45 protein-coding genes and 1 other RNA gene (1 of these 46 cut by a window edge) are annotated in these 57,540 nt (G+C 72.0%); 20 read left to right on the top strand and 26 right to left on the bottom strand.

What is annotated here, in order from left to right; translation table 11 throughout:
• The 4 genes from ACH41F_RS23680 to ACH41F_RS23695 form a co-directional block, all read right to left on the bottom strand.
• Positions 1–2,173 carry the 5' portion of a UvrD-helicase domain-containing protein gene (locus ACH41F_RS23680; RefSeq protein WP_391236230.1) on the bottom strand. It extends 284 nt beyond the left edge of the window, so 2,173 of the gene's 2,457 nt are visible here — the first part of the coding sequence; it begins with the start codon at positions 2,171–2,173; its stop codon lies off the left edge, out of view.
• A 69-nt stretch (positions 2,174–2,242) separates the two neighbouring features.
• On the bottom strand, positions 2,243–3,070 hold the full coding sequence (locus tag ACH41F_RS23685) for a zf-HC2 domain-containing protein (protein ID WP_391236233.1): 828 nt from the start codon (positions 3,068–3,070) through the stop codon (positions 2,243–2,245).
• Positions 3,070–3,591 (bottom strand): sigma-70 family RNA polymerase sigma factor, encoded by a 522-nt coding sequence (locus ACH41F_RS23690; RefSeq protein ID WP_010039908.1) that lies wholly within the window; start codon positions 3,589–3,591, stop codon positions 3,070–3,072. The genes ACH41F_RS23685 and ACH41F_RS23690 overlap by 1 nt, the downstream gene beginning before the upstream one ends.
• 328 nt (positions 3,592–3,919) lie before the next feature.
• Positions 3,920–4,519, bottom strand: coding sequence for an ABATE domain-containing protein (locus ACH41F_RS23695; protein ID WP_391236237.1), 600 nt, complete (start codon positions 4,517–4,519; stop codon positions 3,920–3,922).
• 190 nt (positions 4,520–4,709) lie between these two features.
• Between ACH41F_RS23695 and ACH41F_RS23700 the strand changes: the two genes are divergently transcribed.
• Positions 4,710–5,192 carry an anthrone oxygenase family protein gene (locus ACH41F_RS23700; RefSeq protein WP_391236240.1) on the top strand — a complete coding sequence of 161 codons (483 nt, stop codon included), beginning with the start codon at positions 4,710–4,712 and terminating at the stop codon, positions 5,190–5,192.
• 123 nt (positions 5,193–5,315) lie between these two features.
• Here ACH41F_RS23700 and ACH41F_RS23705 read toward each other — a convergent pair whose 3' ends face one another.
• From ACH41F_RS23705 to ACH41F_RS23735, 7 genes are all read right to left on the bottom strand, one after another.
• Positions 5,316–6,470 (bottom strand): uroporphyrinogen-III synthase, encoded by a 1,155-nt coding sequence (locus tag ACH41F_RS23705; protein ID WP_391236243.1) that lies wholly within the window; start codon positions 6,468–6,470, stop codon positions 5,316–5,318.
• A 121-nt stretch (positions 6,471–6,591) separates the two neighbouring features.
• The gene (locus ACH41F_RS23710) at positions 6,592–7,977 is read right to left on the bottom strand and encodes an MFS transporter (RefSeq protein ID WP_391236247.1); all 1,386 of its coding nucleotides are present in this window, start codon (positions 7,975–7,977) and stop codon (positions 6,592–6,594) included.
• A 213-nt stretch (positions 7,978–8,190) separates the two neighbouring features.
• A complete protein-coding gene (locus ACH41F_RS23715) occupies positions 8,191–9,042 on the bottom strand; it encodes a hypothetical protein (protein ID WP_391236250.1) in 852 nt (283 codons plus the stop codon).
• 164 nt (positions 9,043–9,206) lie between these two features.
• Positions 9,207–10,490: an acyltransferase family protein gene (locus tag ACH41F_RS23720; protein ID WP_391236253.1), complete on the bottom strand. Its 1,284-nt coding sequence runs from the start codon at positions 10,488–10,490 to the stop codon at positions 9,207–9,209.
• Positions 10,487–12,700: a glycosyltransferase gene (locus ACH41F_RS23725; RefSeq protein ID WP_398837393.1), complete on the bottom strand. Its 2,214-nt coding sequence runs from the start codon at positions 12,698–12,700 to the stop codon at positions 10,487–10,489. The genes ACH41F_RS23720 and ACH41F_RS23725 overlap by 4 nt, the downstream gene beginning before the upstream one ends.
• Positions 12,700–13,605 (bottom strand): hypothetical protein, encoded by a 906-nt coding sequence (locus tag ACH41F_RS23730; RefSeq protein WP_398837395.1) that lies wholly within the window; start codon positions 13,603–13,605, stop codon positions 12,700–12,702. The genes ACH41F_RS23725 and ACH41F_RS23730 overlap by 1 nt, the downstream gene beginning before the upstream one ends.
• Positions 13,606–13,755: 150 nt before the next feature.
• On the bottom strand, positions 13,756–14,727 hold the full coding sequence (locus ACH41F_RS23735; RefSeq protein ID WP_398837397.1) for a LysR family transcriptional regulator: 972 nt from the start codon (positions 14,725–14,727) through the stop codon (positions 13,756–13,758).
• Between the two features lie 127 nt (positions 14,728–14,854).
• Here ACH41F_RS23735 and ACH41F_RS23740 point away from each other — a divergent pair, with 127 nt between their 5' ends.
• From ACH41F_RS23740 to ACH41F_RS23770, 7 genes are all read left to right on the top strand, one after another.
• Entirely contained in the window at positions 14,855–16,120 is a 1,266-nt protein-coding gene (locus ACH41F_RS23740) for an MFS transporter (protein WP_398837399.1), read from the top strand.
• A gap of 275 nt (positions 16,121–16,395) precedes the next feature.
• Complete coding sequence (locus ACH41F_RS23745) at positions 16,396–17,691, top strand: ABC transporter substrate-binding protein (RefSeq protein ID WP_398837401.1); 1,296 nt, start codon at positions 16,396–16,398, stop codon at positions 17,689–17,691.
• Positions 17,688–18,635, top strand: a complete 948-nt coding sequence (locus tag ACH41F_RS23750; protein ID WP_391236272.1) for an ABC transporter permease subunit — start codon at positions 17,688–17,690, stop codon at positions 18,633–18,635. Before ACH41F_RS23745 ends, ACH41F_RS23750 begins: the two co-directional genes overlap by 4 nt.
• Positions 18,632–19,456: an ABC transporter permease subunit gene (locus tag ACH41F_RS23755; RefSeq protein ID WP_391236274.1), complete on the top strand. Its 825-nt coding sequence runs from the start codon at positions 18,632–18,634 to the stop codon at positions 19,454–19,456. The genes ACH41F_RS23750 and ACH41F_RS23755 overlap by 4 nt, the downstream gene beginning before the upstream one ends.
• Before the next feature lie 11 nt (positions 19,457–19,467).
• The gene (yicI, locus tag ACH41F_RS23760) at positions 19,468–21,717 is read left to right on the top strand and encodes an alpha-xylosidase (RefSeq protein ID WP_391236277.1); all 2,250 of its coding nucleotides are present in this window, start codon (positions 19,468–19,470) and stop codon (positions 21,715–21,717) included.
• Positions 21,717–22,727, top strand: a complete 1,011-nt coding sequence (locus tag ACH41F_RS23765) for a substrate-binding domain-containing protein (RefSeq protein WP_391236280.1) — start codon at positions 21,717–21,719, stop codon at positions 22,725–22,727. Before yicI ends, ACH41F_RS23765 begins: the two co-directional genes overlap by 1 nt.
• Positions 22,728–22,765: 38 nt before the next feature.
• Positions 22,766–25,672, top strand: a complete 2,907-nt coding sequence (locus ACH41F_RS23770) for a glycoside hydrolase family 3 C-terminal domain-containing protein (protein ID WP_398837405.1) — start codon at positions 22,766–22,768, stop codon at positions 25,670–25,672.
• A gap of 73 nt (positions 25,673–25,745) precedes the next feature.
• Here the strand turns inward: ACH41F_RS23770 and ACH41F_RS23775 are convergent, their stop codons facing one another.
• The 9 genes from ACH41F_RS23775 to ftsE form a co-directional block, all read right to left on the bottom strand.
• Positions 25,746–26,711, bottom strand: a complete 966-nt coding sequence (locus ACH41F_RS23775; RefSeq protein WP_398837407.1) for an alpha/beta hydrolase family esterase — start codon at positions 26,709–26,711, stop codon at positions 25,746–25,748.
• A 77-nt stretch (positions 26,712–26,788) separates the two neighbouring features.
• Entirely contained in the window at positions 26,789–27,352 is a 564-nt protein-coding gene (locus tag ACH41F_RS23780) for a hypothetical protein (RefSeq protein ID WP_398837409.1), read from the bottom strand.
• The gene (locus ACH41F_RS23785; RefSeq protein ID WP_398837410.1) at positions 27,349–28,374 is read right to left on the bottom strand and encodes a DUF4232 domain-containing protein; all 1,026 of its coding nucleotides are present in this window, start codon (positions 28,372–28,374) and stop codon (positions 27,349–27,351) included. Before ACH41F_RS23785 ends, ACH41F_RS23780 begins: the two co-directional genes overlap by 4 nt.
• A 67-nt stretch (positions 28,375–28,441) precedes the next feature.
• Entirely contained in the window at positions 28,442–29,662 is a 1,221-nt protein-coding gene (locus ACH41F_RS23790) for a hypothetical protein (RefSeq protein WP_398837412.1), read from the bottom strand.
• A gap of 94 nt (positions 29,663–29,756) precedes the next feature.
• Positions 29,757–30,143, bottom strand: a transfer-messenger RNA (tmRNA) gene (gene ssrA / locus ACH41F_RS23795).
• 111 nt (positions 30,144–30,254) lie between these two features.
• Positions 30,255–30,797, bottom strand: coding sequence for an SsrA-binding protein SmpB (gene smpB / locus ACH41F_RS23800; protein WP_398837448.1), 543 nt, complete (start codon positions 30,795–30,797; stop codon positions 30,255–30,257).
• A gap of 58 nt (positions 30,798–30,855) precedes the next feature.
• Positions 30,856–32,025 carry a S41 family peptidase gene (locus ACH41F_RS23805; RefSeq protein WP_398837414.1) on the bottom strand — a complete coding sequence of 390 codons (1,170 nt, stop codon included), beginning with the start codon at positions 32,023–32,025 and terminating at the stop codon, positions 30,856–30,858.
• Positions 32,026–32,092: 67 nt separating this feature from the next.
• Positions 32,093–33,010, bottom strand: coding sequence for a permease-like cell division protein FtsX (gene ftsX / locus ACH41F_RS23810; protein WP_391236300.1), 918 nt, complete (start codon positions 33,008–33,010; stop codon positions 32,093–32,095).
• A gap of 34 nt (positions 33,011–33,044) precedes the next feature.
• Positions 33,045–33,734, bottom strand: a complete 690-nt coding sequence (gene ftsE / locus ACH41F_RS23815; RefSeq protein ID WP_391236303.1) for a cell division ATP-binding protein FtsE — start codon at positions 33,732–33,734, stop codon at positions 33,045–33,047.
• Between the two features lie 231 nt (positions 33,735–33,965).
• On the opposite strand from ftsE, the gene ACH41F_RS23820 reads away from it, so the two are divergent.
• Positions 33,966–34,157 (top strand): hypothetical protein, encoded by a 192-nt coding sequence (locus tag ACH41F_RS23820; RefSeq protein WP_391236305.1) that lies wholly within the window; start codon positions 33,966–33,968, stop codon positions 34,155–34,157.
• A gap of 97 nt (positions 34,158–34,254) precedes the next feature.
• Here ACH41F_RS23820 and ACH41F_RS23825 read toward each other — a convergent pair whose 3' ends face one another.
• From ACH41F_RS23825 to ACH41F_RS23840, 4 genes are all read right to left on the bottom strand, one after another.
• Positions 34,255–34,866, bottom strand: a complete 612-nt coding sequence (locus ACH41F_RS23825) for an LPXTG cell wall anchor domain-containing protein (protein ID WP_398837417.1) — start codon at positions 34,864–34,866, stop codon at positions 34,255–34,257.
• A 299-nt stretch (positions 34,867–35,165) separates the two neighbouring features.
• Positions 35,166–36,269, bottom strand: a complete 1,104-nt coding sequence (prfB, locus tag ACH41F_RS23830) for a peptide chain release factor 2 (RefSeq protein ID WP_391236311.1) — start codon at positions 36,267–36,269, stop codon at positions 35,166–35,168.
• 169 nt (positions 36,270–36,438) lie between these two features.
• On the bottom strand, positions 36,439–37,671 hold the full coding sequence (locus ACH41F_RS23835; RefSeq protein ID WP_391236314.1) for a protein kinase: 1,233 nt from the start codon (positions 37,669–37,671) through the stop codon (positions 36,439–36,441).
• A 183-nt stretch (positions 37,672–37,854) separates the two neighbouring features.
• Complete coding sequence (locus ACH41F_RS23840; protein ID WP_398837420.1) at positions 37,855–39,531, bottom strand: serine/threonine-protein kinase; 1,677 nt, start codon at positions 39,529–39,531, stop codon at positions 37,855–37,857.
• Positions 39,532–39,903: 372 nt separating this feature from the next.
• Between ACH41F_RS23840 and ACH41F_RS23845 the strand changes: the two genes are divergently transcribed.
• The 5 genes from ACH41F_RS23845 (at position 39,904) to ACH41F_RS23865 (ending at position 50,242) form a co-directional block, all read left to right on the top strand.
• Positions 39,904–44,055 (top strand): FHA domain-containing protein, encoded by a 4,152-nt coding sequence (locus ACH41F_RS23845; RefSeq protein ID WP_398837450.1) that lies wholly within the window; start codon positions 39,904–39,906, stop codon positions 44,053–44,055.
• Positions 44,056–44,245: 190 nt separating this feature from the next.
• On the top strand, positions 44,246–45,586 hold the full coding sequence (locus ACH41F_RS23850) for an extracellular solute-binding protein (RefSeq protein WP_391366141.1): 1,341 nt from the start codon (positions 44,246–44,248) through the stop codon (positions 45,584–45,586).
• A gap of 4 nt (positions 45,587–45,590) precedes the next feature.
• Positions 45,591–46,943, top strand: coding sequence for a carbohydrate ABC transporter permease (locus tag ACH41F_RS23855; protein ID WP_398837423.1), 1,353 nt, complete (start codon positions 45,591–45,593; stop codon positions 46,941–46,943).
• Positions 46,940–47,821 carry an ABC transporter permease subunit gene (locus ACH41F_RS23860; RefSeq protein WP_391236326.1) on the top strand — a complete coding sequence of 294 codons (882 nt, stop codon included), beginning with the start codon at positions 46,940–46,942 and terminating at the stop codon, positions 47,819–47,821. Before ACH41F_RS23855 ends, ACH41F_RS23860 begins: the two co-directional genes overlap by 4 nt.
• Before the next feature lie 159 nt (positions 47,822–47,980).
• A complete protein-coding gene (locus tag ACH41F_RS23865; RefSeq protein ID WP_398837425.1) occupies positions 47,981–50,242 on the top strand; it encodes a CDP-glycerol glycerophosphotransferase family protein in 2,262 nt (753 codons plus the stop codon).
• A gap of 231 nt (positions 50,243–50,473) precedes the next feature.
• On the opposite strand, the gene ACH41F_RS23870 is transcribed toward ACH41F_RS23865, so the two are convergent.
• The gene (locus tag ACH41F_RS23870; protein ID WP_391236332.1) at positions 50,474–50,887 is read right to left on the bottom strand and encodes an Ohr family peroxiredoxin; all 414 of its coding nucleotides are present in this window, start codon (positions 50,885–50,887) and stop codon (positions 50,474–50,476) included.
• A gap of 135 nt (positions 50,888–51,022) precedes the next feature.
• Between ACH41F_RS23870 and ACH41F_RS23875 the strand changes: the two genes are divergently transcribed.
• The 4 genes from ACH41F_RS23875 to galE all read left to right on the top strand — a co-directional run bounded on the left by ACH41F_RS23875 (position 51,023) and on the right by galE (position 54,677).
• Positions 51,023–51,484, top strand: a complete 462-nt coding sequence (locus ACH41F_RS23875) for a MarR family transcriptional regulator (protein ID WP_391236335.1) — start codon at positions 51,023–51,025, stop codon at positions 51,482–51,484.
• A 135-nt stretch (positions 51,485–51,619) separates the two neighbouring features.
• Positions 51,620–52,870 (top strand): glycosyltransferase 87 family protein, encoded by a 1,251-nt coding sequence (locus ACH41F_RS23880; protein ID WP_391236339.1) that lies wholly within the window; start codon positions 51,620–51,622, stop codon positions 52,868–52,870.
• 41 nt (positions 52,871–52,911) lie between these two features.
• Positions 52,912–53,667 (top strand): glycosyltransferase, encoded by a 756-nt coding sequence (locus ACH41F_RS23885; protein ID WP_391236342.1) that lies wholly within the window; start codon positions 52,912–52,914, stop codon positions 53,665–53,667.
• Between the two features lie 29 nt (positions 53,668–53,696).
• Positions 53,697–54,677, top strand: coding sequence for a UDP-glucose 4-epimerase GalE (gene galE / locus ACH41F_RS23890; RefSeq protein WP_398837428.1), 981 nt, complete (start codon positions 53,697–53,699; stop codon positions 54,675–54,677).
• Between the two features lie 166 nt (positions 54,678–54,843).
• Here galE and ACH41F_RS23895 read toward each other — a convergent pair whose 3' ends face one another.
• Positions 54,844–55,479 (bottom strand): TetR/AcrR family transcriptional regulator C-terminal ligand-binding domain-containing protein, encoded by a 636-nt coding sequence (locus ACH41F_RS23895; protein ID WP_391236347.1) that lies wholly within the window; start codon positions 55,477–55,479, stop codon positions 54,844–54,846.
• 262 nt (positions 55,480–55,741) lie between these two features.
• On the opposite strand from ACH41F_RS23895, the gene ACH41F_RS23900 reads away from it, so the two are divergent.
• Both ACH41F_RS23900 and ACH41F_RS23905 read left to right on the top strand, forming a co-directional pair.
• A complete protein-coding gene (locus ACH41F_RS23900) occupies positions 55,742–56,671 on the top strand; it encodes an ABC transporter permease (RefSeq protein ID WP_391236350.1) in 930 nt (309 codons plus the stop codon).
• Complete coding sequence (locus ACH41F_RS23905; protein ID WP_391236353.1) at positions 56,664–57,482, top strand: ATP-binding cassette domain-containing protein; 819 nt, start codon at positions 56,664–56,666, stop codon at positions 57,480–57,482. The genes ACH41F_RS23900 and ACH41F_RS23905 overlap by 8 nt, the downstream gene beginning before the upstream one ends.
• Positions 57,483–57,540 lie beyond the last annotated feature (58 nt).

Raw genomic sequence — 57,540 nt, forward strand, 5'->3', positions numbered from 1 at the left:
CGACCCGGTCCAGCAGACGGGCGGCCTCCTCGCGGACGGACTTCGCCAGGGAGTCCCGTACGACGGTGAAGCGGGGCTCGACGCCGGTGGAGCGGACGGCCGACGGGGACGTGGACCCGGGCATGGCCAGGGCCAGCACCTTGGCCGCGAGCTCGGCGATCTCGGCCGGGTTGCGGTAGTTCACGGTGAGCTCGAAGCGGCGCCGGGGGCGGGTGCCCAGGGCCTCGTCGCGGGCCTCGGCGGCCTCGTCGGGGTCGGACCAGGAGGACTGGGCGGGGTCCCCCACGACCGTCCAGGTGGCGTGCCGGCCGCGGCGGCCGACCATGCGCCACTGCATCGGCGTGAGGTCCTGGGCCTCGTCGACGATGACGTGGGCGTACTCGGTGCGCTCCTGGGCCAGCCGCTCGGCGCGTTCGCGCTGGGTCTCCTCGCGGACCGGCATCAGCTCCTCCAGGCCGGTCAGCTGGTCGAGGGGGTCCAGCTCGCGCCGCTTCCGGGGGCGGGCCGGGGTGCCGAGGATCGCCTGGAGCTCGTCGAGCAGGGCGATGTCGTGCACGGAGTACCCGTCCCGGCGCAGCGAGCGGGCGACCTTGCGGACCTCGCCGGGGTTGAGGATGCGCCGGGCCCAGCGGCCCAGGCGCCGCTCGTCGGCCATGGCGGAAAGGACGTCCTTCGGGGTCAGCTCGGGCCACCAGGCGGCCAGGAAGTCGATGAAGCTGTCCTCGGTGCTGACGTCCTCGTCGAAGGAGGAGCGCAGCTCGGCGGCGAGCTCCGGGTCGCTGTGGCGCGAGCCCGCGCCGGACCGCTCCCACAGGGCGTCCAGCAGGAGCTTGCGGGCACGGGGGCGCAGCAGGTTCACCGGCGCGGTGCCGCCGAGGGCGGTGCGGCGGATACGTTCCAGCTCGGGCGCCTCCAGCTCCAGGCGGCGGCCGAAGGCGACCACGCGGAGGCGGGAGGGCGGACCCGCGGGGGCGGCGGCCTCGTCGTCGGGGACGAGCCGGCCGACCGGGGTGTCCTCGGCGCCGAGGGCGAGCTGACCGGCCGTCTCACCGCGGCCACGCCGCCCACCGGAACCGCGCCGCCCGCCGGGGACGCCCGCGGGGGCACCGCCGCCCGGTCCCTCCAGGGCCCCGCGGGCCGCCTTCCGCAGCACCTTGAGCATGCGGTACGAGCCCTTGGCGCGGGCGACGGCCGGGGAGTCGTAGAGCGTGGCCTCGACGCCGTCGACGAGCGAGCCGATCGCCCGGATCGCGACCTGGCCCTCCTCGCCGAGGGAGGGCAGCACGCCCTCGGTGTACGCCACCAGCAGCGGGGTGGGCGAGACGATGAGGATGCCGCCGGAGTAGCGGCGCCGGTCCTGGTAGAGCAGGTAGGCGGCGCGGTGCAGGGCGACGGCGGTCTTGCCGGTGCCGGGGCCGCCCTCGACGTAGGTCACGGAGGCCGCGGGGGCGCGGATGACCAGGTCCTGTTCGGCCTGGATGGAGGCGACGATGTCCCGCATGGTGTGGCTGCGGGCCTGGCCGAGGGCGGCCATCAGGGCGCCGTCGCCGATGACGGGCAGCTCCTGGCCGTCGAGGAAGGCCTTGAGCGCGGGGCGCATGAGGTCGTCCTCGACGCCGAGGACGCGGCGGCCCTTGGAGCGGATCACCCGGCGCCGCACCACGCGCCCCGGGTCGACCGGGGTGGAGCGGTAGAAGGGCGCCGCGGCGGGGGCCCGCCAGTCGATGACGAGCGGCGCGTACTCGGAGTCCAGGACCCCGATCCGGCCGATGTGCAGGGTCTCGGCGATGTCGGCGGTGTTGTCCTCGCGCACCGCGCCCTCGGCGGGCTCGACGGCGGTGTAGGCGCCGTCGGGTCCCTTCTTGCCGTCCTTGCCGAGGAGCAGGTCGATACGCCCGAAGAGGAAGTCCTCGAACTCGTTGTTGAGCCGGTTGAGGTGCACCCCCGCCCGGAACACCTGCGCGTCCCGCTCGGCAAGCGCGCCGGGCGTACCGACCTGGCCGCGCTGGGCCGCGTCGTTCATGAGGAACTCAGCCTCGTGGATCTTCTCCTCGAGACGCCGGTACACCCGGTCCAGATGTTCCTGTTCGACGCTGATCTCCCGGTCCCGAACCGAGTCGTGCACCGAGTCGCGAACCGATCCGACCGCGGATGGTTGAGCCTGAGCGGCCACCGGGCCCCCTTCTGACGTGCTGGGCAGCCGTCAACCGTACGCGAAGGGGACCCGCCATAGCTACGTCGGCTACGCGTCTACTTCCACGAGTCGCTTGCCGCCGAAGGTCATGACCTCGAAGTGATCGATGTCGTTGAGGTCGAAGGCGGCGCCGCCATGGACGTACAGAGGCTCCTTGGCCTGGGCCGTCTTGGCGTCCGGTATGCCGTAACCCCAGGTCGGGACCGACCAGGAGGTGACCGTCTCCCGCTCGCCGTTCTTGCCGACGGCGATCAGGGAGCACTTCTCCGGGCCCTTGACGTTCTTCAGCTGGAGCACCGCGTGGGTGCCCCAGGCCTTCTCCTCCACGGCGACGGTCGCACTGACGTCCGTGCTGGGGTCGGTCGCCGTCAGCTTGTCGTCGATGGCGTCGAAGGCTTCCTTGGCGGGGCTGGCGCTCGTCGTGTGCGCCGAGACGTTTCCGCCGGAGTCGTTCCCCGTCGCTCCCACGGCGACCAGCGGACCGCCGACGATCAGCGCGGCCGCGGCGGCGACCATGTAGAAGCCGCGTCGGCGCTTCTGGGCGCGGCGTTCGGCGACCTCGTCGACCAGCTTGTTCACCAGCCGCGGACTGGGCTTGGCGGACAGCGACTCGCCGATCGCGGGGGTGCCGGAGCCGGGCAGGTCCGCGAGCGCGGCCAGCATCGGTTCCATCCCGGCGAGCTCGTCGAGCTGCTGGGCGCACCACTCGCAGGTGGCGAGGTGCATCTCGAACGCGGTCGCCTCGGCGTCGTCGAGGATCCCGAGGGCGTACGCGCCGACGGTCTCGTGCTCGTTCGGCCCCGAAGATCCCTGCATGGCACCAGACATACCCGAACCACCTGTGCCGAATCCCTGGTTTCCCCCGTAAACACTCATCACGCCGTCACCCCCCGCTCCTCCAGTGCCAGCTTCATCGACCGCAGGGCGTAGAAGACCCGCGAGCGGACCGTGCCGCTGGGTATCCCGAGCGTCTCGGCCGCCTCATTGACCGTACGCCCCTTGAAGTACGTCTCGACAAGAACCTCCCGGTGGGCGGGGGTCAGGTCGTCGAGCGCGTCCGACAGCGTCATCAACCACAGCGCCTTGTCGATCTCGTCCTCCGCGGGGATGACCTCCAGCGGCGACGGATCGACCTCCTGCGGCCGGGCCTGCCGGCTTCGGTGGCCGTCGATGACGATGCGCCGGGCGACCGTCACCAGCCAGGGGCGTACAGATCCGGTTGCTCGATTGAGCTGACCGGCGTTCTTCCAGGCACGGATCAGCGTCTCCTGCACCACGTCCTCTGCTCTTTGGCGGTCGCCGGCGACCAGCCGCAGCACATAGGCGAGCAGGGGTCCTGCGTGCTCTCTGTACAGAGCACGCATGAGCTCCTCATCAGGTTCCGAGGGCTGGGACATGCGATGTCGGGCCCTCGATCCACGTTCATTGGCCACGACGGAATCCTTGCGCACGCCCACCTCCGATGTCCGGGGGTTCCCCCAGCGGATCGCTCCACACGGGGTACGGACGCGGGCCGTCGAGTGTTCAACGTGACATGACAGATTTCTTGTATCTGCCGAGACGAGGGGGACATGGGTGCACATTCCCGCCCCTCGTTCTTTACATTCCTGCCACATTGGCGCGAACAGGGCGGCTGCCCGGAGCCGGCCGCGGGCAAACGTCGTGTAATCGAAATCACTTCGACAACCGCTCCACACAAGGGACATAACGCCCCCTCAGAACGGCTCAGGCTCGCGCGAGTGCCGCCCGACGCCGGTGCCGGGCCACCCTTTCCCGGTTTCCGCAGACCTCACTGGAGCACCAACGCCTCCTGCGCCCACGGGACGTGTCGAGGTAGACGATCGGACAGCTGTCCCCCGCGCACTGCCGCAGACAGGCCCGCGCGACGGGGTCGGTGAGCAGCTCCACGGCGTCCCGGGCGATCGCCCCGAGCAGCGCGGCGAGTTCGGGCGGCCCCGCCAACTCCCGCACGAGCAGACCGTCCTCCCCCGGTACGGCCCGGGGCGCCGGCGGCGCGGTCCGGGCGAGGTCGTTCACCCGGGCGAGCGCCAGGTCGTACGACGGGCGGGGCTCGGGGGCGGCGAGCCGGGCCCGGACCAACTGGCTGATGTGCCCACGCAGTTCACGAAACGCCACGAGCCAGGACGCGTCGGCGTGCTCCAGCGGGGTCTCCGGTGGCACGAGCCCGGCTCCGGTGACCCACGCGAACAACACCTCGGTCGCGTCCAGCCGTTCGACGGGATGGGTGGTCGCGAGGAGGTCGAGGCAGATCCGCCCCGCGTCGAACCGCAGCTCGTACGGGGCCGTGGCCGTACCCAGTGCCATGTGCCTGTCACCGCCTAGGGATGCTGTGCGCCTGAGGGGCCGGTGAGGTGGGTCGGGAAGGTTCCCTCTCACAGTGCCTTCCCGTTCGCGCCGCCGGAACCCCTCGTACCGGTGAGGCGTGGACGTCCGCGTATGCCGCCGCGCCTTTGGACCATGGTCCGGCCGGTCCCCAGGCCGTTGACTCGAGGGCATGACGACGAAGCGGAGCACGGGAACCGTACTGGGCGCGGCCACGGTCGCCATGGGCCTGATCGCCGGGGCCTTCTACGTCTTCGCCTGCGCGGTGATGCCGGGACTGGCGCGCGGCGACGACGAGGTCTACGTCGAGGTGATGCGGAACATCAACGACGTGATCGTGAACCCCGTCTTCCTGCTGAGCTTCCTCGGGGCGCTGGTGCTGACGGGGGTGGCGGTGTGGCAGGGACGGGGGCGGCCGTACCGGCGCTGGGTGTGGGCGGGGTTCCTCGCCTACGCCCTCGCCTTCCTGGTGACGGTCGCCTTCAACATCCCGCTCAACGACGCTCTCGACCACGCCACCGACGTGCGTACGGCACGCGAGGAGTTCGAGGACCCGTGGGTGCTGTGGAACGCGGTGCGGGCGGTGCTGTCGACGGTGGCGACGGGGTGCCTGGCGCGGGGGCTGGTGGGGTACGGCCGGACGGCCCGCGCGTGACGGCCAGGCGGCCCGCGCGTGACGGCCGGACGGCCCGCCGCGTGACCGGCCGCGGGTGGTCAGGCGCGCTCCCCCGCCCTGGCCGTGGCGTCGCGCGGGAACGGGGTGAGGACGCGAAGTCGCTTACGTGTCCGCGTACTTCGCGTCCGCCGCCGGGTCCAGTGCCAGTCGGTAGCCCCGCTTGACCACCGTCTGGATCAGCTTCGGCGCTCCGAGTGCCGTGCGCAGCCGGGCCATCGCCGTCTCCACCGCGTGCTCGTCGCGCCCGGCACCCGGAAGCGCCCGCAGCAGTTCCGCCCGGGCCACCACCCATCCGGGCCGCCGGGACAGCGCCCGCAGCAGTGACATCCCGGCCGGCGGCACGGGCCGCAGGACCCCGTCGACCAGCACCGCGTGACCGCGGATCTCGACCCGGTGCCCGGCGATGGGCAGGGACCGGGCCCGGGCGGGCAGTTCCTGGCACAGGAGCTGGACCAGCGGGCCGAGCCGGAAGCGGTCGGGCTGCACGGTGTCGACGCCGCGGGCCTGGAGCGGCAGCGCGGTGACGGGGCCGACACAGGCCGGCAGCACGTCGTGGTTGAGGGCGGCGAGCAGTTCGGGCAGCAGCCCCCGCTCCTCCGCCCGGTTCAGCAGCGACGCCGCGGCGGGCGCGCTCGTGAAGGTCAGCGCGTCCAGCCCCCGGGAGACCGCCGCGTCCAGGAGCCGGTCCACCGGCCCGATGTCCTCCGGCGGCATCCACCGGTACACGGGGACGCCCAGCACCTCCGCTCCCGCGGCCCGCAGCGCCTCCACGAACCCGGGCAGCGGCTCACCGTGCAGCTGGATGGCGATCCGGCGCCCCTCGACCCCCTCCTCCAGGAGCCGGTCGAGCACCTCGGCCATGGACTCCGAGGACGGCGACCAGTCCTCGGTCAGCCCGGCGGCCCGTACCGCGCCCTTGACCTTCGGCCCGCGCGCCAGCAGCTCGATGCCGCGCAGCCGTGCCAGCAGTTCCTCGCCCAGACCCCAGCCGTCGGCGGCCTCGATCCAGCCCCGGAAGCCGATCGCGGTCGTGGCGACCACGATGTCCGGGACCTCGTCGATGACCTGCTTGGTCGCGGCGAGCAGCTCGCTGTCGTCGGAGAGCGGCACGATCCGCAAGGCCGGGGCGTGCAGAACGGCGGCTCCCCGTCGCTGGAGCAGTGCGCCCAGCTCGTCGGCCCGGCGCGCGGCTGTCACGCCCACCGTGAAACCGGCCAGAGGGCCGTGTTGTTCCGGTCGCTGCTGTTCGTCGTACATAACTCTCGTCCCGCACTCGAGTCGTTCGCACCTACACGGGGTGTGATGGCACCTGCATGCCGAGCGAGCCTGTCAACGGTGCGTGACAGGCTCGGTTCGGCTTGATGTCGGCGGTGTTACGTCACACTTCGGCGTAGCTGAGCTGCGGCTTCGCCTCGGAGGTGGCCGAGGAGGCCTGGATCCGGGAGGCCGAGCGGCGAAGGTATACGGCCCAGGTGACCGCGAAGCAGAGGGCGTAGAAGACGAGGAAGGCGATGAACGCGCCGGTGCCGGAACCGTAGGAGATGTAGGACTGGCGGAAGGCCAGGTTGATGCCGACACCGCCGAGCGCGCCCACCGCGCCGATCAGCCCCATGGAGGCGCCGGAGAGCCGGCGGCCGTACGCGGCGGCCTCCTCGCCCTGGAGTCCCTTGGCGAACGCCTTGGCCTGGAAGATGCCGGGGATCATCTTGAACGTCGAGCCGTTGCCGAGCCCGCTGAGGACGAAGAGGACGACGAACACCGGAACGAAGAGGTTCAGCGACTTCTGCATGCTCGCGAAGATCAGCAGGCCGGTCGCGGCGCCCATGGCCACGTAGTTGTACAGCGAGATCCGGGCACCGCCGTACTTGTCGGCGAGCCAGCCGCCCACCGGCCGGATCAGGGAGCCGAGCAGCGGGCCGATGAAGGTGAGGTAGGCGGACTGCAGCGGCGTCCGGCCGAACTGGACCTGGAGGACCTGACCGAAGGCGAAGGCGTAGCCGATGAAGGAGCCGAAGGTGCCGATGTAGAGGAAGGACATGATCCAGGTGTGGGCGTCCTTCGCGGCGTCCTTCGCGGCGCCGGTGTCGTTCTTCACGGAGGCGAGGTTGTCCATGAAGGTGGCGGCGAGGATCGCGGAGCCGATGATCAGCGGGATGTAGATCCCGAGCAGCACGCGCGGGCCGCCGCTGGCGCCGATGATCGCGAGGGCGACCAGCTGGATGACGGGGACGCCGATGTTGCCGCCGCCCGCGTTGAGGCCGAGCGCCCACCCCTTCTTCCTGAGCGGGAAGAAGGCGTTGATGTTGGTCATCGAGGAGGCGAAGTTGCCGCCGCCGATGCCGGCGAGGAGGCCGACCAGGAGGAAGGTGTTGAAGGAGGTCCCCGGCTCGATCACGATGAACGCGGCGATGGTCGGGATGAGCAGCAGGCTCGCGGAGATGATCGTCCAGTTCCGCCCGCCGAAGACGGCGACGGCGAAGGTGTAGGGGACGCGCACGACCGCGCCGACGAGCGTGACCATGGACGTGAGCAGGAACTTGTCGGCCGGGGTCAGGCCGTACTCCGGGCCCATGAAGAGCACCAGCACGGACCACATGGTCCAGATCGAGAAGCCGATGTGCTCGGACAGGACGGAGAAGACGAGGTTGCGGCGGGCGACTTTCTCGCCGCCGTTCTTCCAGAAGGTCTCGTCCTCCGGATCCCACTGCTGGATCCAGCGGCCGCCCCTGCTCGGGGGTGCGGGGACGGTGCTAGGGGCTGTCATTGCGCCTCCACGGGGCTCCGGGGCTCGCTGCTGCTGTTCGTGATGAGCGATGTTGCATCCCGAAGGTAGGGAGGGCGCGTTTCCTCACTGTGGCAGTGGGTGACCGGAAAGGAACGTTGCTCTCACCCCACGCGAACGCAGGATGAGAGGTTTCATCGCGTCACGTTACGAACACCTCTTAGCGTGATCGCCGTCACTCGATACCGGGTGGAGTCAGCGTTGGGGCGCCTGCCAGTTGGGGTTCTGCTGGGGGTACGGCTGGGGCGGGTACGGCGGCTGGGCCTGAGGCTGGGGGTACGGCGGCTGGACGGCGTACGGGCCGGGCGCCTGGGGCTGCTGGGGGTAGCCGTAGGGCTGGGGCTGGCCATAGGGCTGCTGCGGCACCGGCTGCTGACCGTAAGGCTGCTGCTGGGCGTACGGCTGCTGCTGGCCGTACGGGCCGGCGGCGAAGGGGTTCGCCTGGCCCGGGACCGGGGTGCCCGGCGGCAGGTAGCGCACCCGGCCCGTCTCGTCGGTGACCGGCAGGAAGCCGGCGGCGTGGAGCCGGGCCGCGAACTTGGCGTTGCGCTTGCGGGTGACGGCGAGGCCGATGCCGAGGACGGCCATGAAGAAGACCCAGGCGCAGACCGCGGCGATGACGCCGCCGGACCCGCCGCCGAGCCGGAAGGCGAGGATCACGCAGCCCAGGGTGACGCCGAGGGCGCCGTAGCCCATGCGCTTCTCGGCGTTCTTGCCGGTGAGGTCGAAGTTGATGCGCGCCTTGAGCAGTTCGACGGCGTCCGGCACGAGCGGCGGCACGGAGACCCCGTCACTCGCGTTCGGGTACTGGGCCCAGTTCTGCGCGGCCCGGGCGCGGGCCTGCGGGCTCGGGTCCGGGACGAGCAGCATGACGAGCGCGCCGTTGCGCCCGGAGCTCTGCCGGACATCGGCGTACTCGTACCCGAACTGCTGGGCGGTGAAGGCGAGTCGGGCGAGCTTCTTCACGGACGCCATGGGGCTGGTGAGCTCGACGGGCTCCCCGCCCGCCATCAGCCGGAGCATCTTCTGCACGTGCCGCTTGCTCATCGCCGTCTGCTCCCCACCGGGCCACCCCGTTCACTCCCGCAACGGCCGCAGTCTCGCACGCACGCACGCCGAGGCGGAAACCGCTGTCCCCACGGAGGCAACGGCGGTCGCCCTGGCGGCGGGAGCGGCCGTGTGGCTCACGCGTGTTGAGCCACACGGCCGGGTCAGGCGCGGTGTCCCGCTCGGGCCCGCTTCTTGGATCCGTTCGGCCACAGGCGGGGGCTGCGCTTGGCCGCGAGGTCCTCGACCCAGCCGACGCTCAGGATCGCCAGGCCGATCAGGGGCCAGACCAGGAAGAACATCCAGATCATGTAGGTCGAGTCCAGGGCGGAGACCGCGCGCTCGCTCTGCATGAACGGCAGTTCGTAGAGGCGGTCGAGGATCGGGACCGTGGCCATGATCAGCATGTTGTGCCACAGGTAGATCGTGACCGCGCGGTTGTTGGAGAGCGTGACGAGCTTGTCCCACCTCGCCAGCCGGCCCGGCAGCTCCTGCCAGGAGGGGGAGTAGAGCAGCAGGATCACGACGAACCCGAAGGACCAGGTCGCCTGGGCCAGCGGGATGTCGTTGAGGTCCCAGCCGTCGGGGCCCAGGTGACCGGAGGCCCACCACAGGCCGAACGCCATCAGCAGCGTCGAGCAGGAGACGGCCAGGTAGCGCGGGACCTGTGTGAGCAGACCCTCGTGATGGGCGAAGCCCAGGACCCAGCAGCCGCCGTAGACCGCGAAGTCGGAGACCGCGTTGCCGGTCTCGCCCGGGATCGTCACCAGGCCGGTGCCGACGATCGCCGTCAGCCCCAGTGGCGCCAGCAGTGTCGGCCACGGCGCCCGGCGGAACGCCCACAGCAGCAGCGGGGAGGCGATCACGAACCACAGGTAGGCGCGCAGGTACCACAGCACCCCCGCCGCCTGCACCGCCCAGGTGTCCTCCAGCAGCCCGGACTTGGAGCCGATGCTCCACGGGAAGGGCGGCGCGCCGAACGGGACGATGTAGTTGGCCATCTCGACCAGGCCCCAGACGCCGCTGTGGTCCGGGTCCTTCGACAGGTCCCAGCCGCCCGCCAGCATCAGCGTCACCACCACCGCGCTGAACACCCAGAGCGGGGGAAGCAGTCGCCGGACGCGGCCCCGGATCACGCCCCACGCGGGACGCTTCAGCGAGCGCGCCATGAGCGATCCCGCGAGCGCGAACATCACGCCCATGGAGGGGAACAGGACCGTCAGCCAGGCCCAGCCGAACAGGTGGTACACGACCACGCGGACCAGGGCGATCGAGCGGAGCAGGTCCAGGTAGCGGTCGCGGCCCGGCTTCTTCGGGGCGGCGGCCGCCGCGGGAGCGGGCGCCGGTGTGGTACCGGGCGCCCCGAGGGGGGCCGCGGGAACCCCGGGAGCTCCGGGGCTTCCGGGTGCCGTCGCGGCACCGTACGGCTGTGTGTATCCCTGGCTCATCCCACCGGCCTCCGCTCGCCCTGGTCACTGCTGTCGTTCGCGCCGCGCGTCCGTTGGCGCGGCACCGGTCCGCCGGGTGCCTCGACGACACCCGTGCGCCGCAGCTTCTGCCAGCGCAGCCGGCCGCCGGTCAGGGCGGTGATCCAGGACTGGAGGAGAACGACGTACATGAGCTGGCGGTACAGGATCTGCTGGAGGGGCAGCGAGATGAGGTGGGTCATCTTCTCCCGGTCGAGGCGGAAGGCGTAGGCGGCGCAGACGACCTGGATCGCCAGGACGCCCAGCCAGGCCATGACCGTCTTCTGGGTGGGGCCGAAGACCAGGCCGTAGATCAGGAACACGTCGATCAGCGGGGCCAGCAGCGGGGCGAGGACCATGAAGAGCGAGACCAGCGGCAGTCCGACCCGGCCGAAGCGGCCCGAGGGCCCGCGTTCCACCAGCGCCCTGCGGTGCTTCCAGATGGCCTGCATGGTGCCGTACGACCAGCGGTAGCGCTGGGACCACAACTGCTGGACGGTCTCCGGGGCCTCGGTCCAGGCCCGGGCCTTCTCGGCGTAGACGACCCGCCAGCCGTCGCGGTGCATCGCCATGGTGATGTCGGTGTCCTCGGCGAGCGTGTCGTCGCTCATGCCGCCGACCCGCTCCAGGGCCGACCGCCGGAAGGCACCGACGGCGCCCGGGATGGTCGGCATGCAGCGCAGGACGTCGTACATGCGGCGGTCGAGGTTGAAGCCCATCACGTACTCGATGTGCTGCCAGGCGCCGATGAGCGAGTCCCGGTTGCCGACCTTGGCGTTGCCGGCGACCGCGCCGACGCGGGGGTCGCCGAAGGGCTGGACCAGCTCGCGGACGGTGGACGGCTCGAAGACGGTGTCGCCGTCCATCATCACGATGATGTCGTAGCGGGCGTTGGCGAGGCCCCGGTTGAGCGCGGCGGGCTTGCCCGCGTTCAGCTGGCGGACGACCCGGACGTTGGGCAGGCCCATCGCCTCGACGATCCGCGCGGTGCCGTCACTGGAGCCGTCGGCGATGACGAGCACCTCGATGGGGTGCTCGCTCGCCATCAGGGAACGGACGGTGTTCTCGATGCACTTGGCCTCGTTGTACGCCGGCACCAGCACGGACACCGGTTCGAAGACCGGGTCGCCCCAGCGGAAGCCGCGGCGGCGCACCCGGCGGGCGTGCACGCCGGACAGCAGGAGCATCAGCACGAAGCGGCTGATGACAAGGAACCCGATGATCGCGAGGGCGACCACCAGCACCTCGGTGATGTGGTCGGAGGCGCCGACCAGGAAGACCCACGCCTTGCCCTTCCACAGCTCGGCGCCGGTGACCTGGGTGTGCGCGCTGGGGGCGCCGAGGGCCTCGGTGAGGTTGTCGAACTCGTAGCCCTGGCCCTTCAGCTGGGGCAGGAAGCGGTCCAGTGCCTGCACGGTCTGGTGGCGGTCGCCGCCGGAGTCGTGCATCAGGACGATCGCGCCCTTGCCGCCCTTGGGCGTGGCGTTGCGGATGATCTGCTCGACGCCGGGCTTGCGCCAGTCCTCGCTGTCGGTGTTGTTGACGATGGTGATGTAGCCGCGGGTGCCGATGTACTCGGTGACCGGCCAGGACTTGTTGTCCATGGCGTCGGCGAACGAGGAGTACGGCGGGCGGAACAGCGAGGTGCGGATGCCGGCCGCGCCGGAGATGGCCAGCTGGTTCTGGGACAGCTCCCAGTCGATGCGCTTCTTCGACTGGTAGGACAGGTCGGGGTGATTGAAGGTGTGCAGTCCGACCTCGTGCCCCTCCTCGACCATGCGGCTGACGAGGTCCGGGTAGCGCGAGGCCATGGTGCCGGTGACGAAGAACACGGCGTGGGCCTGGTGCTTCTTCAGCACGTCCAGGACCTTCGGGGTCCACTCGGGGTCCGGGCCGTCGTCAAAGGTGAGGACGACGTGGTGGTCCTTCAGGCTCAGGCTCTGGGTACGGCCGCTGCGGGTGTCGATGACGGGCCCGCCCTCCAGGATCCGCTCCGGGACCCGGTCGGCGGAGGCGGGTGCCTGGACGCGGTGGTCGGCGAGGATCTCGCTGTGGACGTAGCCGCGCAGCATCAGCATCGCCATCAGGGCGACGAGGAGGAGGCAGGGCAGCAGCAGGCGCATGGGCAGGCGGCGCCGAGAGCCGTCGCGGGCTCGATCGGCGGCCCGGGGACGGCGGGTGCGGGTTGCCATCAGACGGTGCTCTCCGGGGGCGGTGTCGTGGTGCTGACGGGCGCGGGGACCGGTGCCCCGGCCACCGCGTCGGTGCCGGTGCCCGCGCTGTCGCCGCCCAGCGTCTGCGTCGGGTCGGGCGTGGGGTCCTCGGTCGGCGTCGGGTCCGGCGGGTTGGTCGTCGCCGGGGTGGTCGGGACCTCGGGGTCCGGGGCGGGCTCGCTGCCCGTGCCGGGGGTGGTCGTCGTCGCCGTCGGTGCCGGGTCGGCGGGGGTGCCCGCGTCCGGGACGGTCACGGAGCTGCCGGGCGCGGTGGCGCTCGCCGACGGTGCGGTGGTGCCGCTCACGGACGGTGAGACGCCGGGCGAGACGGTGCCGGCACCGCTGGGTGCGACCGTCTCCCCGGGCAGCGGGGTGGTGTCGACCTGGCCGGCCTCCTGGGCCTCGCCCTGCCCCGGCACGGGCAGCCAGGGCGCGTTGGAGTTGCCGGACAGCAGCGTCATGACGATGACCACGGCGTAGACCGCGCAGGCGAGTCCGACGAAGATCCCGATCCGGCGGTATCTACGGCTTCTGCGGCCCGACTCGTCGACGAAGACCGGCCCGTCGGAGCTCTCCTGGGTCGGCCCGGCCTGGCCGACGAGACGGCTGTCGGCCCGCAGGGCGACGGCGTCCAGCTGGACGGTCACCTCGTGCGGGTCGTGGGCGTTGCCGTGGCCGGTATCGGTCCAGGGATCGTCGAAGCCGACCCCTTCGGTGCCCACCCGGGGCAGCACGTCGGTCCGGTCCGTCGACGCGAGGACATCGGTGCCTCGGGTGTCCGGGAAGGCCTGGGTGCCGTACCCCGTCGTTGGGAACGCCCTTGTCCCCGGAGCCGCTGCGGGCCATTCCGGTTGGGCTTCTTCTCGCCAATTGTTCTCGCGCACGCAATCCCCCCACGGGCAGTTCAGGGTGCGCATCAGACCCGAGCACTCGTCGACCGAACCAGGCCCCCACCCGGCCCGAGCGCCCCCATTTACCACAGCGTGCTCAGGCCACGAATGTAGCGCACGGTCGGGTGGTGTGTTTGCCATGTGTCACTTGTGGACATTCTCGCCCTCCATGTCAATGGCCGGAATCCATCCCTCGACGGGCCGCTGAAGCCAGCCTTCCGCGGCGGCGAGCTCGGCCGCGGCCCGGCGCAGGGCGTCGATTCCGGGGTGCGCCAAGCCCTTGCGCCACACCAGGGAGACCGGCGACAGGGGCACCGGGTCCACCAGGGGCCTCAGGACGGTGTGCGGCATGGCCGGAAAACCCACCACGGCAAGAACGGGGTTGCGTGTCCTGGACATGACGCGCTGGAACTCCTCGCGCCCGATCGCGAGCGGCGCGGGGGGCGCCACGGCGATCCCCCGGCCCTCGAAGAGCCGCCGGGCGAGATCGGTCCATTCCGGTGTCCGGGGGTTCCCGGCCCCCGCGTACACCTCCTCCCCCGCCAGCTCGGCCAGCGGCACCTCGGCGAGGGCGGCCAGCCGGTGGTCCTCGGGCAGGACGACGGCCATGCGTTCCAGGCGGACGAGCTGGTGGTCGAGGCCCTTCCGCAGTGCCGGGGCGAGCCCCGCGTACCGGCCGAAGGACGCGTCGAGGCGGCCGGCGAGGACCTCGGCCGCAGCCCCGGTCAGACCGCTCTCGTAGCGGGCCATCAGCTCGGTGTCGGGGGCGAGTTCGCGGGCCCGGTGCAGTACCCGGCGGCCGGTGCCGAGGCCGGGCGAGTTGAGGTCGACCAGCAGCGGCCTGGCCTGCCCGAAGGCGGCGAAGAGCGCGTCCTGCGCGTCCAGCACCCGGCGGGCGTGCGGCACCAGCCGCTCCCCGTCGGAGGTCAGCGTGACCTGCCGGGTGGTCCGCACGAAGAGCTCGACCCCGAGCTCCCGCTCCAGCCGCCGCACGTCCCGGCTGAGCGCCTGCTGGGCGACGTAGAGGCGGGCCGCGGCGCGGGTGAAGTGCAGTTCCTCGGCGACGGCGAGGAAGGCGCGCAGGAGGCGGGCGTCGAGATGGGGCGGGGCGGGCATCCGGCGAAGCTACATCGGGGGCGCGTGGCTCGGCACCGGGAATTCCGGCGGATTCACAACCGGGGTGCGTGAATGCCGACCGAACAGGTGTTGGACCCCTTGATCGCTCCCCGGCGACGGTGGACCCATGCCGCAACCGATGTTCACGACCACCGGGGACATGCTCGTCGCCGTCGACTTCACCCCCCGCCCGTCGCGCCCGCCCGGCCCCTACCGCCGTCTCTTCGCCCGCCCCGGCGCCCTCGCCTTCACCGTCGGCAACCTGCTCGCCCGGCTCCCGATGGGCATGTTCGGCGTGAGCGCGATCGTCATGATCGTCGCCGCCCGGGACTCCTACGCCCTCGCCGGCGCCGTCAGCGCGACCGGCCTCGCGGCGACCGCGCTGGTCGCGCCCTGGACGGCTCGGCTCGTCGACCGGTACGGCCAGGCGCGGGTCGCCGTACCGGCCACGCTGCTCGCGGCACTCGGCTCGCTCGCGCTCGTGCTGTGCGTGCGGTCCGGCGCCCCCGCCTGGACCCTGTTCCTCGCGTACGCCGCCACCGCCACCACGCCCAACATCGGCGGCATGGCCCGCGCCCGCTGGGCCCATCTGCTCGGGGACGACGACCAGGCCCTGCACACCGCGAACTCCTTCGAACAGGCCGCGGACGAGCTGTGCTTCATGCTGGGCCCGGTCCTGGCGGTCCTGCTGTGCACCGCGCTCTTCCCGGAGGCGGGGACGGTGGCCGGGGTGGCGCTGCTGGTCACGGGCATGCTGCTGTTCACGGCCCAGCGGTCGACGGAGCCGCCGGTGTCCCGGACCCCGGCGCGGGCCGAGGCGCCGCTGCGGGCGCCCGGCGTCCCCCCGCTGCTCGTGGTCTGCCTGGCCATGGGCGTGGTGTTCGGGTCGATGGAGGTCGCCACGATCGCCTTCGCGGACGCCCAGGGGCACCCCTCGGCGGCCGGGGTCGTCCTCGGCCTCCAGGCGGCCGGCTCCTGCGTGGCCGGGCTGCTGTACGGCGCCTGGAGGCCGTCCGGTCCGGCCGGGCGCCGCTACCCGTGGTGCGTGGCCGCGATGACCGCCCTGATGACCCTGCCGCTGCTCGCCGCGGCCCTCACCGGCTCCCTCCTCGCCCTCGCGGCCGCCCTCCTCCTCGCCGGCATGGCGACCGCCCCGACCATGGTCACCGGCCTGACCCTCCTCCAGGAACGCACCCCCGAGGGCCGCCTCAACGAGGGCATGACCCTCGCGGTGACGGGCCTGCTCGGCGGGATCGCCGGGGGCAGCGCGCTGGGCGGCTGGACGGCGGAACACGCCTCGGCGACGGCGGGGTTCGGGGTACCGGCGGCTGCGGCGGCGGTGGCGCTGATGGTCACGCTGGGGCGGGTTCTCCTCGAACGCCGGACGAGCTGACCGACCAGCCCGTCCGGCGTTTGAGGACGAGGCCCGTTCAGGGCCGAAGCGGGGGTCCGGGGGCGGCAGCCCCCAGGGACGGGCCGGGTAGGGGCGGCGGGGGCGAAACATCCGACCCGCACCCCAATTCGCGCGCACCCCATTGACGCCCCCACAGCTCGCACATACCTTCGCCCGTCGAAGCGCTTCGACGTCACGCATCGAATCGATTCGACGATCCGCCGCGTGACGTCCCCCCAGCACCATCCGGCTCCGAACTTCCCTGGAGGCACGGGATGTTGACGGCACCAAGGCGTGTGATGGCGATGGCGGTGGCCCTGACCGGGTCGCTGCTCCTGGCCTCCTGCTCGGACTCGGACAGCGGGTCCGCCGAGGACGGCAAGACGCTCAAACTGTGGCACTACGAGGCCCCGAACAGCGCGATGGGGCAGGCCTGGAACGAGGCGATCAAGGAGTTCAAGGCCAAGCACCCGGGCGTGAAGGTGGAGTTCGAGGAGAAGGGCTTCGAACAGATCCAGAAGACCGCCCCGATGGTCCTGAACTCCTCCGACGCGCCCGACGTCATGGAGTACCTCAAGGGCAACGCGAGCGCCGGCCTGCTGTCCAAGCAGGGGCTGCTCACCGAGCTCACCCAAGAGGCCGAGACCCGCGGCTGGGACAAGAAGCTCAGCGCGAGCGTCCGCACCACCAGCGTGTACGACACCAACGGGGTCATGGGCTCCGGCAAGTGGTACGGCGTGCCCAACTACGCCGAGTACACGATGGTGTACTACAACAAGGACCTGTTCAAGAAGTACAAGATCGCCGAGCCGAAGACGTTCGACGAACTGACCGCCGCGATGGACACGTTCGTCCAGCACAAGATCACCCCGCTGGCCAACGCCGGCGCCGAGTACCCGGCCCAGCAGTACCTCTACCAGCTCGCCCTGTCGAAGGCCGACCGCGCCTGGGTCGACTCCTACCAGCTCTACAAGGGCAAGACCGACTTCCACGACACCGCCTGGACCTACGCCGCCGAGACCTTCGCCGACTGGGTGAAGAAGGGCTACCTCGCCAAGACCTCCAGCAGCACCAAGGCCGAGGACGCGGGCGTCTCCTTCATCCGGGGCAAGTCGCCGATCCTCTTCTCCGGCAGCTGGTGGTACGGCCGGTTCGTCGACGAGGTGAAGTTCGACTGGGGCACCTTCCTGTGGCCCGACACGAACCTCAGCCCCGGCTCCGGCGGCAACATCTGGGTCGTCCCCAAGGGCGCCAAGAACAAGAAGCTGGCCTACGACTTCATCGACATCACCATGTCGAAGAAGATCCAGAACCTGCTCGGCAACAAGGGCGGCGTCCCGGTCGCGGCCGACGCGAGCGCCATCACCGAACCCAGGTCGAAAGAGCTCATAGACAACTTCAACACCCTCTCCCAGCGTGACGGCCTGGCCTTCTACCCGGACTGGCCGGTGCCCGGCTACTACGACGTCCTGGTCTCCCAGACCCAGAAGCTGATCACCGGCAGCGAGCAGCCGGACGGCTATCTGGACGCCCTCCAGGAGGCGTACGACAAGGGCGCGCCGAAGACATGACGGTGACCGTCGAACGAGGGGTGACCGGCAAGGAGGCCCAGGCCGGTCCCCCTCGGCGCCGCCCCCGCGACTCCTACGCCCTGTTCCTGCTCCCCGGTGTCCTCGCCTTCCTCGCCGTCATCGTCGTGCCGTTCCTGATGAACACAGGAGTCAGCTTCACCGACTGGCAGGGCGTGGGCTCCCCGAGCTGGACCGGACTCGCCAACTACCGCGAGCTGATGGACGACTCGGAGTTCTGGACGTCCTTCCGGCACAGCATGTTCATGGTGCTCGCCATGGCGGCCGTGCCGACGGCGGTCGGACTGGTCCTGGCCGCCGCCCTGTTCGACTACATCGGCAAGCACTTCGGCTCGAAGGTCGTCGCCGTGCTGCGCGCGTGCTTCTACCTCCCGCAGGTGCTGCCGATCGCCGTCGCGGGCATCGTCTGGAGCTGGATCCTCGCCCCCGACAACGGCTCGCTGAACGCGCTGCTCAAGGCCATCGGCCTCGGGTCCTGGCAGCAGGACTGGCTCGGCGACCCCGACATCGCGCTCTACAGCGTGATGGGCGTGATGGTGTGGGTGCAGATCGGCTTCCCGCTGGTCGTCTTCATGGCCGGGCTCCAGCGCGTCGACCCGCAGTTGCACGAGGCGGCCGAGCTGGACGGGGCCGGCTGGTGGCGCCGGTTCTGGCACGTCACGCTGCCGCAGATCCGCCCGGAGATCTACGTCGTGCTGACCTGGTGCACGGTCGCCGCGCTGAAGGTCTTCGGCGCGGTGTACGTCCTGACCAAGGGCGGACCGGGCGGCGCGACCAACGTCCCCTCCTACTTTTCCTTCACCACGTTCTTCGAGAAGACGCAGGTCGGCTACGGCGCCGCCATCTCCACCGTGCTCACGGTGATCATCCTGGCGCTCTCCCTGATCGGCCTGAAGCTCCAGACCCGCGCGGAGGGGAGAGCATGAGCACCGCGCTACGCCGTTACCCCGTCCTCGTCGCGCTGTGCGTGGCGGCCCTGTTCATGGTCGTGCCGTTCCTGATCGTGGCGGTCAACGCGGTCAAGTCACCCACCGAGTACTCCCAGCACGGACCGCTGAGCCTGCCCGACGGCCTCTACCTGGACGGTCTGAAGGATTTCTGGGAGCGCGTCGACTACAGCCAGAAGCTCGTCAACTCCCTGCTGATCAGCGGCGCGGTGGCCGTCCTCGCGGTGGTCCTGTCCGTCCTGAACGCGTACGCGATCGGCATCGGCCGGGTCAAGGGCCGCACCTGGGTGCTGGCCTTCTTCGTGCTGGCGAACATGCTGCCGCAGGAGGCGCTGGTCTACCCGGTGTACTACCTGAGCAAGGAGGCGGGTCTCTACGACACCCGGCTCAGCGTGATCATCGTGTTCACGGTGATCCAGGCGGCGTTCGGCACGTATCTGCTGTCGTCCGTGCTGGGCCAGTTCCCCCGCGAGATCATCGAGGCCGCGCGGATCGACGGCGCGAACAAGTGGCAGATCCTGTGGCGGATCGTCGTCCCCGTCAGCCGACCCACCCTCGGCGTGCTGCTGGTCTTCTTCTTCATCTGGACCTGGAACGAGTTCCTGCTCCCCCTGGTCATGCTGATCTCCAACGACAACCAGACGGTGTCCGTGGCCCTCGGCGTCCTCCAGGGCCAGCGGCTCATGGACGCCACCATGACCAACGCGGCGGCCCTGCTCGGTGTCCTCCCGGCGATCGTCTTCTTCCTCCTGTTCCAGCGGACCCTCACCCGCGGTATCGCCGTGGGTGCCGTCAAATAAGGACCCCCCACATGAAGTTCACCGACGGTTACTGGCTGCTGCGCGAGGGCGTGACCGCGGCCCACCCGGCCCAGGTCCACGAGGTCAGCGCGTCGGACGGCCGCCTGGACATCCTCGCGCCGACCCAGCCCATCCGCCGCCGCGGCGACCTGTTGAAGGGACCGGTCGTGACGATCAGCGCCCACGCCCCACTCCCGGACGTCATCGGCGTCACCTTCACCCACTTCGAGGGCGAGCAGCCGCAGGGCCCCCGGTTCGAGGTGCGCACGGAGAACGTCACCGCGCACACCGAGGACGACGAGACGCACGCCACCCTCACCTCCGGCGCCCTGTCGGTCCGGGTGGCCCGCACGGACACCTGGCAGGTCGACTTCCTCGCGGACGGCCGGCTGCTGACCGGCAGCGGCCCCAAGGGCATGGGCATCATGCGGGACGCGACAGGCGCCCACTACCTGCGCGAGCAGCTGGGACTCGGGGTGGGCACCTCGGTGTACGGCCTCGGCGAACGCTTCGGGCCGCTGGTCAAGAACGGCCAGGTCGTTGACGTCTGGAACGCCGACGGCGGCACGGCCACCGAACAGGCCTACAAGAACGTCCCGTTCTACCTCACGGACGCGGGCTACGGCGTCTTCGTCGACCATCCCGGCAAGGTCTCCTTCGAGGTCGGCTCGGAAGCCGTCTCGCGGGTCCAGTTCAGCGCCGAGACGCAGGAGTTGACGTACTACGTCATCTACGGGCCCACCCCCAAGGAGATCATCCGCAAGTACACGGCCCTCACCGGCCGCCCGGCCCTGCCGCCCGCCTGGTCCTTCGGCCTGTGGCTGTCGACGTCCTTCACGACGTCGTACGACGAGAAGACCGTGACGTCCTTCATCGACGGCATGCGGGAGCGCGAACTGCCGCTGTCGGTCTTCCACTTCGACTGCTTCTGGATGCGCGAGTTCAACTGGTGCGACTTCCAGTGGGACCCGCGGGTCTTCCCCGACCCGGAGGGCATGCTCGCGCGGCTGCACGAGCGGGGTCTGCGGGTGTCGGTCTGGATCAACCCCTACATCGCCCAGCGCTCGCCCCTGTTCGCGGAGGGCAAGGCGCTCGGTCACCTCCTCAGGCGTCCGGACGGCAGCGTCTGGCAGTGGGACCTGTGGCAGCCCGGGATGGCCCTGGTCGACTTCACCAGCCCGGCCGCCCGCGACTGGTACGCGGCCAAGCTGGAGGCGCTCCTCGCGCAGGGCGTGGACTGCTTCAAGACCGACTTCGGCGAACGGGTGCCGCTGGACGTGGAGTGGTCCGACGGCTCCGACCCCGAGCGGATGCACAACTACTACACCTACCTCTACAACCGGACCGTCTTCGACGTGCTGCGCAAGCACCGCGGCGAGGAGGAGGCGGTGGTCTTCGCCCGCTCGGCGACCGCCGGCAGCCAGCAGTTCCCGGTGCACTGGGGCGGCGACTGCGAGGCGACCTACGAGTCGATGGCGGAGTCCCTGCGCGGAGGGCTCTCCCTCGGCCTGTCCGGCTTCGGGTTCTGGAGCCACGACATCGGCGGCTTCGAGGGCACGCCGACACCGGCGCTGTTCAAGCGCTGGCTGGCCTTCGGACTCCTCTCCTCCCACAGCCGCCTGCACGGCAGCTCCTCCTACCGCGTCCCGTGGCACTTCGACGAGGAGTCCGTCGACGTGCTGCGGCACTTCACCCGGCTCAAGCTCCAGCTGATGCCGTACCTGTACGAGGCCGCCCGCACCGCCCACGCCGAGGGCACGCCGGTCATGCGGGCCATGGTCCTGGAGTTCCCGGACGACCCCGGGTGCGCGCACCTGGAGCGGCAGTACATGCTCGGCCCGGATCTGCTGGTGGCGCCGGTCTTCAGCGACGAGGGGGACGTCTCGTACTACGTGCCCGAGGGCACCTGGACCCACTTCGTGACCGGTGAGACGGTCACCGGGCCGCGCTGGGTGCGGGAGCGGCACGACTTCCTCGGGGTGCCGCTGCTGGTGCGGCCCGGCGCGGTGATCCCGGTGGGCGCGGTGGCCGACCGGCCCGACTACGACCACGCCGACGGAGTGACCCTGCGGGCGTACGGCCTTCCGCGGGGCGCGCACGTGAGCGTCCGGGTCGGGGACGCGGCCTTCACCGTCGTACGCGAAGGGGACACGCTGCGGGCCTCGTGCGCCGACCCCCGCGTCCCGTGGGCGCTGGCGGCCGGGGAGCGGGTCGTGCGGGCGCCGGCCGGGACCGGGTTCCTCACGGTGGAGCTGGGCTGATGGTGAAGATCACGGACGTGGCCCGGCACGCGGGTGTCTCGCCGAGCACCGTCTCCTACGCGCTCAGCGGCAAGCGGCCGATCTCCGAGGAGACCCGCCGGCGCGTGGAGGCGTCCATCCGGGAGCTGGGCTACCGGCCGCACGCGGGCGCCCGGGCGCTGGCCAGCAGCCGGTCGAACGTGCTGGCGCTGGTGGTGCCCTTACGGACCGGCATGCATGTGCCGGTGGTGATGCAGTTCGCGGTCTCGGTGGTGACGACGGCCCGGCGCCACGACCATGACGTGCTGCTGCTGACGCAGGAGGAGGGCGAGGACGGGCTGCGGCGGGTCGCGGACACCGCGCTGGTGGACGCGATGATCGTCATGGACGTCCAACTCGACGACCCGCGGCTGCCGTTGCTGCGGTCCCTGGACCGGCCCTCGGTACTGATCGGCTTTCCCGCCGAGGCGGACGGGCTGACCTGTGTCGACCTGGACTTCAAGGCGGCCGGCGAGGCGTGCGTGGAGCATCTGGCGCGGCTCGGGCACCGGGTGGTGGCGCTGGTCGGCTCACCGCCGGAGGTGTACGTACGGCAGACCGCGTTCGCGCAGCGCGTGGTGCAGGGGTTCACCGCCGCCGCGGACCGGGGCCGGCTCGCCTCCTCGGTGCACCCGTGCGAGGCCACGCCCGCCGCCGCCCGCCAGGTCGCCGAGCGACTGCTGCGCGAGCAGCCCGCGTTGACCGGGGTGGTCGTGCACAACGAGGCGATCCTGGAGCCGCTCGTCGACGCCTTCGAGCAGCTGGGTCTGCGGGTGCCCGCCGACCTCTCGGTCACCGCGATCTGCCCCGACGAACTCGCCGGGAACCTGCGCGTGCCGGTCACCTCCATCGCCCTGCCCTCCGCCGAGGTCGGCGCCCTGGCGGTGGAGTTGCTGGTGCGCAAGCTCGACGGCAAGACGGTGCCCGAGGCCACGCTGCTGCCGCCCCGGATGACGGAACGCGCGAGCACGGCACCGCGGAACACGCCCTGACCCACCCAGTGCAAGGCCCTACTCGAAGGAGCCGTGGCATGAGAGGCAGCAAGAGACGCAGATCCGCCCTGGTGGTGGCGCTGGCCCTGATCGCGGGGCTCGGCGCCACCGTCCCCTCCCACGCGGAGGAGACGTACCCCTTCCGCGACCCTTCCCTGTCCGTGGACCGGCGGGTCGAGGACCTCCTGGACCGCCTCACCCTCGACGAGAAGATCGGCCTGCTCCACCAGTACCAGGCCGCGGTCCCCCGTCTCGGCATCCAGTCCTTCCGCACCGGCACCGAGGCCCTGCACGGCGTGGCCTGGCTCGGCGAGGCCACCGTCTTCCCGCAGGCCATCGGGCTCGCCTCGACCTGGGACCCGGCGCTGATGGAGCGGGTCGGCTCGGCGGTCGGCGACGAGGCCCGCGGCTTCCAGCAGGAACGTCCGCCCGGCTGGGGCCTCAACCTCTGGGCCCCGGTGGTCAACCTGCTCCGCGACCCGCGCTGGGGCCGCAACGAGGAGGGCTACAGCGAGGACCCCGAGCTGACCGGCGCGCTGTCGACGGCGTACGGCGAGGGCCTGACCGGCGGCGACCCGGACCACCTCAAGACGGCTCCGACGCTGAAGCACTACCTCGCCAACAACAACGAGTGGCACCGCACCACCACCTCCTCCGACCTGCGCCCCCGGGTCGCGAAGGAGTACGAGGAGGCGGCGTTCAGACCGGCGATCGAGGCGGACGCGGCGACCGGCGTGATGTCCTCCTACAACCTGGTCAACGGCCGCCCCGCGACGGTGAACCCGGACCTGGACGACGTCGTGCGGAAGTGGACCTCCTACGACCTGCTCAACGTCACCGACGCCTTCGCCCCCGGCAACCTCCCCGGCGACCAGAAGTACTACCCGAGCGTCATGGAGGGCGACGCGGCCGCCCTGAAGGCCGGCATCGACAGCTTCACGGACAACGACACGAACTCGGCCGTCACCACCGGCGCGGTCAAGTCGGCTGTGGAGCAGGGCCTTTTGGAGGAGTCGGACGTCGACGAGGCGGCCGGTCACATCCTGTCCGTCCGGGTCCGGCTCGGTGAGTTCGACCCCGGCGGCGGAAAGTACGGCGCGATCGACAGGTCGGTCATCAACAGCCCGGCCCACCGGAAGCTGGCGCGGGAGGCGGCGACCGAGGGGGCGGTGCTGCTGAAGAACCAGGCGGGCACGCTGCCGTTGCCAAAGTCCGCGAAGGACGTCGCCGTGGTCGGCCCGCTCGCCGACACCCTCTACACCGACTGGTACTCGGGCACCCTCCCCTACGCGGTCACCCCCGCCGAGGGCATCGCGGCCAAACTCGGCACCGACGTCACGAGCAGCGAGGGCGTCGACCGGATCACGCTGCGGAACGCGGCGACCGGCACGTACGTCACGGCCGGCACGGACGCCGACGGCGAGCCGCTGAAGGAGAGCGCGGCCTCGGACGCGAGCGCCCGGTTCGACGTCGCCGACTGGGGCGACGGTGTGGTCACCCTGCGCTCGGCCGCCAACGGCAAGTACGTCGGATACAACTGGTCCTCGTTCGTCAACGACCAGGCGCAGCCCGGGGGTTGGTTCGCCCAGCAGCAGTTCCGGCTGGAGGAGCAGGCCGACGGCACCCACCTGCTGCGCTACGCGGGCTACGAGACCGAGGAACCCTGGTGGAGCAACCCCGTCTACCTCGGCCCGACCGGCGCGGACGGCACCCTCGGCCTGGTCGCCAAGGACGCGGCCGCGCACTACACCAAGAACGTCGTCCGCAGCGGCGTCGACGAGGCCGTCGCCGCCGTCAAGGGCAGGGACGCCGCGGTGGTGGTGGTCGGCTCCAACCCCTCGATCAACGGCCGCGAGGCCCACGACCGCACCGACATGAGCCTGGCCCCGGCCCAGGAAGCCCTGGTCAGGGCGGTGCGCCAGGCCAACCCGAAGACGGTCGTGATCGTCGAGAACAGCTACCCGACCACCCTCGGCGCCCTCCAGCGCGAGGTCCCCGCGGTCCTGTGGACGTCCCACGCGGGCCAGGAGACCGGCAACGCGCTCGCGGACCTGCTGTACGGGGACGCCAACCCCTCGGGCCGCCTCACCCAGACCTGGTACCGCGACGAGTCCGACCTCCCGTCGATCCTCGACTACGACATCATCAAGTCCGACCGCACCTACCAGTACTTCAGGGGCAGCCCCCTCTACCCCTTCGGCCACGGCCTGTCCTACACCTCCTTCCGCTACGGCGCCCTCCAGCAGGTGCCCGGTGGCTACGAGGTGCAGGTCACCAACACCGGCGCCCGCGCGGGTGCCGAGGTCGTCCAGCTCTACGCCCACCAGCGGGTCTCCCGGGACAAGCAGCCCCTGAAGCAGCTGAAGGCCTTCCAGCGGGTGACGCTGAAGCCCGGCGAGACAAGGACGGTCAAGCTGAGCGTGACGCGCAAGGACCTCGCGCACTGGGACGTCACCCGCTCCAAGTGGGTGGTGGAGAAGGGCACTTACGACGTCATGGTCGGCGCCTCCTCCGCGGACGTCCGCGCCCGCGCCACCTGGCGGGTCTCCGGCGAGACCATCCCGGCCCGCGACCTGTCCCGCACCACCCGCGCCGAGAACTTCGACGACTACGAGGGCACGCGCCTGGTCGACGAGTCGAAGGAACGCGGTACGGCGGTGGGCGTGGCGGCCGACCGGGCGTGGCTGAAGTTCGGCGACGCCCGGCTCGGGGCGGGCCCGGGGAGGTTCACCGCCCGCGTGGCCGGCGCGTCCGGCACGGTCGAGGTCCGGCTGGGCTCCCCGACCGGCACCCTCGCCGGTACGGCGTCCTTCGGCGGCACCTCGTCGCCGTACGTCTACGAGACGGTGACCGCGGACCTCTCGCGCGCCGCGAAGGGCCGTACCGACGTCTACCTGGTGCTCAGGGGCAAGGGCCTGCGGCTGGCGACGTTCACCCTGCGCTGAGACCGCGGGACGCGGGCCCGCCGCCTCGGCGGAGGGCCCGCACCGCGCGCTCCCGGCCCCGGGGACCGGCCGCTCAGCCGTTCAGCCCCCAGGCCGTGCCCATCCGGTACGCGGCGCACAGGTCGACGTCGAGGAGGTACGCCCCTGCCGTCCCGCACTGCTCGGCCCCGCTGCCCGGGTCCACGGGCTGCCCGTGGCCCATGCCGGTGAGGCTGTAGGTCTCCACGACGGGGTGGCCGGCGCCGTCCCGGTAGGTCCGGTGCGGGTACCCGGCGACGGTGTCGGAGACGTCGGCCGTCTGGTCGCCGCCGTGCACGTCGGTCCACTGTTCGACCAGGTCGCTCATGTTGACGGGCTTCACGGTGTAGTCGGCCGTGCCCTGGAACGCGACCAGCGTCGGCCAGGGCCCGGCGTACCCGGGGCGCGCGGCCCGCACCCGGTCGCCCCACTGGTCCGGCGTCTGCGTGGCCCCGACGTACATGCACACGTACGGCGACCCGGCGGCCTGGGCGCATCCGTACGGCAGCCCGGCGACGACGCCGCCCGCGGCGAACTTCTCCGGGTAGGCGGCCATCATCACGGCGGTGAACCCGCCCCCGGCGGACAGCCCGGTGACGTACACCGGCCCGCCGGAGACGTCACCGACCTGGCGTTCCATCATCTGCGCGACGGACGCGGCCTCGCCCTGGCCGCGCCCGGTGTCCCCGGCGGCGAACCAGTTGAAGCAGAGCGAGGCGTTGTTGGCCGGCTGCTGCTGCGGCAGCACCACGGAGAAGCCCCACCGGTCGGCGAGCCGGGTCCACCCGCTGCCGGTGCCGTATCCGGCGGCGTTCTGGGTGCACCCGTGCAGGGCGACGACGACCGGCCGCCCGGCGGGCAGCCCGTCGGGGACGTACCGGAACATCCGCAGCGCGCCCGGGTTGCTGCCGAACCCGGTGACCTCCTGGAGAGAGGCGGCGGACGCGGGCGCCGGGGTGAGGAGGACGGCGAGGAGGGCCGTCAGGACGGTGATCAGGGTCGCGGCTCTGGTCTGTGTCATGGGGAGGGACCGTAGAAGCGTGAACGACCCGTCGATATGGGCCCGCACCCCACAACGGGCCTGCCCGCCATGGTGGTTCACCGCAGTGCGGCGCGGTCCCTGCCGAACTGCCGCACGAGGGTCCCGGGGTGCCGGACGGCCTGCCACAGACCGGCCGCGAGCAGCAGCACGCTGACGGCGAAGCAGACCCAGAACACGAACTGGGCGCCGGGCGCGAGGTCGTGGGTGCTGCCGTCCTCGTAACGGCAGTACGCCTGCGGGGGAAAGGCCCGGGAGACGCCGTCGCCCCCGTAGCGCTGGGTGCACGGGTCCTCGCCGGGGTCCTTGAGCGAGTCGTCGGCCGTGACGGTCAGCAGCCAGGCGAGGGCCGCCACCGGGATCGTGACGAAGACGGTGACCTTCGCCGCGGCCGGCAGCCGGGGGTGGCCGAGGACCCCGTTCAGCGCGATCTGCACCACGCCGAACGCCACGGCGACGACGAACGCGGCGGTCGGCCGCCCGAAGACCTCCTCCAGCAGCCAGACCACCGCGACCACCGGGGGCGCGGTGAGCACGAAGACCTTGACGCCGGGTACGACCGCCGGATGGCCGAGCAGGAGCAGGGCGACGGCACAGCCGAGGACGGCGAGGAATCCGGTCACGGGGCCGCCGGCGCGGTACCCGTCCCGGTCCCCCGGTAGGCCTCGTCCTTCTCCCAGGGTCCGACGCCGAGCAGCCCCGTCGTCCCGAGGTCCAGTTCGGGGACCACCGTGACCGGGTCGGCGCCGGGCTTCGGGCGCACCTGGAGGTACGGCACGTTCACCGGGCCGTCGAGACCGGCCTCGGTGGTGTTGCGCCAGGCGAGGGTGGTCCGTGCGGCCTCGCCCGGTCGCAGCGTCACGGGGCGCGGGGCGCCGCCGCCGCCCACGGCGGTGCTGATCCGCTCGGTCCCGTCGAGGACCCGCACCCCCTCGATCGGGGTGTGGTCCGCGCCGAGGAGCCGCAGCTCCGGGTAGCCGTCGAGCGCGTAGGGCCGGGTACCGCAGTTGACGAGGTGGAGGCCGACGACACGCAGGCCCATGGCGGCGTCCCCCTGGTCCAGGTAGAGGTGGGTCCCGGACGCGGGGCACGGTCCGGACGCGGTCGCCGCCTCGCCGGCGGGCACGCTGCGCACCTTCACCACCCGCACCCCCGACACCTCGGGCGCGTGACCGGCCGTCCGCGCCAGGGCGACGGTGCCCTGGGCGGTCCGCCCCGGCCCCACCGACGCGACGGTCCCCTCGACGTTCTCGACCGCGCTCCCGGACGCCGTGACGAAGCCGAGGGTCACCGTGTAGGCGGCCGCCGCCGGTCCCGGGTTGGTCACCTCGAACTCGGCCGTGAGATCGGCCTCGCAGCCGCTGTCGGCGGCCCACGCGTACAGGCCGGTGACCTGCACACCGTCCTCGTCGGGGCCGCCGGTGGACGGCAGGGGCAGCGGTGTCGGGGTGCCGGAGGGAGTGAAGGAGGGCGGGGCGGAGGCGGGCGGGGCGCCGTACCGCGCGTACTCCGACGGGCACGACGGGGTGGTGCCGGGCGGACCGCCGGCGGTGTCCCCCTCCCGCGGGGCACGCTCGGAACCGCACCCGGCGAGCAGCAGAACACCGGCGAGTACTGCGGGCACGGCCCGCGAGGCGCTGGACATCCGCCCACCTCACCAGGGGCGGGGCACCGCGGCAGTGGCGGAAGCCACACCTCCGGTCACAGCGGTGTCACAGGTCACTGTCGACGAGGCCCTCGATGTCGCTCACATGGAACTCCCCGTAGCCGAAGCGGTCCCCGAGCGCCTGGTAGCGGGCGTGACGCCGCGGGTCGAGCGGCACCCAGAGCACGATCAGGACCCGCAGGAGCAGCCGGAAGCCCAGGTCGGGATCCACCTCGGCGACGACCCGCTCCAGTGCCCCGAGCGCGTCGGCACCGGACAGGGCGCGGCCGTGGGGCTGCACGGTCCTGCAGGCGAACTCCGGTGCCAGGTCCCGCAGTTCGCTCAGCACCGCGTCCGTCAGGTCAGAGCGCGCCGGCGCCGCCCCGGGGCGGTGACCGGGCGCGGTGACCCGCAGCCGGTCCCGGCAGATCCCGGCGACCTCCTCCAGCCAGGGCCGTACGCCCGCGCCGTCGGGTCCGACACCGAGGCCGCCGTCGGCGGCGGCCAGCCACACCCTGCCGAGGGTCTCGTCGGGCAGCGGCGAGTCCAGCAGCCGCACCACGTCCTCCAGCAGTTCGGCGGCAGCGCTGCCCGGCGCCTGGAGGGCACCGTCCCCCGCGGCCACCGCACGGACGACCTCCTCGGCCGTGGCCTCGTACCATTCGCCGGCGAACCGTGCCGTGAGCGCGGAGAGGCCGAAGTCCCAGGCGGAGTCGCGCCGGTCGGCGTCGAGCGGCGGCCAGTCGACGGCCAGGCCGTCACGGACGACCGCGAAGGGGTACCCGAAAGGGTCGCTGAGCCGGATGAACCGGTCGTAGCGCGCCTTGTCGACGCGCACGGACCAGGTCTTCAGGACGCGCAGCAGCAGTCGGAAGCCGAGATCGGGTCCGGCCTCGGCGACGGCCCTCCGCAGGGCCGGGACGGTGTCCGTCGGCGCCGCCCGCGCCAGGTCGGGCGCGAGCGCCTCGATCTCGGCGAGCACGTCGTCCTTCAGCCCCGCCGGGAACGGGGGGCGTCCCGGGGTCTGCGGCGGCCAGGCGTCGGAGCAGGCCCGCAGCCAGGACCGTACGGTCGTGCCGGACCGGGCCGGGTCGGAGCGCTCTTGGTCGGCGGCCCGCCACAGGGTGCGGAGCACGTGCTCGGGCAGGCCGGACTCCAGCAGGCTCCGGGCATCCGCGCCGAGTTGCTCGTCCTTCTCGAACCCCGGCGCCCGCCCGGCGAGACCGCTGAGCCCGAAATCCGTGTCGTACAGCACGTAGTACGGCTCGTGCTCGTCCTGCCGTGTCATCGTCCCCCCGCTCGCCCCCGCTCGGCTTCCGGCATTCCGGCATGACGAAGGCCCCGCCGCCCGTAGGCCGCGGGGCCTTCGCCCACATGGGAAATGGTGGAGATGGCGGGAATCGAACCCGCGTCCAACGGTGCAGAACCAGGGCTTCTCCGTGTGCAGTTCGCTGTGATTTTCTCGGCCCCGGCGATCACGCGAACAAGTCGCCGACGGGCCCAGTCACTGTTTGGTTTCCCATCGAACCCCGTGACCGGGCTCGATGGTTTAGTTCCCTAGATTATGCCAGGGTCCGGGTCGGGAACACTCCCGGGCTGACACCCGTTAGGGCCTTCTCTCACTGCTTATTAGGCAGCGAGGGCGAAGGCGCGGGAATCGCTCTTGTTAGTGGCGATTATTTTTTGCGACATATGGTTTACGAGATCATTGCCGCTTCCTCGACACGCTTCCCCTGCCTCGACATCCGCTGTCGAAACCGATCATCCCCATGTTGTTTTTTCAAAGTCCCTCGTGAGAGGGGGCCGCACCCGCTGTGGGGTGCAGTGCCATCGTACGTGACCAACGCGGGCCGATGCCACCGTATTCCGGCGGCCCCGCCCTACTGGCCGCGCTGCTTGCGCTTAACCGCCGCGATCGCCCGGTCCGACTCGCGCCGGTCCTGCTTCTCACGCAGGGTCTGCCGCTTGTCGTACTCCTTCTTTCCGCGCGCGAGCGCGATCTCGGCCTTGGCCCGGCCGTCCTTGAAGTACAGGGCGAGGGGCACGATCGTGTGCCCGGTCTCCTGGGCCTTCGACTCCAGCTTGTCGATCTCCTCGCGGTGCAGCAGCAGCTTGCGCTTGCGGCGCGCGGAGTGGTTGGTCCAGCTGCCCTGGTGATACTCGGGGATGTGGGCGTTGTGCAGCCACGCCTCGCCCCGGTCGATCTGGACGAAGCCGTCGGTCAGCGAGGTCCGTCCCTCGCGCAGCGACTTGACCTCGGTGCCCATGAGGACGAGGCCCGCCTCGTAGGTGTCGACGATCGCGTAGTCGTGCCGGGCCTTCTTGTTCTGGGCGACGATCTTCTTCTTGCCGCCCTTCTCGCCGTCCCTGGCCTTGGCGGCCGCCCCGCCCGGCTTGGGCTGGGACTCCTTCGGTACGTACATTCCCTTGCTCATAGTGTCGCCCATTTTCGCACTACGGAGGGGGTGTACGGGAAGTCGTTTACGACTGGGGGCTCAAACCGCTCAGGACCGTCTCCGCGCGCTCGATCATCCGCTGGTCCGCGTCGAGGTCGGGGGTGATGCCCTTGCCGTCGACGCCGCGCCCGGACGGTGTCCGGTAGTGCCCCACCGTCAGCTCGGCGACCGACCCGTCCGGCAGCCGGCTGGGCATCTGCACCGAGCCCTTGCCGAAGGTCCGGGAGCCCACCACCACCGCGCGCCCCCGGTCCTGCAACGCGCCCGTGAGCAGCTCGGCCGCGCTCATCGTGCCGCCGTCGACGAGCGCGACCAGGGGTCTGGTGGTGTCGCCGCCGGGATCGGCGTGCAGGGCCCGCTGGGCGCCGTCGACGTCGTAGGTGGCGACGAGGCCGCCGTCGAGGAAGGCGGAGGCGGCGGTGACGGCCTCGGTGACCAGGCCGCCGGAGTTGCCGCGCAGGTCCAGGATGACGCCGGAGGCGGCGGGGGCGCGGGTCACGGCGGTGCGGACGGCGGCGCCGGAGCCCTTGGTGAACGAGTCGATCTTGATGACGGTGGTGCCGTCGGGGAGCCGGCGGACGGTGACCGAGTCCGTGGACAGCCGGGCCCGCCGCAGCGTCTCGCGCCACGCGTGCGTGCCGCGCTCCAGCCCGAGGGTGACCGCCGTGCCGGCGGTGGCGTCCTCGGCCTCACCGCGCAGTAAGGAGACCACCTCGGTCACGGGCCGCCCGTCGACGGCACGTCCGTCGACACTGCGCAGCCGGTCCCCGGCCCGGATCCCGGCGGTGGCCGCGGGCGACCCGGCCCGCACCTTGGTCACCTCGATCCGCCCGTCCCGCTCCCGCCGCGCCCACAGCCCGACGCCGGTGTAGCGCCCGTCGAGGGCGTCCTCGAACTCCTCGTACTCCCCCGGCGAGTAGACGGCCCCCCACCGGTCGCCGCTGCGGCTGACGGCCCGCTCGGCCGCCTCCACGGGGGACTTCCCGGCGGCCATGGCACGGGCGGCGGCCTCCGCCACGTTCTCGTGGTGCCCGGCCGGCGCGGCCGAACCGGCCGTGTCCCGGGTGTCTTTCCGGTCGCCCTCGGGCAGCGACCCGGTGGCGGCCCCCGCGACCAGCACGCTGGCGAACACCAACGTCAGAGCCGCCCCGCGGCCGATACGGCGGGGCTGACAGAACAGGTCACGGCCTGACATGCGGGTGAGTCTAGGACAACACGAAGGGCCGCACGGTCGGTTGACCGGACGGCCCTCTTGGCGTGTGTCACACCTTCAGGTACTTGCGCAACGCGAAGAACGCTGCCAGAGCCGGCATCAGCAGGCTGGTCGCCAGGATGAGGGGGAGCTTGGTCAGGACGGCGTCCCAGCCGATGAAGTTGATCAGGTTGAGCTTCTCGGACAGGGCCAGGCCGTGGTCGATGATGAAGTACCGGGCGATCACCAGGAATCCGCAGGCGACCGCGCCTCCGATGAGACCGGCGACGGCGGCCTCCATGATGAACGGGGCCTGGATGTAGAAGCCCGAGGCGCCGACCAGGCGCATGATGCCGGTCTCGCGCCGGCGGCTGAACGCCGAGACGCGCACCGTGTTGACGATCAGCATCAGGGCGACGACCAGCATGAGCGCCATCACCGCGCGCGCGGCCCAGTTCATGCCGTTGAGGAGGCCGAAGAGGTTGTCCAGGATGCCCTTCTGGTCCTGCACGGACTGCACGCCGTCCCGGCCGTCGAAGGCCGTCGCGACGACCTGGTACTTCTCCGGGTCCTTCAGCTTGATCCGGTACGACTCCTGCATCTGGTCCGGCGTGAGGGAGGCGGCCAGCGGGGAGTCGCCGAACTGCTCCTTGTAGTGCTTGTACGCCTGGTCCTGCGACTCGTAGGTGACCTTCTCGACGACCGGCATCTTGTCGATGTCGGCGAGGATCTCCTTCTTCTGGTCGGCGGTCACCGCGCCCTTGGCGCAGTTGGGGTCGGACTCGGCGTCGCTCTTGTTGCAGAGGAAGACGGAGACGTTGACCTTGTCGTACCAGTAGCCCTTCATGGTGCTGACCTGGTCGCTCATGAGGAGCGAGCCGCCGAAGAGGGCGAGTGACAGGGCGACGGAGACGATGACGGCGAACGTCATCGTCAGATTGCGACGGAGACCGACACCGATCTCGGACAGTACGAACTGGGCGCGCATGGCGTCTGGTTGGGCCTTTCCGTGGACTGGGCGGTCAGTGCTGGTAGCCGTAGACGCCGCGCGCCTGGTCGCGGACGAGGCGGCCCTGCTCCAGCTCGATGACGCGCTTGCGCATCTGGTCCACGATGTTCTGGTCGTGCGTGGCCATGACCACGGTGGTGCCCGTCCGGTTGATCCGGTCGAGGAGCTTCATGATGCCGACGGAGGTCTGCGGGTCGAGGTTGCCGGTGGGCTCGTCGGCGATCAGCAGCTTGGGGCGGTTGACGAAGGCCCGCGCGATGGCGACGCGCTGCTGCTCACCACCGGAGAGCTCACCGGGCATGCGCTCCTCCTTGCCGCCGAGCCCGACGAGGTCGAGCACCTGGGGCACGGACTTGCGGATCTCGCCGCGCGACTTGCCGATGACCTCCTGGGCGAAGGCCACGTTCTCCGCGACCGTCTTGTTGGGCAGGAGCCGGAAGTCCTGGAACACCGTCCCCAACTGGCGGCGCATCTGCGGCACTTTCCAGTTGGACAGGCGCGCGAGGTCCTTGCCCAGGACGTGCACCTGTCCGTGGCTGCACCGCTCCTCGCGGAGGATCAGCCGCAGGAAGGTGGACTTTCCGGAGCCGGAGGACCCCACGAGGAAGACGAACTCGCCCTTCTCCACTTCCAGGGACACATCCCTGAGTGCGGGGCGGGTCTGCTTGGGGTAGACCTTGGAGACGTTGTCGAATCGGATCACGGATGCACCACGGTTGGCCGGGGGTAGATGTGCGTGACCTTACGCGACCGGGGTGCGCGTCCGCAGGCACCGGTTGCGGTTGCATGCCTGATGTGCCTTTTGTGTACCCGCCCAGGGGGTGACTCGAAGAGCGCTCGAGCCGTTTTCGGAGGAACCTGGCACAGTGGAGGGGGAACGTTCCGGACCCGGGGAGCGTTCTGTACATGGAACCGGCACTAGGAGGGCGAGCGCATGACGTACGACCGGCTGGTGTGCGCGAACTGCGCCGCGCCCGTGAACGAGGGCCGTTGCCCCGTCTGCCGTGCGAACCGTGAGCGGCTCTCCCAGGAGAACCCGTTCGCCCAGCTCAGCCCCATGGCACTCATCGCCCTGCTCGCGGTGCTGATCGCGGCGCTGGCCCTGCTGGCCCACCAGACCGCCTAGTCGGCCGCCCCCGGACGCCCGAGGGGCCCGGAGCGGATGTCCGCTCCGGGCCCCTCGTCGTACTGCGTGCGCACCGGGCGGGTGCGCGTGGTCACCGTCAGGCGGTGGCGCCGCCGCGGCCGCCCACGAGGCGCGGCAGGACGCGGAAGCCGATGCCGCCGGCGATCATCGTCGCGGCGCCGATCAGCAGGAAGGTGGTCTCCGCGGCACCGGTCTCGGCGAGCTCGTCACCGCTGCCCTGGGCGGCGGTGCCGTTGGAGGTCTGCGCGCCGGTGTCGGTCAGCGCCGAGGTGCCCTCCTCCTGGGTGCCGGTGTGGGAACCGCCGTCAGGGTCGTTGTCGTTGCCCCCGCCGTTGCCGTTGCCGTTGCCGTTGCCGTTACCGCCGCCGTTGCCTCCGTCGTCGGTCGGCTCCGCGGTGGGCTCCTCGGTGGGCTCCTCCGTGGGCTCGGTCGGCTCGGTGGTGGGCTCGTCGGTGATGGGCGGCTCCTCCGTGGGGAGGTCCGTCGGCAGGTCCGTCGGCAGGTCGGTGGGGACCGTGTCCGTCGGCGTCGGGTCCGGGCTGGGCGACTCCTCGCCGCACAGCACGCCGAGCAGGCAGTCATCCGCCTCCGCGGCGGAGGCGGCGCCGGCGGCGGTCAGCGAGGCGCCGGCCGCGATCACGGCACCGGCGGCTATGCGCGCGATCCGGATCCGCGTCTTCTTGGTCATAAGGTTGCTACCCCCAGTAGCTCATCGTCAGTGAGGCGGCGCTCGGGGCGGTGATCGACGGGGGTGGCGGTTCGCAACTCTCCCCCGGTTCACATGCGCCCCAGAGACACGCATGCCGCGCGTTACCCTTCCCATTTTTCAAAGCAACGTCAAGGCCGTTGCGCACGCGATGTCCAGGTAAGCGATCTTTGCGGCGAGTTGAAGCCTGTGAGTGTGACGTAAAACCCAGACATCCGGTCACAGAAAAGGCAACTGCCGCCTCGCGGGCGGCAGTTGCCTTGTCGACAAATCTCTGTCGGTTACTTCTCCTGCTGCTTGCGCCAGCGAATTCCGGCTTCGAGGAAACCGTCGATCTCACCGTCGAGCACGGCCTGCGGGTTGCCGACCTCGAAGTCCGTGCGCAGGTCCTTGACCATCTGGTACGGGTGCAGGACGTACGAACGCATCTGGTTGCCCCAGGAACTGCCGCCGTCCTTGAGGGCGTCCATCTTGGCCCGCTCCTCCTGGCGCTGCCGCTCCAGCAGCTTGGCCTGGAGCACGTTCATGGCCGTGGCCTTGTTCTGGATCTGCGAGCGCTCGTTCTGGCAGGAGACCACGATGCCGGTCGGCAGGTGCGTGATGCGCACCGCGGAGTCGGTCGTGTTGACGCCCTGGCCGCCGGGGCCCGAGGACCGGTAGACGTCGATCCGCAGCTCGGACTCGTCGATGTCGACGTGGTCGGACTGCTCCACGACGGGCAGCACCTCGACACCCGCGAAGGAGGTCTGACGGCGGCCCTGGTTGTCGAAGGGCGAGATGCGCACCAGCCGGTGGGTCCCCTGCTCGACCGAGAGCTGGCCGTAGGCGTACGGCACCTGCACCACGAAGGTGGTCGACTTGATGCCGGCCTCCTCCGCGTACGACGTCTCGTAGACCTCGGTCTTGTAGCCGTGGCGCTCGGCCCAGCGCAGGTACATGCGCTGGAGCTGCTCGGCGAAGTCGGCGGCGTCGACGCCACCGGCCTCGGCGCGGATGTTGACGAGCGCCTCACGGGCGTCGTACTCACCGCTGAGGAGGGTGCGGACCTCCATCTCGTCCAGCGCCTTCTTCACGGACACGAGCTCGGACTCCGCCTCGGCACGGGTGTCCGGGTCGTCCTCCTCCTCGGCCATCTGGAAGAGCACGGAGAGATCGTCGATCCGCCCGCGCAGCGCCTCGGCCTTCCTGACCTCGGCCTGGAGGTGACTCAGCTTGCTGGTGATCTTCTGCGCCTCGTCCGGGTTGTCCCACAGGGACGGCGCGGCCGCCTGCTCCTCGAGCACGGCGATGTCTGCCCTCAGCTTGTCGAGGTCCAGAACGGCCTCGATCGACTCCATGGTCGAGGAGAGGGACTTGAGCTCTTCGGATACATCGACGACTGCCACGCTCCCAGCCTAACGGCTGTGGCAACCGACCTCGGCCGGACAGCGGGCCGCGGCACCGTCCGGCCCGTCCGGCGTGCGAGGACGGGGCCCGATCGGGGCCGACAGCGGGGGCGCGGCCCCAGGGGGGACGGGGAGGGGCGGCGGGGGCCTCGACCGGCGCCCCCACCGGTCACGGGGACGCCGGTGCCGAGTTCTTGGTGTCCTGGGGAGTTCCCGTGTCGTCACCGGAGGTCGCCGCCCAGGTGCCCACCCCGGCCGCCACGAGCACCACCGCGGCGACGCTCACCACGACCCGGCGTCGCCGCGTCGCGGCCCGGTTGCGCGCGGAACCGGGCCGCGGGGCCCCCGCCGCCCGCGGTACCCGCGCCGTGCCCCGCGCGCCCCCCGCCAGCTCGTCCGGCGCCGGCACCCGCATCGAGGTGTGGGTGTCCCGGTTGGAGTCGGCCGGCTTCGCACCGCGCACCAGCGGCACCGCGCCCCGCTTCACCGGCGCCGCGGCCGGCTGCTGCGAGGGCGCCTCGTAGGGCTCCTCCGTGGTCTCCTCCGGGTCCGGCTCGTCCACGTCCAGCGGCGTCATCCCGGCCAGCAGCGGCAGCAGCTCCCGCAGCCGCGCGCCCAGCTCCGAGGCGCGCAGCCGGGAGGCCGGGGCCTTGGCGAGGCACTGCACGATCAGCTGCCACAGCTCGTCGGGGATGCCGGGGAGCGGGGCGACGGTCTCGGTGACATGGCGGCGCAGGACCGCGCCCGGGTGCCCGCCGCCGAAGGGCGTGAAGCCGGCCAGCAGCTCGTACAGGACCGTCGCGAGCGCGTAGATGTCCACGGCCGCGCGCGGGGGCAGCCCCTCGACGATCTCCGGGGCCAGGTAGTCCGGCGTGCCGATGATCTTCGTGGCGCGGGTCCGGCGCGGGGTGTCGATGAGCTTGGCGACGCCGAAGTCCGTGAGCAGGGCGCGGTGCGAGCCACCCGGCCCCAGCGGGCCCTGCATGTCCAGCAGGACGTTCTCCGGCTTGACGTCACGGTGCACGACCCCGGCGGCGTGCGCGGCGGCGAGGGCGTCGGCGATGTCGGCGACGATGGCGACCGCGGCCTCGGGCGCCAGCCGCTTCTCCCGGTCGAGCCGGGTGCGCAGGTCGGTGCCGCGGACGAGATCCATCACCAGGGCGAGGTCGTTGCCGTCGACCACCAGGTCGCGGACCGAGACGACGTTGGGGTGCTCGAGTCCGAGCAGGGCCGTGCGCTCCTGCACGAACCGACCGACGAGCTCCTGGTCGGACGAGAGGTCCTCGCGCAGCAGCTTGACGGCGACGGGCCCCTCGGGACCCTCGCCCAGCCACACCGTGCCGGCGCTGCCCCGCCCCAGGATCTGGTTGGCGGTGTACCGGCTGCCGATCTTCCGTGCCAAGGCTGCTCCTACAGACGCGTGTGTCGCCGCTGCGCCGGCCTGGGGGCTGTGCCGTCGACGGCTGCGCCGCGGGCCCCCAGACCCCGGTCGACAAAACTACGCGCCCGACGAGGCCATCTTCACCACGGAGACCGAAATCACCCGCCAGGTGTCGACAAATCTCCAGAGTCGCCGGGGGAACGGCTACTGCCCGGACGTGCCGCCGCCCAGATCGCCGATCCACCCGGAGACCGTGCTGATGATGTCGCCGATCTGGGCCCAGTAGCTCTTGCCCGTGCCGATCCAGTCCTGGAGCGGGCTCAGCTCCCAGATCAGCCAGCCCGCGACGAAGAGGATGACGATCGTGAACAGGCATCCCTTGAGGCAGCCCAGCCCCGGGATCCGCATCGGGTTGGCGCTGCGCTGCCGCGGCTGCCGGGGCTCGCGCTGGGGCTGCTGCGGCGGCGGCGCGTACCGCTGCGGCTGCGGCTGGGGCGGAGGCGGCGGGGCGTACCGCTGCGGCTGCTGTCGCTGCTGCTGCTGCGGCCGACCGCCGTAGCCCTGTCCCTGCTGGGGCTGCTGCTGGGGCTGTGGACGCTGCTGGCGCTGCGGCGGCTGCTGCGGGCGCTGGACCTGCCGCTGGGGGCGGCGGCGCAGCGGGTCCTCGTTGGGGTCTAGGTACTGGACCTGGGTCTGCTCGTTGCGGTCGCGGGCCGCGCGCAGCTGGTTCTGCCAGGGGTGCGGGTCCTCGGGGCCGCCCTGCCCCTGCTGGCCCTGCTGTCCCGGCTGACCGGGCGGCACCGGCGGCATGACGGCCGTCGGGTCGGCGGCGCCCCGGTGGGGCAGTACGGCGGTGGGGTCGGCGGCGCCGACGTGCGGCAGGACGTTGGTCGCGGCGTTCGGGTCGTACGCGCCCGCGCCGTGCGGCAGCACCTGGGTGGGGTCGGCGGAGCCCGGTACGGCCGCCGGGGCCGGGTCGGGGGCGAGGAGGGCCCCGACGTTCTCGGCGGCGGCGATCTGCGCGGAGTTCGCGTGCACGCCGACGCCGTCGGCGACGACCCGCAGGCCGCGCGCGAGGTTCTCGGCGCTGGGCCGGTCCTCGGGGTTCTTGCGCAGACAGCGCTCTATGACCGTCCACAGCGGTTCGGGGACCGTGGAGGGACGGCGGGGCTCGGCGCTGAGGTGCTGGTGGAGGACTTCGAGAGCGGAGCCGCCGGCGAACGGCGGACGGCCGGTCACCAGCTCGTACAGCAGGATGCCGGCACCGTAGATGTCGACGGCGGAGGTCTGCGGGCGGCCCTCGGCGGACTCGGGGGCCACGTACGCGGGCGTGCCGACGAACTCGTGGGTGCGGGTCAGGCCGGGGGAGTCGGCGAGGCGCGCGATGCCGAAGTCGGTGAGCAGCGGGTGCATCCGGCCGCCGTCCTGGCGCAGCAGGACGTTCGCGGGCTTCAGGTCGCGGTGCACGACACCGTCGGCGTGGCTGGCGGCGAGCGCGTCGGCGATCTGCGCGGTGAGCAGGGCGGCGCCGACCGGGCTGAAGGGGCCGTTCTCACGCAGGTAGCGGTGCAGGTCGGGACCCTCGACGAGGTCCATGACAAGGGCGAGCAGATCGCCCTCGACGACCAGGTCGCGCACCCGGACGATGTTCGGGTGGGTCAGCCGGAGCAGGACGGAGCGCTCCCGCAGGAACCGCATCACGATGTCCGGGTCGCTCGCGAGCTCCTCCTTGAGGACCTTGATCGCGACGGTCTCTCCGGGCTGGCCCTGCACGGCCGCCTCGGCGCCCGCGGCCTCCCGCTGCCGGGCGCGCCAGACGGTGCCCGTGGCGCCGCGTCCGAGCGGCTCCTCGAGGAAGTACTTGCTGCCTACCGGCCGCACGTCATGCGCTCCCTGTTGCTTGCGTATGTTCCGACCCACTGTAGTGCCGCTTCCCTGGGCACTACGTATGTGCTGCGAAGCCTGTTCGAAGGAAAGACGCCCACCTCCGGCTCCCGGTTGCCACCCCTGGACGTGACCGATCTCAAGTGATCACCGGCACCGCACCGGTCAGGCACTTTTAGGGGCAGAGCTGACCAATCAAGATCACTTGATGCCGGGACGTGGGCAGAGTGTCAGTGGCAGGTGCGAGGATGCCTCCAGTACTGGCCGATGTGCTCGTGTGGCGGTGGGGGAAGTCCGCGGTGTGGGGGACCGTGGGGCGGCTTCGTCCCCGTCGTGCGGGCGCCCGCGCAGAAGGGACCGCTGACGGCGATGCAGATCCGGCTGACCGTCGTAGACCCGCTGGCCCCGTCCGCGGAGGCGGCCCCCGGCCGTGCCCCGAGCTGCGACGTGCTGGTCACGGCGCCCGCCGGGACGGCCCTCGCGGCGATCACGTCCGCGCTGGCCTCGGCGGTCACCGGAGACGGCGCGCCCACCGGCGGGAGCGGCCAGCCCGCGCTGTACGTCGGCGCGGAGCGGCTCGACGCCCAGCGCTGCACCCTCGGCGAGCCCCCGCTGACCGACGGCGCCGTGCTCGCCCTCGGCGCCCCCACAGACCCCGAGCCGCACCCCGAGGTGGACGACGCGCCCACCCGCCTCGACGTGGTCGCGGGCCCGGACGCGGGCGGGGTCCATCTGCTGCACGGCGGCCGTATCGAGATCGGCCGCTCCGCCGACGCCGACGTCCCGCTCGACGACCCGGACGTCTCCCGGCTGCACTGCGCGGTCACCGTCGGCGCCGACGGCCGGGTCTCGGTCGCCGACCTCGACTCCACCAACGGCACGGTGCTGGACGGCACGCGCGTGGGCCCCCGCCCGGTCCGCTTCCCCCCGGGCGCGCTGCTCCGCATCGGCGAGTCCGCCCTCCGGCTGGCCCCGGCCGGCGGCCCCGGCACCCGCATGCCCACGGCCCCGGACGGCGAGGGCCACGTGCGCGTGACGGCCCCGGCGCGGACCGACGCCACTCCTCCCGGAGGCCCTCTCGGACCGACCCGCCACGCGTACGGCACGGCGGACCTGCCCCCGGCACGCCGGCAGCCGGCCGTCCCGGAACAGGGCCAGGCGCCCCGCATCGAGAGCAGGGGGGCACGGCCGTACGAGGCACGGGGTGCAGTCTCCCGCCGGCGGGTCTCCGGCGTCGCCGGGGCCCCGGGAGTGGTCTCCGGGGGCACGTACGCGGGTGACGGCGGCGAGACCCACGCGGGGCGACTCGGAGCGACGGGCTCCACCGGGGGCGCCCCGATGGGCACCGAGGGCCAGCGGAAAGGCGCGGCACCGGACGGACTGCTCGGCGGTTTGACGGGACCCCGGGCCCATTCGGGTGACGCGGCCACGACGAACCGACCGCTCGGCGGCCAGCCGGGGGGCGCGGCGCCCGACCAACCCCTCGGCGGCTCGGCAGGACCTCGGGCCCATTCGGGTGACGCCGCCACGACGAACCGCCCCCTCGGGGACGCGACCGGCCCCGGCGGCCAGCCGGGAGGCGCGGCACCGGACCGACCGCTCGGCGGCTCGGCAGGGCCTCGGGCGGGTGATGCGGCCACCGCGAACCGACCTTCCGGCACCTCAACAGACCCCGGCGGCCGGACAGGACCCCGAGCCCACTCGGGTGACGCGACCACCGCGAACCGGCCTCTCGGCAAAACAACGGGTCCGGGCGGCCATCCGGGTGACGCAGCCACCACGAACCGTCCCTCCGGCACCTCGACGACCCCCGGCGGCCACCCGGCCGGCGCGGCACCCGACCGACCCCTCGACGGCTCGACAGGCCCCCGGGCCCACTCGGGTGACGCGACCACCACGAACCGGCCCCTCGGCGGCTCGACAACCCCCGGCGGCCATCCGGGAGGCGCCGCCCCGGGCCGCCCCCTCGGTGGCCCGGCGGCACCGGCCCACGACTCCGGCACCGCGGCCCCGAGGACCCCCGCCCCCGCGGGCACCCCGGCACCCGGTGAGCACGCCGCCCACGCCACTCCCTCCCCCGGCGGTCCCGCCGCCACCGACGAGCACGCGCGTGCCACCGACCCCGAGGCGGGCAGCCGCCGCACGGGCACCCCGCCGCGGGGCACCGACGTACCGCAGGGCGCCCGCAAGCGCGGTGGGCTCGGCGCGTGGGCCCGCAGGCTCACCGGCAACCGGGGCGAGCCGAGCCAGGCCGCCGAGAGCGAGGCCTACGACGAGGAGGCACCGCGGCCGACGCCGGCGCCCGCCTCCCCCGCGCCCCAGCAGCCGGAGACCTGGCCGGACCCGGCGGCGCTGCTGCTGACGGCCTTGGGCCCCGGCCCCCGGCTCTGGGAGCGCGGCCCGGACCACCCCGAGGCGCTCACGGTGCGGCTCGGCACGGCCGACCGGGCGGCCCCCGACGGCTCGGGTCTGCTGCCCGCGGTACCGGTGACCGCCGATCTGCGGGAGGTGGGGGCGCTGGGCCTGGCGGGCCCGCGCGCGCGGCTGGCGGGGCTGGCCCGCGCGGTGGTGGCCCAGCTCGCCGCCCTGCACTCCCCCGACACCCTGGAGATCGTCCTGCTCAGCGCGGACCGCGCGCGCCCGCTTCAGGAACGCACCGCCGAGTGGTCCTGGCTGGGCTGGCTGCCGCATCTGCGCCCGGGCCACGGCCAGGACTGCCGGCTGCTGCTCGCCTACGACCGGGAGCAGGCCACGGCCCGCACGGACGAGCTCCTGCGGCGGCTGGAGGAGACACCGCAGCCGACGACCGGTGGGACGCCGGGCACGCCCCGGCGGCCGTCCTGGGCTCACGACGACGCCGCGGCGCCCGGCTTCGACGGGCCGTACACCGTCCTGCTCGTGGACGGCGACCCCGGTGGCGCCGGTGTCCGCGAGGCCGTGGCGCGGCTGGCGCTGGAGGGGCCGCGGGCCGGGATCCACGTGGTGTGTCTCGCTGAGTCGCCGCCGGCCTCGCCGGCGTCGCCGGTGACGGAGACCTATGAGGCGGCGTGCGCGGCCGCCCCGACGTTCCGGGAGTGCGGCGCGGTCGCGCTGCTCAGCGGGGACGTGGCGACGGCGTTGCGGCTGATGCGGGTGGCGCGGAGCGGGGTCCACGGCACCGACAGCACCCTGGTGCCCGACGCCGGTGACCGCCGCCGTCCGGCCGCCGAGACTCCCGGTGGCCACTCGGCGCCGCCCCGCGCGCACACCACCGGCCCGGTCGGTCACGGCACGGTCGCCGCGGTGGACGCCGTCTCCCCCGCCTGGGCGGAGCGGTTCGCGCGGGCGCTGGCGCCGCTGCGTACGGACGGCGCCGGGGGCGAGCGGCAGCCGCGGGTGTCGGCGCCGCTGCCCCAGATGGCGCGGCTGCTGGACGAGTTGGGGCTGGCGCGGGCCACCCCGGCATCGCTGATGACGCGCTGGGCGGACGCGGCGGACGACACGGAGGCCCTCGGCGGCCGGGCCTGGGCGGTGCTCGGGGCGGGGCCGCGCGGGCCGGTCTGCGCGGACCTCGTCGCGGACGGCCCGCATCTGCTGATCGAGGGCCCGGCGGGCAGTGGCCGTACGGAACTGCTGCGGGCGGTGGTCGCCTCGCTGGCCGCTGCCGAGCGGCCCGACCGGCTGAGCATCGTGCTGATGGACGGCCGGGACAGCGTGGGCGCGGGGTCCGGCGGCCAGGGCGAGGGGCTGCGGGTCTGTACGGACGTACCGCATGTCACGACCCATCTGACCGCCAACGACCCGGTGCGGATGCGGGAGTTCGCCCAGTCGCTGAGCGCCGAGCTGAAGCGGCGCGGGGAGCTTCTGGGCCGTTCCGACTTCGCCGAGTGGCACACCGGGCGGGAGCTGTCGGGCCGTATGGTCGCGCAGCGGGGAGCCTCCGGCGGGGCCGGGGACCTGGAGACGCCGCCCAGTTCCACGATCCGGCTGCGGCCCGCAGCGGCCCGTCGGCAGGCGGAGCCGGCTCCACCGCTGCCCCGGCTTGTGGTGGTCGTCGACGACCTGGACGCCCTGGTCTCCCCCGCCCTGGGCTCGCCCGGCCGGCCGTCGGCGGGCTCGGTGATGCGCGCGCTGGAGGCGGTGGCCCGGGAGGGCGAGCGGCTCGGCGTCCATCTGGTGGCCGCGGCGGCCTCCGGTGGCCGTACGGCGGAGTCGGAGGCGGCCCGCCGGGCGGCGCTGCGGGTCACGCTGGACGCCCCGGCCCCGGGGCCGGACGAACCGGCGCCCGGCCGTGGCCGGCTGACCTGGGCGGACGGCCGTACGACCGCCTTCCAGGGCGGCCGGGTGACGGGCCGCATCCCGCGCACCGCGACCCTGCGTCCCACGGTGGTCGCCCTGGACTGGCACCGTATGGGCGATCCGCCGGCCCGCCGCCCGGTGCGGGAGCTGGGCAACGGACCGACGGACCTGGCGCTGCTGGCGAGTGCCCTGGAGCGGGCGGCGCGGGAGGTCGCGGCGACCGAGGTGCCGTCTCTGCTGTAGGTCGCGTCCTCCTCCCCCGAACGAGGGCTGTCCCGTTACGACGGGGTCACGATCTTCCGGTTGACACCGCACGCGGTCTTGCCGACCCCATGCCCCCGGCGTAGACCAGAGCCCACGGGACGCTCGACGTTCGATGAGGAACGAAGAACGGGGCAGTGTGATGCGCAGCAGGAGCACCTACCGGGCACGTATGGCCACCGCGACGGCCGGCCTCCTCGCGGGAGCCCTCGTGCTCACCGCGTGCGGCGGCGATGACGACGACGGCGGGGACGGCGGCGGTGGCAACACCGAGACCGGCGGCACCTCCGTCACCCTCCCCAAGCTGGACGGCCAGACCCTGGAGGTCGCGGCGGTCTGGACCGGAGCCGAACAGGAGAACTTCACCAAGGTCCTCGACGAGTTCACCAAGCGCACCGGCGCGAAGGTCAAGTTCGTGCCGACCGGCAACAACACCTCCACCTTCCTCGCCGCCAAGATCGAGGGCGGGCAGCCGCCGGACGTGGCGTTCCTGCCGCAGGTCGGCGTGTTGCACCAGTTCGCGCAGAAGAAGTGGCTCAAGCCCCTCGGCACCGAGGCCAAGGCCCAGTTGGACAAGAACTTCTCGCAAGGGTGGCGGGACCTCGGCGCGTACGAGGGCCAGCAGTACGGCGTCTACGCGAAGGCCGCCAACAAGTCGCTGATCTGGTACAACACCGCGGCTTTCGAGGCGGCCGGGATCACGGAGACACCGAAGACGTGGAAGGAGTTCGTCACCACCGCGCAGACGCTGTCCGACGCCGGTTCCCCCGCCGTGTCCGTCGGCGGCGCGGACGGCTGGACGCTCACCGACTGGTTCGAGAACGTCTATCTGTCCCAGGCGGGTCCGGAGAAGTACGACCAGCTGGCCAAGCACGAGATCAAGTGGACGGACCCCTCGGTCAAGCAGGCCCTGACCACGCTCGCCGAGCTGTGGGGCAAGGACGACCTGCTGGCGGGCGGCCGCAAGGGCGCGCTGGACACGGAGTTCCCGAAGTCGGTCACCCAGACCTTCACCGGTGACACCCCGGCCGCGATGGTCTTCGAGGGCGACTTCGTCACGGCGAACATCAACGCCGACACCAAGGCGAAGGTGGGCACGGACGCCAAGGTCTTCCCGTTCCCGGCGGTCGGCTCCGACTCCCCCGTGGTCAGCGGCGGTGACGTGGCCGTGGCGCTGAAGGAGAGCAAGGGCGCCCAGGCGCTGCTGACCTTCCTCGCCTCGACCGACGCGGCCGAGGTCTGGGCGGCCCAGGGCGGCATCCTCTCCCCCAACAAGGAGATGGACCAGGACACGTACAAGGACGACGTGACCCGGCAGATCGCCAAGGCCCTGATCGACGCGGGCGACGACTTCCGGTTCGACATGTCCGACCAGGCGCCGGCGGCGTTCGGCGGCACGCAGGGCACCGGTGAGTGGAAGGACCTTCAGGACTTCCTGGCCGACCCGAGTGATGTCGCGGGCGCCCAGCGGAAGTTGGAGGCCGACGCCGCCAAGGCGTACGGCGCCCGCTGACGCGATGGCCTCCGTGGCGAACACGACGGAGGGCGCCGGTGCCATGCCGACGCCCTCCGTGCCTCCGCGCAAGAGCGTGACGGGGACCCGGCTGTGGGTGGCGGTGCTGTTCCTGCTGCCCGCGCTGGTGCTCCTCGGCGCGCTCGTGGTCTATCCGATCGGCTGGTCGGTCTGGCGCAGCCTGTACGACGCCGACGGCTCCGGTTTCGTCGGGCTGGACAACTACGGTGACATCTTCAGCAACGACGCCACTCTGACCGCGGTCAAGAACACCGCGATCTGGGTCGCGGTCGCCCCGGCCGTGGTCACCGCGCTCGGTCTGATGTTCGCGGTGCTGACCGAACGGGTGCGCTGGGGAACGGCGTTCAAGCTGATCGTCTTCATGCCGATGGCGATCTCCATGCTGGCCGCGGGCATCATCTTCCGGCTGGTGTACTCGGCCGACCCCGACCAGGGCGTCGCCAATGCGGTGGTGACGAGCGTGCACGACACCTTCGTGGACTCCTCGGTCTTCCCCAAGGCCCGGCCGAACGCCGCGGTCAGCGACCTCAAGGCCTCCGGCGGCGGCTCGTTCACCTCGACGGGCACCGTGCGCGCGGGCACGCCCGCGCTGCTCCCGCTCGTCGGCATCGCGCCCACCAAGCTGCCCGGCAGCCCCGAGGACGCCAAGGCGCCCACCAAGGACGGCGTCACCGGCACGGTCTGGCTGGACTTCAAGCTGGGCGGCGGCGGCACCAAGGGGCAGATCGACGCCGGTGAGAAGGCGCTGGAGGGCGTCAAGATCGAGGCTGTGAAGGGCGGCGAGGTGGTCGCCTCCACCCGGAGCGGCGCCGACGGCACCTTCAGCCTGCCCGGCGAGGCGGACGGCGCCCAACTCCGGCTGCCCGGCTCGAACTTCGCGGCGCCCTACAACGGCATCGACTGGCTCGGCCCGACCCTGATCACACCGGCGATCATCGGGGCGTACGTGTGGATGTGGGCGGGGTTCGCGATGATCCTGATCGCGGCCGGACTCGCGGGAGTGGACCGCAACCTGCTGGAGGCGGCGCGGGTCGACGGCGCCAACGAGTGGCAGGTGTTCCGGAAGATCACCGTGCCCATGCTGGCGCCGGTCCTGGTGGTCGTCCTCGTCACGCTGATGATCAACGTGATGAAGATCTTCGACCTGGTCTACATCATCGCGCCGCAGCCCAGCCAGGACGACGCCAACGTGCTGGCGCTCCAGCTGTTCCAGTCCTCGTTCGGCGGGGGCGCCAGCTACGGCATCGGCAGTGCGATCGGCGTCCTGTTGCTGCTGCTGGTGGTGCCGGTGATGTGGGTCAATCTCCGTCGGCTGCGGAAGGAGCGTGAGCGGTGACCGCTCTCGACACGTCCCCGCGCGCGAAGCGCTCGCTGGCCTCCCGGGTGGCGAGCGGGGCGGCCGGCGGGGTGATGCGGGTCTTCCTGATCATCGTGGCGCTGGTGTGGCTGGTGCCGACCTTCGGGCTGCTGGTCTCGTCGTTCCGGGACCCGACCGACATCGCCACCTCGGGCTGGTGGAAGGTGTTCGGCTCGCCGGGCCAGCTGACCGCGAACAGCTACGAGACGATCCTGAAGAACAGCGCGATCACCGACTCCCTGTTCAACACCGTCTGGATCACGGTGCCCGCGACCCTGCTGGTGGTGATCATCGGCGCGATGGCGGGTTACGCGTTCGCGTGGATGGAGTTCAAGGGCCGCGACACGTGGTTCATGGTCGTGGTGGGGCTGCTGGTGGTGCCGGTGCAGATCGCGCTGATCCCGCTGACCTTCCTCTTCCGGGACATCGGGATCTTCGGTGACATCATCGCGGTCATCCTCTTCCACGTCGCCTTCGGACTGCCGTTCGCGATCTTCCTGTTGCGCAACTTCTTCGCGGAGATCCCCCGTGAACTCCTGGAGGCGGCGCGGCTGGACGGGGCGGGCGAGGCCCGGCTGTTCCTGACGGTGGTGATGCCGCTGGCGGCGCCCGCACTGGCCTCGCTGGGCATCTTCCAGTTCCTGTGGGTGTGGAACGACATGCTGGTGGCGCTGGTCTTCTCGGACTCCGAGTCCCAGCCGCTGACGGTCGCCCTCCAGCAGCAGGTACGGCAGTTCGGCAGCAACATCGAGATCCTGGCGACCGGTGCCTTCATCTCGATGGTGATCCCGCTGGCCGTGTTCTTCGCGTTCCAGCGGCAGTTCGTGTCCGGGGTGATGGCGGGGGCGGTCAAGTAGCCCCTGCCACAGTCCGGTTGAAGGGGTGGGCCGACACCGGCCCGCCCCTTCGTCATGCGCCGAGAATCCCCCGTATGCAGCACATCACGTAACCAACGCGCCCCGCGGGCAGTTCCCGGGCCGAACGCCCGCGTCGACTCACCGACTCTTGGATGTGCCTTGCCCAGGTTCAGTGTCATCGTCCCCGCATACGAGGTTCAGGCGTATCTGCACGCGTGCCTGGACTCGGCGCTCTCGCAGTCGCACGCGGATCTGGAGCTGATCGCCGTCGACGACTGCTCGCCGGACGCCTGCGGGGCGATCATCGACGAGTTCGCCGCGCGTGACCCGCGGGTCAGGCCGGTGCACCTGGCCGAGAACCGGGGCCGGGGCGGCGCGCGCAACGCCGGCCTCGCGGTGGCGACCGGGGACTACCTGGTCTTCCTCGACGGCGACGACACCCTCGCCCCGGACGCGCTCCGGGCGATCGCCGACCGGCTGAAGGAGACCGGCGACCCGGACGTGCTGGTCTACGACCACGCGCTGACCGACTGGACGGGCGAGGCGGTCCGCGACGGTCTCGCCACCCAGCTCACCGAGCAGGGCCCGGCACCCTTCCGCCTGGAGGACCGGCCGGGGCTGCTGCGGGTGTGCGCGGCGGCCTGGAACAAGGCGTACCGGCGGGAGTTCGTGGAGCGGGCGCGGTTCTCCTTCCCGCCGGGCCGGTACGAGGACACGCCCTGGACGTACCCGGCCCTGATGAGCGCCGAGACCCTCGCGACCCTGGACCGGGTCTGCGTCCACCACCGCACGCGCCGCCGGGGCAGCGTCCCCGGCACCGCCGACCGCCACCACTTCGACGTCTTCGACCAGTACGACCGGGTCTTCGCCTACGTCGACCAGTACCCCGAACTCGCGTGCTGGCGACCGGCGTTGTTCCGCGGCATGGTCGACCACCTGTCGACGGTGTTCACCGAGCGGCATCGCCTGCCACGCGGTGTGCGTGCCGAGTTCCTGCTCAAGGCCCGCGCCCACTACCGCCGTTACCGCGTCCCGGGCCACCCCGTCCCGCTCCGCGCCCGGCTCCGCCACACCCTGGTCCGCCTGGGCCTGCACCGCACCTACCGGACCCTGGAGTCGGCCAAGAGGCTGGGCCGGCGCACCGCCCGCCGCACGACCCGCCTCGCCCGGGCCCTGCGCTCGGTGGCCCTCCGGCTGCACTACCGCGTCCAGCTGCGCCTGCCCCTGCGCGAGGACCACGCCGTCTTCGCCGCCTACGGCTACCGCGGCCACGGCTGCAACCCGGGCGCGCTGGAGGAGGCGTTCCGCACCTACGCCCCGCACCTTCGCACGGCGTGGATCGCCGGCGCCGAGCACCACCACACGATCCCGACCGCCACCCGCCGGGTGCGTCCCGGTTCGGCCGCCTACTGGACGGCGCTGGCCCGCTCCAAGTACCTGGTCAACAACGTCCCCTTCGACCGTCGGCTGGTCAAGCGGCCGGGCCAGGTCGTCGTCCAGACCCAGCACGGCACCCCCCTCAAGCACATGGGCCTGGACCTCCAGGAACGCCCCGCGGCCGCCCGCGAGATGGACTTCGGCGCCCTCCTGGCGGACGTCGACACCTGGGACTACGTGCTGTCCGCCAACCGCCACTCCACCCTGACCTGGGAGCGCGTCTACCCGGGCTCGTACACCACGCTGGAATACGGCTCTCCGCGCAACGACGTGTTCCAGCAGGCGACTTCGCAGGACGTGCAACGGCTGCGCGAGTCACTCGGCATCCCGCGGGGCACGGTGGCGATCCTGTATGCGCCGACCCACCGCGACTACCGCCGCACCCAGCGCCCCGCCCTCGACCTGGACCGCGTCACGCGCCGCCTGGGCCCCGGCTTCGTCGTCCTGGCCCGTGCCCATCACCGGCACGGCGGCCCGCTCTGGACGAGCGGCGAGCGGGTCATCGACGTCAGCGACCACCCGAGCGTGGAGTCCCTGTGCCTGGCCTCGGACGCCCTGGTGACGGACTACTCGTCCCTGATGTTCGACTACGCGGGCCTGGACCGCCCGATCGTGATCCACGCGGATGACCGGGAGGCGTTCGAGGCGGCGCGCGGCACCTACTTCGACCTGCGCGCCTTCCCGCCGGGCGCGATGGCGCGCAGCGAGGACGAGCTGACCGACATCTTCGCCACCGGCCACTGGCGCGGCTCCCGCTCCACCCAGCTGCGCTCGGCGTTCCGCGAGCGGTTCTGCCCCTGGGACGACGGCCGCGCCGCCGAGCGGGTGGTGCGGCGGGTGGTGCTGGGCGAGAGCGACCCGGTGCCGTTCCTGCCGCCGGGCGAGCGCTTCCCGGTGCCGTCCGCGGCGGCGGCCCTGGAGGAGCAGCCACCGGCTCTCGTGCCGCGCCCGGCGTCACCCGCGGTCGTCACCGAAACCGTCTGAACGCCGTTCGCACCCAGGGGAGTTCACATGCCCTCCAACACCTCGGGCCCCACCCCGACCCGACCGCACACCTGGCGCCCGTCCGGCCGCCCCGGCGGGACGCGCGTCTGAGGCGGGCGGGGCGTACGGCATCTGGTGCCCGGCCAGGGGCGGCTGCCCGCGCGGACGACGAACGGCCGCCCGCAGGGGTGCGGGCGGCCGTGGAGAGCGTCGCCGGGTCCGGGCCGGTGACTACTCGATGACGAGCTCGACGTCTATGTTGCCGCGGGTGGCGTTGGAGTAGGGGCAGACCTGGTGGGCGGCCTCGACGAGCTTGCGGCCCGTCGCCTCGTCCACGGTGTCGGGCAGCTCGACACGGAGCACGACGGAGAGGCCGAAGCCCTCGCCCTGCTTGTGGATGCTGACCTCGCCGGTCACCGAGGCGTCGCTCACGTCGACCTTGGCCTGGCGGCCCACCAGACCGAGGGCGCTGCCGAAGCAGGCGGCGTAACCGGCGGCGAAGAGCTGCTCGGGGTTGGTGCCCTGACCGTTGCCGCCCAGCGCGGCCGGCGGGGCCAGCTGGAGGTCGATCTGGCCGTCGTTGCTGACGGCACGACCGTCGCGGCCGTGGGTGGCGGTGGCGACAGCGGTGTAGAGCGCGCTCATGGGGTCCATCCCTCTCAGAAGAGTCAACGGTTGCGGTCGGCCCGTTCCCTTCGGTCCGGGCCGCTCACGACGACAAGTAGAGCACACAATTCAGTTGTGCACAACTAAATGACGAACAAGCGCTACTCTGGAGACATGACCACGCCTGCACCCGCCACCGACTGGCTCCGCCTGGATCAGCAGATCTGCTTCTCCCTGAACGCCGCCTCGCGCGCCTTCGGCGGCGTGTACCGCGTGATCCTCAAGGACCTCGGCCTCACCTACCCGCAGTACCTGGTGATGCTGGTGCTGTGGGAGCACGGCGACCTGCCCGTCAAGAAGCTCGGCGAACACCTGCGCCTGGACTCCGGCACACTCTCCCCGCTGCTCAAGCGCCTGGAGTCGGCCGGCCTGGTCCGCCGCGAGCGCAGCGCCCGCGACGAGCGCTCCGTGGAGGTTCGGCTCACCGGGGAGGGCGACGCGCTGCGCGAGCGCGCGCTGGAGGTGCCGCGCCGGATCGCCGCCGCGACCGGCTTCGACGTGGACGAGATCCGCGAACTGCGCACCAAGCTGGACGAGCTGACCACGGCACTGGACTCGGCCCAGCTGGAGGAGTAGCGCGAGCGGCGGGCGCGAGCCCGAGCCCGGGACCGGGCGGCGTGAGCCCGGTGCCGCCAGAAAGCGGGCCGGGATATCCGGATAGGCGCCCTATGTCCACGCATAGGCCATTAATCCGGCTTACGATCCGCCGTGATGAACCGTCACCTCCCCGCCCTCGCCGCCACTTGGCTCGCCACCCGCGCCCTGATGCTGTGGCTGCTCGCCCACGGCACCTCGCCCCTGCTGGGCGGCGGAGGGGTCGGCCGTGAGGTGTGGTGGGTGTACCAGCACTGGTACGACGTGCTGGCGCGCGGCGCCTTCCCGGCGCACGACACGCTGTGGCAGTACCCCCCGGGCGCGGGCCCGGTCCTGCTGTCGCCCGGACTGCTGCCGGGCCTGACGTACTTCCAGGCCTTCGTCGCCCTCGCCCTGGCCTCCGACGCGGCGATCACGGTCGCGCTGTCCCGCGCGGGCACCCGCCCGGGCCGCAGCCTGCGCGGCGCGGCCCTGTGGACGGGCGGCCTCCCGCTCCTCCTGCACGTCCCGCTCGCCCGCTACGACGTGCAGGCCACCGCCCTGGCCGTCATCGCCCTGCTGGCGTCGCAGCGCTCCACGCGTGCGTGCGGCGCGTTCGCGGCGCTGGGCGCCTTGGTGAAGGTGTGGCCGGCCCTGGTCCTGGTCGGCGTGCCGAGGGGGCGCGCGACCCGGTCGGCGTGGACGTGGGCGACGGTGACGGGTGCCGTGGCGCTCACCGTCCTCGCCGTGCTGTTCGCCCATCCCCTGGCCTTCCTGAGCCAGCAGGGCGGCCGGGGCGTGCAGATCGAGTCCTTCGGCGGCACGGCACTCGGTCTCGCCACGCACGCCGGGTGGCCGGGCGTGGTGCGCTACCGGTACGGCGCCATGGAGTACACCGGCCCGTACGTCTCGCTGGTCGCCGGTGCCTGCCTCGCGGCCACCGCCGCCGCCCTCGCGCTGCTCCTGCTGTGGCGGGTGCGGGCCCGGCGCTGGAGCGCGGCGACGCCGTACGACGCCGCGCTGGCCGCCGTCCTGCTCTTCACCGTCACCAGCCGGGTGATCAGCCCGCAGTACATGATCTGGCTGCTGGGTCTGGCGGCCGTCTGCCTGACCTCGCGGCACACCACACAGCGCCCCGTGGCCGCGCTGATCCTGGCGGCGACGGCAGTGAGCGCGGTCGTGTACCCGGTCCTGTACGGCGAGGTCGAGGCCGCCACCTGGACAGGCTGCGCGCTGATGGTCGTACGCAACGGCCTGCTCGCCGCGGCCGCCACACTGTCCTTCCGCCGCCTGTGGCGCGCCACCCGGGCCGCGGCGGAACCGTCGTCCCCGAGTGAACCCGGCGAGGCCTCCCCCCGTCTTCCGGACCGGACGCCGGCGGCCCCCTGACCGGCGTCCGGCCCCCCGTCCCACGATTCCGGAACACCCCCATGGATTCCCGTGCCCCCGAGGTCTGCGTCGTCGTGACCGGGTACGACAACGCCCCGCGCGTGAGGGAGACCGTGCGCTCCGCGCTCGCCCAGGGTGCCGTCGTGCGCGAGGTCCTGGTCGTGGACGACTGCTCCACGGACGGCAGCGGGGAGCGGCTGGTCCGTCTCGCCCGCGTCGACCCACGCGTGCGCGTGCTCCGCCGCCGGGTGCACAGCGGCGGCCGCGGAAGCCCGCGCAACACCGGGCTCGACCACGTGACGGCGCCGTACGTGATGTTCCAGGACGGCGGTGACGTCCTGCTGCCCGGGGCACTGGAGGCGCTGGTCGAGGCGCGCGCGGAGGTCGCGAGCGGGTTGTGCGCGCAGCGCGCCCAACGCCCACTCCTGGTCCACGACACCGCCGGCGGCAGCAAGCTCTACCGCACCGCCTTCCTGCACGAACATGGCATCCGCTTCCCCGAGGGCCGCTTCGCGCACGAGGACGTCGTCTTCCACGCGCGCGTGCTCGCCGCGTGCCCACGCATCGCGCTCGTACCGGCGCGCGTGTACGTCCCGCACGCCCCGACGCACCCCGACGCACCGGCCCTCCGGGAGGCCTACCGGCTGGCACACGAGATCCTGCTGGCCGCCGGGCGCGAGGAGCTGGCGCAGGCGATACGCGCGGGACACGGCCCCGCGGCGCCACCTGCCGTAGCGGCATACTCACGGGGAGTCGTCGCGATGGTCCGTGACGGTCTCCGGCGCCTGATTCACTGATAGCCGGACTGACGAGGGGACGGCCGCACATGACCTGGCTGATCACCGGCGGCGCCGGCTACATCGGGGCGCACGTCGTACGGGCGATGACCGAGGCGGGCGAGACCGCCGTGGTCTACGACGACCTGTCGACGGGCATCGCCGAGCGCGTGCCGGCCGGTGTGCCGCTGGTGGTGGGCTCCACCCTGGACGGCGAGCGGGTGGCGCGGGCCCTGGCGGACCACGCCGTCACCGGGGTCGTGCACCTGGCGGCGAAGAAGCAGGTGGGCGAGTCGGTGGACCTGCCGCTGCACTACTACCGGGAGAACGTCGAGGGCCTGCGCGTCCTGCTGGAGCAGGTGACCCGGGCGGGCGTCGCGTCCTTCGTCCTCTCCTCCTCGGCGGCGGTGTACGGCATGCCGGACGTGGAGCTGGTCACGGAGGACACGCCGTGCGCGCCGATGTCGCCGTACGGCGAGACGAAGCTGGCCGGGGAGTGGCTGGTCCGCGCGACGGGCCGCGCGACCGGCCTGGCCACGGCGTCGCTGCGCTACTTCAACGTGGCCGGCGCGGCGAGCCCCGACCTCGCGGACACCGGGGTCTCCAACCTGATCCCCATGGTCTTCGAGAAGCTCACGCAGAACGCGCCCCCGCGCATCTTCGGCGACGACTACGCCACCCCCGACGGCACCTGCGTCCGCGACTACATCCACGTGGTCGACCTGGCCGAGGCCCATGTGGCCACGGCCCGCGCCCTGCACGCCTCCCCCGGCCGCGACCTCACCCTCAACATCGGCCGCGGCGAGGGCGTGTCGGTCCGCGAGATGATCGACCGCATCAACGCCGTGACCGGCCACGACCGTCCCCCGACGGTCACCCCCCGCCGCCCCGGCGACCCCGCCCGCGTCGTCGCCTGCGCCGACCGCATCACCAGCGAACTCGGCTGGAAGTCCCGCCACGACGTCCAGGACATGATCACCTCGGCCTGGGACGGCTGGGTACACCTGCATCCGGAGGCGGCACGCCACTGAGGGCCTGCCGCGAAAGCGGCCTCTGCCGCGCGACGCCGGGCACGCACTCTCGCCGCGGTGACACCAGCGGGCCCCGGCCGGAGCACCCCCCACGACCGGCGTCCGGCTTCCCACCCGCTGTTCCAGCCCCCGTGCGCCCGCGCCGCGAGCATCGGGCCGAGCCCGGCTACAGCGCCTTGATCGCCGCCGCCGTCGCCCGCGCGAGCGCGTCCAGGTAGCCCCGGGGCAGCTTCGGGCTCCGGATCACCACGGACCGCCAGTACAGCGGTCCGGAGATCAGATCGAGGGCCAGTTCGTCGTCGAGGCCCGCGCGGACCTCCCCGCGTTGCTCCGCCGCCACGATGATCTTGCTGGCGACCTCCTCCTGCCCGTCCCGCAGCGCCTTCTGCACCGCCTCGGCGATCTCGGGGTTACGGGCCGCCTCGGCCTGGAGGTCCGGCAGGATCTGCGAGGCCACGGGGTGGCGCAGCGCACGGGAGGTCACCTCGTACAGCAGCCGCAGGTCGCTCTCCAGCGCGCCGGTGTCGGGCGCCGGCAGCCCCTGCACGGCGAGGGCCGACACCACGTCGAGGACCAGGTGCAGCTTGGAGGGCCAGCGCCGATAGACCGCGGTCTTGCCGACACCGGCCCGGCGCGCGATCCCCTCGATGGACATCCGGGCGTATCCGACCGTCGCGAGCTCCTCGAAGACCGCCGCCCGGATGGCGTCCGTCACATCCTCCCGGAGCACGGCGGCTCCGGCGGGGGCCCGGCGGCGCGGACGGGGCTGCGGCTCGTCGGCGTTCGTCATGCGGACCAGCATAGGGCGTTACGACGATACGGTCCCGTCCCCACGCGGAACGTGACGACGAAACGGACCCGTCCCGACCGAACCGTCACGACGAAACGGTTGCGTTCCGACGCCGACTCGGCCTACGCTCACGTTGCGACGATACGGTCCCGTCCCGACGTAAGAGAACGTGAAGAGAAGCGTAAGGAAACGCCGGAGAAACGGGCAGCCGGCCGCACGCGGTCCCGACGCACCACCCCCGCACCACCCCACCCCCCGAGTGAAAGCAGCGGATGTGAGCCAGGTCCTCCACACACCGCCCCCGACGGCGGCGTCCGTCCCCGCGCCCGCCGAAGGTGACCTCGCGGCCCTCGCCGCCCGCCACGGCCTCTCGGTCAGCGGTGCCCGACCCACCCTGACCGAGTACGTCCGGCAGCTGTGGGCCCGGCGCCACTTCATCACCGCGTTCTCCACCGCCAAGCTCACCGCCCAGTACAGCCAGGCGAAGCTCGGCCAGATCTGGCAGGTGATGAACCCGCTGCTGAACGCGGCGGTGTACTTCTTCATCTTCGGCGTGCTGCTGGGCACCAAGAAGGGCGTGCCGGACTACATCCCGTTCCTGGTCACGGGCGTGTTCATCTGGACCTTCACCCAGAGCTCGATCCTCGCGGGCACCCGCGCCATCTCCGGCAACCTCGGACTGGTCCGCGCCCTGCACTTCCCGCGGGCCGCGCTGCCGATCTCCTTCTGCCTCCAGCAGCTCCAGCAGCTGCTGTTCTCGATGGCCGCCCTGGTCGTGATCCTGCTCTGCTTCGGCGTCCCCGTCTCGGCGTCCTGGCTGCTGGCGATCCCGGCGCTGATCCTTCAGTTCACCTTCAACGCCGGCGTCTCGATGGCCATGGCCCGGCTCGGCGCCAAGACCCCCGACATCGCCCAGCTGATGCCGTTCGTGCTGCGCACGTGGATGTACGTCTCCGGCGTGATGTGGAGCATCGACCACCTGCTCAGCAAGCACAACGACCTGCCGTCCTGGGTCGGCCCGGTGCTCCAGGCCAACCCGGCGGCCGTCTACATCGACCTGATGCGCTACGCCCTGATCGACAGCTTCCACTCCAGCCAGCTGCCGCACCACGTGTGGGCGATCGCGGCGGGCTGGGCGCTGCTCGCCGGAGTCGGCGGCTTCATCTACTTCTGGAAGGCTGAGGAGACCTACGGCCGTGGCTGAGAACGAGACCACCCCCACCGTCATCGCCGACGACGTCGACATCGTCTACCGCGTCAACGGCACCGGCGCGGGCCGCGGTTCGGCGACCGCCGCCCTCAACCGCATCCTGCGCCGCAAGCAGACCGAGAAGGCCTCCGGCGTCCGCAAGGTGCACGCCGTGAAGAAGGTGTCCTTCGTCGCCTACAAGGGCGAGGCGATCGGCCTCATCGGCACCAACGGCTCCGGCAAGTCGACCCTGCTCAAGGCGGTCGCCGGACTGCTGCCGGTGGAGAGCGGCGCCATCTACACCGACGGCCAGCCCTCCCTCCTCGGCGTCAACGCGGCCCTGATGGGCGACCTGACCGGCGAGCGCAACGTCTACCTCGGCGGCCTCGCGATGGGCATGTCCCGCGAGCAGATCAAGGAGCGCTACCAGGAGATCGTCGACTTCTCCGGCATCAACGAGAAGGGCGACTTCATCACCCTGCCCATGCGGACGTACTCCTCCGGCATGGGCGCCCGGCTGCGCTTCTCCATCGCCGCCGCCAAGGACCACGACGTCCTCCTCATCGACGAGGCCCTCGCCACCGGTGACCGCTCCTTCCAGAAGCGCTCCGAGGCCCGTATCCGCGAACTGCGCAAGCACGCGGGCACGGTGTTCCTGGTCAGCCACAACAACAAGTCCATCCGCGACACCTGTGACCGGGTGCTGTGGCTGGAGCGCGGCGAGCTGCGCATGGACGGGCCCACCGAGGACGTCCTGAAGGAGTACGAGGCCTTCACCGGCGACAAGACGACCAAGCCGAAGCCCAAGCCGAAGGCCGCCGTCTAGACCCTCGCCGCCACCGGCCCTCGGGCGGGAACACCCCCGGCCGACAGACGAGAAGGGC

Source organism: Streptomyces sp. NPDC020489, from assembly GCF_044386545.1.
In the GTDB taxonomy this organism is placed as follows: Bacteria; Actinomycetota; Actinomycetes; order Streptomycetales; family Streptomycetaceae; genus Streptomyces.

Coding starts and splice junctions, on each gene's coding strand:
- ACH41F_RS23685 (WP_391236233.1), bottom strand. CDS start 3,070: ATGAGTGTTTACGGGGGAAACCAGGGATTCGGCACAGGTGGTTCGGGT.
- ACH41F_RS23690 (WP_010039908.1), bottom strand. CDS start 3,591: ATGTCCCAGCCCTCGGAACCTGATGAGGAGCTCATGCGTGCTCTGTAC.
- ACH41F_RS23695 (WP_391236237.1), bottom strand. CDS start 4,519: ATGGCACTGGGTACGGCCACGGCCCCGTACGAGCTGCGGTTCGACGCG.
- ACH41F_RS23700 (WP_391236240.1), top strand. CDS start 4,710: ATGACGACGAAGCGGAGCACGGGAACCGTACTGGGCGCGGCCACGGTC.
- ACH41F_RS23705 (WP_391236243.1), bottom strand. CDS start 6,470: ATGTACGACGAACAGCAGCGACCGGAACAACACGGCCCTCTGGCCGGT.
- ACH41F_RS23710 (WP_391236247.1), bottom strand. CDS start 7,977: ATGACAGCCCCTAGCACCGTCCCCGCACCCCCGAGCAGGGGCGGCCGC.
- ACH41F_RS23715 (WP_391236250.1), bottom strand. CDS start 9,042: ATGAGCAAGCGGCACGTGCAGAAGATGCTCCGGCTGATGGCGGGCGGG.
- ACH41F_RS23720 (WP_391236253.1), bottom strand. CDS start 10,490: ATGAGCCAGGGATACACACAGCCGTACGGTGCCGCGACGGCACCCGGA.
- ACH41F_RS23725 (WP_398837393.1), bottom strand. CDS start 12,700: ATGGCAACCCGCACCCGCCGTCCCCGGGCCGCCGATCGAGCCCGCGAC.
- ACH41F_RS23735 (WP_398837397.1), bottom strand. CDS start 14,727: ATGCCCGCCCCGCCCCATCTCGACGCCCGCCTCCTGCGCGCCTTCCTC.
- ACH41F_RS23740 (WP_398837399.1), top strand. CDS start 14,855: ATGCCGCAACCGATGTTCACGACCACCGGGGACATGCTCGTCGCCGTC.
- ACH41F_RS23745 (WP_398837401.1), top strand. CDS start 16,396: ATGTTGACGGCACCAAGGCGTGTGATGGCGATGGCGGTGGCCCTGACC.
- ACH41F_RS23750 (WP_391236272.1), top strand. CDS start 17,688: ATGACGGTGACCGTCGAACGAGGGGTGACCGGCAAGGAGGCCCAGGCC.
- ACH41F_RS23755 (WP_391236274.1), top strand. CDS start 18,632: ATGAGCACCGCGCTACGCCGTTACCCCGTCCTCGTCGCGCTGTGCGTG.
- yicI (WP_391236277.1), top strand. CDS start 19,468: ATGAAGTTCACCGACGGTTACTGGCTGCTGCGCGAGGGCGTGACCGCG.
- ACH41F_RS23765 (WP_391236280.1), top strand. CDS start 21,717: ATGGTGAAGATCACGGACGTGGCCCGGCACGCGGGTGTCTCGCCGAGC.
- ACH41F_RS23770 (WP_398837405.1), top strand. CDS start 22,766: ATGAGAGGCAGCAAGAGACGCAGATCCGCCCTGGTGGTGGCGCTGGCC.
- ACH41F_RS23775 (WP_398837407.1), bottom strand. CDS start 26,711: ATGACACAGACCAGAGCCGCGACCCTGATCACCGTCCTGACGGCCCTC.
- ACH41F_RS23785 (WP_398837410.1), bottom strand. CDS start 28,374: ATGTCCAGCGCCTCGCGGGCCGTGCCCGCAGTACTCGCCGGTGTTCTG.
- ACH41F_RS23790 (WP_398837412.1), bottom strand. CDS start 29,662: ATGACACGGCAGGACGAGCACGAGCCGTACTACGTGCTGTACGACACG.
- smpB (WP_398837448.1), bottom strand. CDS start 30,797: ATGTACGTACCGAAGGAGTCCCAGCCCAAGCCGGGCGGGGCGGCCGCC.
- ACH41F_RS23805 (WP_398837414.1), bottom strand. CDS start 32,025: ATGTCAGGCCGTGACCTGTTCTGTCAGCCCCGCCGTATCGGCCGCGGG.
- ftsX (WP_391236300.1), bottom strand. CDS start 33,010: ATGCGCGCCCAGTTCGTACTGTCCGAGATCGGTGTCGGTCTCCGTCGC.
- ACH41F_RS23820 (WP_391236305.1), top strand. CDS start 33,966: ATGACGTACGACCGGCTGGTGTGCGCGAACTGCGCCGCGCCCGTGAAC.
- ACH41F_RS23825 (WP_398837417.1), bottom strand. CDS start 34,866: ATGACCAAGAAGACGCGGATCCGGATCGCGCGCATAGCCGCCGGTGCC.
- ACH41F_RS23845 (WP_398837450.1), top strand. CDS start 39,904: ATGCAGATCCGGCTGACCGTCGTAGACCCGCTGGCCCCGTCCGCGGAG.
- ACH41F_RS23850 (WP_391366141.1), top strand. CDS start 44,246: ATGGCCACCGCGACGGCCGGCCTCCTCGCGGGAGCCCTCGTGCTCACC.
- ACH41F_RS23855 (WP_398837423.1), top strand. CDS start 45,591: ATGGCCTCCGTGGCGAACACGACGGAGGGCGCCGGTGCCATGCCGACG.
- ACH41F_RS23870 (WP_391236332.1), bottom strand. CDS start 50,887: ATGAGCGCGCTCTACACCGCTGTCGCCACCGCCACCCACGGCCGCGAC.
- ACH41F_RS23875 (WP_391236335.1), top strand. CDS start 51,023: ATGACCACGCCTGCACCCGCCACCGACTGGCTCCGCCTGGATCAGCAG.
- ACH41F_RS23880 (WP_391236339.1), top strand. CDS start 51,620: ATGAACCGTCACCTCCCCGCCCTCGCCGCCACTTGGCTCGCCACCCGC.
- ACH41F_RS23885 (WP_391236342.1), top strand. CDS start 52,912: ATGGATTCCCGTGCCCCCGAGGTCTGCGTCGTCGTGACCGGGTACGAC.
- galE (WP_398837428.1), top strand. CDS start 53,697: ATGACCTGGCTGATCACCGGCGGCGCCGGCTACATCGGGGCGCACGTC.
- ACH41F_RS23895 (WP_391236347.1), bottom strand. CDS start 55,479: ATGCTGGTCCGCATGACGAACGCCGACGAGCCGCAGCCCCGTCCGCGC.